Origin of the sequence: Propioniciclava tarda, assembly GCF_900182665.1 — a bacterium.
GTDB classification, from domain to species: Bacteria; Actinomycetota; Actinomycetes; order Propionibacteriales; family Propionibacteriaceae; genus Propioniciclava; species Propioniciclava tarda.
Window position 1 is genome coordinate 1 of record NZ_FXTL01000010.1, and the last position, 57,671, is coordinate 57,671.

General features: G+C 70.1%; 45 protein-coding genes, 1 tRNA gene and 4 pseudogenes (1 of these 50 running past the window's edge). 16 read left to right on the forward strand and 34 right to left on the reverse strand.

The genetic code is table 11. The features are described 5' to 3' along the window. Positions 1-134 precede the first annotated feature (134 nt). Positions 135-2,219, reverse strand: coding sequence for an excinuclease ABC subunit UvrB (gene uvrB, locus FN821_RS08590; protein ID WP_277751021.1), 2,085 nt, complete (start codon positions 2,217-2,219; stop codon positions 135-137). 126 nt (positions 2,220-2,345) lie between these two features. On the opposite strand from uvrB, the gene FN821_RS08595 reads away from it, so the two are divergent. Beyond that, on the forward strand, positions 2,346-4,190 hold the full coding sequence (locus FN821_RS08595; protein WP_131172279.1) for a M48 family metallopeptidase: 1,845 nt from the start codon (positions 2,346-2,348) through the stop codon (positions 4,188-4,190). Here the strand turns inward: FN821_RS08595 and coaE are convergent. Both coaE and rpsA read right to left on the reverse strand, forming a co-directional pair. Continuing rightward, entirely contained in the window at positions 4,177-4,785 is a 609-nt protein-coding gene (gene coaE / locus FN821_RS08600; protein ID WP_206662061.1) for a dephospho-CoA kinase, read from the reverse strand. The genes FN821_RS08595 and coaE overlap by 14 nt on opposite strands. A gap of 79 nt (positions 4,786-4,864) precedes the next feature. Further along, complete coding sequence (gene rpsA / locus FN821_RS08605; RefSeq protein ID WP_131172278.1) at positions 4,865-6,322, reverse strand: 30S ribosomal protein S1; 1,458 nt, start codon at positions 6,320-6,322, stop codon at positions 4,865-4,867. A gap of 186 nt (positions 6,323-6,508) precedes the next feature. Here rpsA and FN821_RS08610 point away from each other — a divergent pair, with 186 nt between their 5' ends. Continuing rightward, entirely contained in the window at positions 6,509-7,084 is a 576-nt protein-coding gene (locus FN821_RS08610) for a CG0192-related protein (RefSeq protein ID WP_131172277.1), read from the forward strand. Between the two features lie 124 nt (positions 7,085-7,208). After that, positions 7,209-7,427: a hypothetical protein gene (locus tag FN821_RS08615; protein WP_131172276.1), complete on the forward strand. Its 219-nt coding sequence runs from the start codon at positions 7,209-7,211 to the stop codon at positions 7,425-7,427. A gap of 9 nt (positions 7,428-7,436) precedes the next feature. On the opposite strand, the gene FN821_RS08620 is transcribed toward FN821_RS08615, so the two are convergent. From FN821_RS08620 to FN821_RS08640, 5 genes are all read right to left on the reverse strand, one after another. Continuing rightward, positions 7,437-8,645 carry an alpha/beta hydrolase family protein gene (locus FN821_RS08620; protein ID WP_131172275.1) on the reverse strand — a complete coding sequence of 403 codons (1,209 nt, stop codon included), beginning with the start codon at positions 8,643-8,645 and terminating at the stop codon, positions 7,437-7,439. Continuing rightward, entirely contained in the window at positions 8,642-9,208 is a 567-nt protein-coding gene (locus FN821_RS08625; protein ID WP_131172274.1) for a TetR/AcrR family transcriptional regulator, read from the reverse strand. The genes FN821_RS08620 and FN821_RS08625 overlap by 4 nt, the downstream gene beginning before the upstream one ends. 65 nt (positions 9,209-9,273) lie before the next feature. Beyond that, a complete protein-coding gene (locus tag FN821_RS08630) occupies positions 9,274-9,885 on the reverse strand; it encodes a class I SAM-dependent methyltransferase (protein WP_131172273.1) in 612 nt (203 codons plus the stop codon). A gap of 7 nt (positions 9,886-9,892) precedes the next feature. After that, on the reverse strand, positions 9,893-12,592 hold the full coding sequence (gene polA, locus FN821_RS08635) for a DNA polymerase I (RefSeq protein WP_131172272.1): 2,700 nt from the start codon (positions 12,590-12,592) through the stop codon (positions 9,893-9,895). A gap of 58 nt (positions 12,593-12,650) precedes the next feature. Then, positions 12,651-13,289, reverse strand: coding sequence for an ANTAR domain-containing response regulator (locus FN821_RS08640; RefSeq protein ID WP_241660180.1), 639 nt, complete (start codon positions 13,287-13,289; stop codon positions 12,651-12,653). Positions 13,290-13,364: 75 nt separating this feature from the next. Between FN821_RS08640 and FN821_RS08645 the strand changes: the two genes are divergently transcribed. Then, positions 13,365-13,447: transfer RNA gene (locus FN821_RS08645), tRNA-Leu, on the forward strand. A gap of 4 nt (positions 13,448-13,451) precedes the next feature. On the opposite strand, the gene pyk is transcribed toward FN821_RS08645, so the two are convergent. The 20 genes and pseudogenes from pyk to mraZ all read right to left on the reverse strand — a co-directional run bounded on the left by pyk (position 13,452) and on the right by mraZ (position 34,801). Further along, positions 13,452-14,885: a pyruvate kinase gene (gene pyk / locus FN821_RS08650; protein WP_131172271.1), complete on the reverse strand. Its 1,434-nt coding sequence runs from the start codon at positions 14,883-14,885 to the stop codon at positions 13,452-13,454. Between the two features lie 21 nt (positions 14,886-14,906). Beyond that, positions 14,907-15,821: an RluA family pseudouridine synthase gene (locus FN821_RS08655; RefSeq protein WP_131172270.1), complete on the reverse strand. Its 915-nt coding sequence runs from the start codon at positions 15,819-15,821 to the stop codon at positions 14,907-14,909. Beyond that, on the reverse strand, positions 15,818-16,369 hold the full coding sequence (locus FN821_RS08660; protein ID WP_241660179.1) for a signal peptidase II: 552 nt from the start codon (positions 16,367-16,369) through the stop codon (positions 15,818-15,820). Before FN821_RS08660 ends, FN821_RS08655 begins: the two co-directional genes overlap by 4 nt. Next, positions 16,342-16,758, reverse strand: a complete 417-nt coding sequence (locus FN821_RS08665; protein WP_131172269.1) for a TraR/DksA family transcriptional regulator — start codon at positions 16,756-16,758, stop codon at positions 16,342-16,344. The genes FN821_RS08660 and FN821_RS08665 overlap by 28 nt, the downstream gene beginning before the upstream one ends. A gap of 136 nt (positions 16,759-16,894) precedes the next feature. After that, on the reverse strand, positions 16,895-18,046 hold the full coding sequence (locus FN821_RS08670; RefSeq protein WP_131172268.1) for a DivIVA domain-containing protein: 1,152 nt from the start codon (positions 18,044-18,046) through the stop codon (positions 16,895-16,897). 163 nt (positions 18,047-18,209) lie between these two features. Beyond that, positions 18,210-18,728, reverse strand: a complete 519-nt coding sequence (locus tag FN821_RS08675) for a cell division protein SepF (RefSeq protein WP_131172267.1) — start codon at positions 18,726-18,728, stop codon at positions 18,210-18,212. 84 nt (positions 18,729-18,812) lie between these two features. Further along, positions 18,813-19,505, reverse strand: coding sequence for a purine nucleoside phosphorylase YfiH/LACC1 family protein (locus FN821_RS08680; protein WP_131172266.1), 693 nt, complete (start codon positions 19,503-19,505; stop codon positions 18,813-18,815). Between the two features lie 100 nt (positions 19,506-19,605). Then, positions 19,606-20,643 (reverse strand): annotated as a pseudogene (gene ftsZ, locus FN821_RS08685) (cell division protein FtsZ); the annotation flags it as partial. 180 nt (positions 20,644-20,823) lie between these two features. Beyond that, positions 20,824-21,552, reverse strand: a complete 729-nt coding sequence (locus tag FN821_RS08690) for a cell division protein FtsQ/DivIB (protein WP_131172264.1) — start codon at positions 21,550-21,552, stop codon at positions 20,824-20,826. After that, on the reverse strand, positions 21,549-22,976 hold the full coding sequence (gene murC / locus FN821_RS08695; protein ID WP_131172263.1) for a UDP-N-acetylmuramate--L-alanine ligase: 1,428 nt from the start codon (positions 22,974-22,976) through the stop codon (positions 21,549-21,551). The genes FN821_RS08690 and murC overlap by 4 nt, the downstream gene beginning before the upstream one ends. After that, a complete protein-coding gene (gene murG, locus FN821_RS08700; protein WP_131172262.1) occupies positions 22,976-24,076 on the reverse strand; it encodes an undecaprenyldiphospho-muramoylpentapeptide beta-N-acetylglucosaminyltransferase in 1,101 nt (366 codons plus the stop codon). Before murG ends, murC begins: the two co-directional genes overlap by 1 nt. A gap of 10 nt (positions 24,077-24,086) precedes the next feature. Then, positions 24,087-25,382 carry a putative lipid II flippase FtsW gene (ftsW, locus tag FN821_RS08705; protein WP_206662060.1) on the reverse strand — a complete coding sequence of 432 codons (1,296 nt, stop codon included), beginning with the start codon at positions 25,380-25,382 and terminating at the stop codon, positions 24,087-24,089. Between the two features lie 23 nt (positions 25,383-25,405). Beyond that, positions 25,406-26,881: a UDP-N-acetylmuramoyl-L-alanine--D-glutamate ligase gene (gene murD / locus FN821_RS08710; RefSeq protein WP_421958048.1), complete on the reverse strand. Its 1,476-nt coding sequence runs from the start codon at positions 26,879-26,881 to the stop codon at positions 25,406-25,408. After that, positions 26,863-27,930 carry a phospho-N-acetylmuramoyl-pentapeptide-transferase gene (mraY, locus tag FN821_RS08715; protein ID WP_131172260.1) on the reverse strand — a complete coding sequence of 356 codons (1,068 nt, stop codon included), beginning with the start codon at positions 27,928-27,930 and terminating at the stop codon, positions 26,863-26,865. Before mraY ends, murD begins: the two co-directional genes overlap by 19 nt. After that, the gene (locus FN821_RS08720) at positions 27,927-29,330 is read right to left on the reverse strand and encodes a UDP-N-acetylmuramoyl-tripeptide--D-alanyl-D-alanine ligase (RefSeq protein WP_131172259.1); all 1,404 of its coding nucleotides are present in this window, start codon (positions 29,328-29,330) and stop codon (positions 27,927-27,929) included. Before FN821_RS08720 ends, mraY begins: the two co-directional genes overlap by 4 nt. Next, positions 29,330-30,826 carry a UDP-N-acetylmuramoyl-L-alanyl-D-glutamate--2,6-diaminopimelate ligase gene (locus FN821_RS08725; protein ID WP_131172258.1) on the reverse strand — a complete coding sequence of 499 codons (1,497 nt, stop codon included), beginning with the start codon at positions 30,824-30,826 and terminating at the stop codon, positions 29,330-29,332. Before FN821_RS08725 ends, FN821_RS08720 begins: the two co-directional genes overlap by 1 nt. 7 nt (positions 30,827-30,833) lie before the next feature. After that, a complete protein-coding gene (locus FN821_RS08730) occupies positions 30,834-32,750 on the reverse strand; it encodes a peptidoglycan D,D-transpeptidase FtsI family protein (protein WP_131172257.1) in 1,917 nt (638 codons plus the stop codon). A gap of 7 nt (positions 32,751-32,757) precedes the next feature. Beyond that, on the reverse strand, positions 32,758-33,285 hold the full coding sequence (gene ftsL, locus FN821_RS08735) for a cell division protein FtsL (RefSeq protein WP_131172256.1): 528 nt from the start codon (positions 33,283-33,285) through the stop codon (positions 32,758-32,760). After that, the gene (gene rsmH / locus FN821_RS08740; RefSeq protein WP_131172255.1) at positions 33,282-34,241 is read right to left on the reverse strand and encodes a 16S rRNA (cytosine(1402)-N(4))-methyltransferase RsmH; all 960 of its coding nucleotides are present in this window, start codon (positions 34,239-34,241) and stop codon (positions 33,282-33,284) included. The genes ftsL and rsmH overlap by 4 nt, the downstream gene beginning before the upstream one ends. Positions 34,242-34,360: 119 nt before the next feature. Continuing rightward, positions 34,361-34,801: a division/cell wall cluster transcriptional repressor MraZ gene (gene mraZ, locus FN821_RS08745; RefSeq protein WP_131172254.1), complete on the reverse strand. Its 441-nt coding sequence runs from the start codon at positions 34,799-34,801 to the stop codon at positions 34,361-34,363. 178 nt (positions 34,802-34,979) lie between these two features. Between mraZ and FN821_RS08750 the strand changes: the two are divergent. The 3 genes and pseudogenes from FN821_RS08750 to FN821_RS08760 all read left to right on the forward strand — a co-directional run. After that, positions 34,980-35,814 (forward strand): annotated as a pseudogene (locus tag FN821_RS08750) (AAA family ATPase); the annotation flags it as partial. A gap of 91 nt (positions 35,815-35,905) precedes the next feature. After that, positions 35,906-37,153: a DUF58 domain-containing protein gene (locus FN821_RS08755; RefSeq protein WP_131172253.1), complete on the forward strand. Its 1,248-nt coding sequence runs from the start codon at positions 35,906-35,908 to the stop codon at positions 37,151-37,153. Further along, positions 37,150-39,285 carry a transglutaminase TgpA family protein gene (locus tag FN821_RS08760; protein ID WP_131172252.1) on the forward strand — a complete coding sequence of 712 codons (2,136 nt, stop codon included), beginning with the start codon at positions 37,150-37,152 and terminating at the stop codon, positions 39,283-39,285. Before FN821_RS08755 ends, FN821_RS08760 begins: the two co-directional genes overlap by 4 nt. A gap of 47 nt (positions 39,286-39,332) precedes the next feature. Here FN821_RS08760 and FN821_RS08765 read toward each other — a convergent pair whose 3' ends face one another. The 5 genes from FN821_RS08765 to FN821_RS08785 form a co-directional block, all read right to left on the reverse strand. After that, on the reverse strand, positions 39,333-39,698 hold the full coding sequence (locus FN821_RS08765; RefSeq protein ID WP_131172251.1) for a DUF3040 domain-containing protein: 366 nt from the start codon (positions 39,696-39,698) through the stop codon (positions 39,333-39,335). Between the two features lie 76 nt (positions 39,699-39,774). Next, the gene (gene dinB / locus FN821_RS08770; RefSeq protein WP_131172250.1) at positions 39,775-40,941 is read right to left on the reverse strand and encodes a DNA polymerase IV; all 1,167 of its coding nucleotides are present in this window, start codon (positions 40,939-40,941) and stop codon (positions 39,775-39,777) included. A gap of 211 nt (positions 40,942-41,152) precedes the next feature. Beyond that, positions 41,153-44,977, reverse strand: coding sequence for a DNA polymerase III subunit alpha (locus tag FN821_RS08775; protein WP_131172249.1), 3,825 nt, complete (start codon positions 44,975-44,977; stop codon positions 41,153-41,155). Further along, positions 44,974-45,378 carry an SAV_6107 family HEPN domain-containing protein gene (locus FN821_RS08780; RefSeq protein ID WP_131172248.1) on the reverse strand — a complete coding sequence of 135 codons (405 nt, stop codon included), beginning with the start codon at positions 45,376-45,378 and terminating at the stop codon, positions 44,974-44,976. The genes FN821_RS08775 and FN821_RS08780 overlap by 4 nt, the downstream gene beginning before the upstream one ends. Beyond that, a complete protein-coding gene (locus FN821_RS08785; protein WP_131172247.1) occupies positions 45,378-45,683 on the reverse strand; it encodes a DUF6504 family protein in 306 nt (101 codons plus the stop codon). The genes FN821_RS08780 and FN821_RS08785 overlap by 1 nt, the downstream gene beginning before the upstream one ends. A gap of 134 nt (positions 45,684-45,817) precedes the next feature. Here FN821_RS08785 and FN821_RS08790 point away from each other — a divergent pair. Together FN821_RS08790 and FN821_RS08795 are read left to right on the forward strand one after the other, a co-directional pair. Further along, a pseudogene (locus tag FN821_RS08790) lies at positions 45,818-45,904 on the forward strand (type II toxin-antitoxin system RelE family toxin); the annotation flags it as partial. Positions 45,905-46,048: 144 nt separating this feature from the next. Next, entirely contained in the window at positions 46,049-47,446 is a 1,398-nt protein-coding gene (locus FN821_RS08795) for a PLP-dependent transferase (protein ID WP_131172246.1), read from the forward strand. Here the strand turns inward: FN821_RS08795 and FN821_RS08800 are convergent. Next, positions 47,421-48,332, reverse strand: a complete 912-nt coding sequence (locus FN821_RS08800) for a GIY-YIG nuclease family protein (protein WP_338324583.1) — start codon at positions 48,330-48,332, stop codon at positions 47,421-47,423. The two genes, FN821_RS08795 and FN821_RS08800, sit on opposite strands and share 26 nt — an antisense overlap. Before the next feature lie 197 nt (positions 48,333-48,529). On the opposite strand from FN821_RS08800, the gene FN821_RS08805 reads away from it, so the two are divergent. The 7 genes and pseudogenes from FN821_RS08805 to FN821_RS08835 all read left to right on the forward strand — a co-directional run. Next, a complete protein-coding gene (locus FN821_RS08805) occupies positions 48,530-49,939 on the forward strand; it encodes a 3' terminal RNA ribose 2'-O-methyltransferase Hen1 (RefSeq protein WP_131172244.1) in 1,410 nt (469 codons plus the stop codon). Further along, positions 49,936-52,455: a polynucleotide kinase-phosphatase gene (locus tag FN821_RS08810; protein WP_131172243.1), complete on the forward strand. Its 2,520-nt coding sequence runs from the start codon at positions 49,936-49,938 to the stop codon at positions 52,453-52,455. The genes FN821_RS08805 and FN821_RS08810 overlap by 4 nt, the downstream gene beginning before the upstream one ends. Then, a complete protein-coding gene (locus FN821_RS08815; RefSeq protein ID WP_131172242.1) occupies positions 52,452-53,078 on the forward strand; it encodes a hypothetical protein in 627 nt (208 codons plus the stop codon). Before FN821_RS08810 ends, FN821_RS08815 begins: the two co-directional genes overlap by 4 nt. Before the next feature lie 29 nt (positions 53,079-53,107). Further along, positions 53,108-53,980: an exodeoxyribonuclease III gene (locus FN821_RS08820; protein ID WP_131172241.1), complete on the forward strand. Its 873-nt coding sequence runs from the start codon at positions 53,108-53,110 to the stop codon at positions 53,978-53,980. A 399-nt stretch (positions 53,981-54,379) separates the two neighbouring features. Continuing rightward, entirely contained in the window at positions 54,380-55,360 is a 981-nt protein-coding gene (locus tag FN821_RS08825; protein ID WP_131172240.1) for a TerC/Alx family metal homeostasis membrane protein, read from the forward strand. A 41-nt stretch (positions 55,361-55,401) separates the two neighbouring features. After that, positions 55,402-56,643: pseudogene (locus tag FN821_RS08830) on the forward strand (FAD-dependent oxidoreductase); the annotation flags it as partial. Positions 56,644-56,743: 100 nt separating this feature from the next. Next, positions 56,744-57,671 carry the beginning of a HelD family protein gene (locus FN821_RS08835; RefSeq protein ID WP_131172238.1) on the forward strand. It continues 1,298 nt past the right edge of the window, so only the first 928 of its 2,226 coding nucleotides appear in the window; the start codon lies at positions 56,744-56,746; its stop codon lies beyond the right edge, outside the window.

Consider the following 57,671-nt stretch of genomic DNA (forward strand, 5'->3'; position numbering starts at 1 on the left):
CTGACTCACCCTCGCCGCTCGACAGCCGCGACGGCGACCCACCCGCCACCCACGACCAACCCGCCGTCAGATAGACGCCTTGTTCAGCAGGCTCCTAGCGCCGCCTCCGCCACAACGGCATCAGCGGAAGTGCCCTACTTCGTCGCTTCCACCATCTGCCGGAGCATCTTCTTCAGCTCGACGATCTCGTCCCGCAGGCGCGCCGCCAGCTCGAACTCGAGGCTCTTGGCCGCCTCGTGCATCTGGGCGGTCAGGTCGGTCACCAGGGACGCCAACTCGGACGTGGGCAGTGCACCGAGGTCGCGGTCGGCCTTGGACCCCAGCACCGGCACCGGCGAGCCCTTCCGTCCGCCGCCCGCCTTCGCGACGAGCTTCTCCGTGTCGGCGTCCTCGCGGGCGAGCATGTCGGTGATGTCGGCGATCTTCTTGCGCAGCGGCTGCGGATCGATGCCGTGCTCGGTGTTGTAGGCGATCTGCTTGTCGCGCCGTCGGTTCGTCTCGTCGATGGCCGCCGCCATCGACGGGGTGATCTTGTCGGCGTACATGTGCACCTCGCCCGCGACGTTGCGCGCCGCGCGCCCGATGGTCTGGATCAGCGACCGCTCGGAACGCAGGAAGCCCTCCTTGTCGGCGTCCAGGATCGACACCAGCGAGACCTCGGGCAGGTCGAGGCCCTCGCGCAGCAGGTTGATGCCGACGAGCACGTCGAATTCGCCGAGCCGGAGCTCGCGGAGCAACTCGATGCGCCGCAGGGTGTCGACCTCGGAGTGTAGGTACCGCGTGCGGATGCCGTTCTCCATGAGGTAGTCGGTCAGGTCCTCCGACATCTTCTTGGTCAGCGTGGTGACCAGGACGCGCTCGTTGCGCTCGACCCGCGCCTTGATCTCGCCCATCAGGTCGTCGATCTGCCCCTTCGTGGGCTTGAGCACGATCTGCGGATCGACGAGCCCGGTCGGACGAATCACCTGCTCAACGAAGCCGTCTGACTTCGCCAGCTCGTACTGCCCTGGCGTCGCCGACAGATACACGGTCTGCCCGATGCGCTCGGTGAACTCCTCAAAGCGCAGCGGCCTGTTGTCCATGGCGGATGGCAGCCGGAAGCCAAAGTCCACCAAGGTGCGCTTCCGCGACATGTCGCCCTCGTACATGCCGCCGATCTGCGGGACGCTGACGTGCGACTCGTCCACCACGAGGACAAAGTCCTCCGGGAAGTAGTCGAGCAGACAGTTGGGCGGCGTTCCGGGCCCACGTCCGTCGATGTGGCGGCTGTAGTTCTCGATGCCGGAGCACGTGCCGATCTGGCGCATCATCTCGATGTCGTAGCCCGTGCGCATCCGCAGCCGCTGGGCCTCCAGCAGCTTGTTCTGCCCCTCGAGCTCGGCCAGCCGCAGGTCCAACTCGGCCTCGATGCCACCGATCGCCTTCTCCATGCGCTGGGGGCCCGCGACGTAATGGGACGCCGGGAACACGTAGACCTCGGAGTCCTCGCTCAAGACCTCCCCCGTCACCGGATGCATCGTGGAGAGAGCCTCGATGTCGTCGCCGAAGAACTCGACGCGGACCGCGTGCTCCTCGTACATCGGGAAGACCTCGAGCGTGTCACCGCGGACCCGGAACGTGCCTCGGGACGCCGCCAGGTCGTTGCGGACGTACTGAATATCGACCAGCCGACGCAGCAGGGCGTCCCGGTCGTGCTCCTCCCCCACCCGCAACCGGACCATCCGGTCGACGTACTCCTGGGGCGTCCCGAGGCCGTAGATGGCCGACACCGTGGCGACCACGATGACGTCGCGCCTGGTCAGCAGCGAGTTCGTGGCACTGTGCCGCAGCCGCTCGACCTCCTCGTTGAGCGACGAGTCCTTCTCGATGTAGGTGTCCGTCTGCGGGACGTACGCCTCCGGCTGGTAATAGTCGTAGTAGCTGACGAAGTACTCGACGGCGTTGTCGGGGAAGAACTGCCTCAGCTCGTTGGCGAACTGCGCGGCCAGGGTCTTGTTGGGCTGCATCACCAGCATCGGGCGCTGCAGCCGCTCGGCCAGCCAGGCGATCGTTGCCGTCTTGCCGGTGCCGGTGGCACCCAGTAGGACGACGTCTTGTTCCCCTGCCCTAATGCGGCGCTCCAACTCATCGATCGCGGCCGGCTGATCGCCGGCCGGGACGAAGTCGGCGTGCACCTCGAAGGGGGCCAACCGCCGTTGAATATCAGTCACCGCGCGCATGGCCGCCAGCTTAGGTCGGGCCACTGACACTTTTGATCGCGGACGCCCGCCAGCACCTTCGCTATCCCCCAGCGGCGCGACCGGCCCTTCTCTAGCGTGGGAGGCAACCGACTTCAGGGAGTCACCATGCGTCCGCGCCGTTCGGGAGCCCACACGTGGCTTCTCGTCGCTTTCGTCGTCCTCATCTTGGCGCTGATCGGGCTACTTGTCTGGAGTATCGGTCAAGCCCTAGGCACCACCGGAAGCTGGCCCTTCCGGATCATCGGGGGCGCGGTCGCGATGATCCTTTTCGCCATCGGCTTCGGCCTCCGCGACGTCCTGCGCCTCCAGCCCGAGCGGGCCGAAGGACCCGAACTGACGCGTGCTGAGCATCCAGCCCTGTGGGCCGAGGTCGACAAGGTCGCCCAGGCCGTCGGCACGGCGGCACCAGAGCGAATCGTGGTCGTCGGGGGCGTGACCGCGGCCGTGGCCGAGGACGCGGGCGCTCGCGAGCTGATGCTCGGGCTCCCCGTGCTGTCCACCTTCTCCGTGGCCCAGCTCGGCGCAGTGCTCGCCCATGAGCTTGGACACTTCGCAGGCGGCGACACCGAGCAGTCACGAAATAGCGCGCCCCTGCGCCGCACGGCCGTCAGGGCCTACCAGCGCAGCGGCTTTCTGCTGCGTCCGGTCCTGTGGCTCTATTTGCGGCTGCTCACCACCGTGTTCGCGGCCGACGACCGCGCTCGCGAGCGGGCAGCGGACGAGGCGTCCGCGCGCTACGCCGGACCCACGGCCTTGGCGTCCGCACTGCGGCGCCTAGCCACCGTGGACCTCGGCTGGTCCGCCTTGCTGGAGCAGTACGCGCCGCTGTTCGAGCCCGCCAAGTCGCGGGCATCGCTGGTCGACGGCCTCGACCACCTGCTGGCGGAAAACGCAGCCCCACTCGCTGCGGCGACGACGGAGTACCTCGCCGACAGGACCACCGACTGGTGGGACACCCATCCGCCACTGGGCAGCCGGGTCGCCGCACTCGAAGCATTGGCGCCGAATGCCGTCGAGGCGGACCAGACGCCAGCCTGGACGTTGCTGTCCGGAGGGCGCGAGGCGCTGGGCGCCCTTGAGCCCGCCCTGCTGGCCGACGACCCCCTACCGCTGACCACCTGGGACGATGTCGTCCAGCGCGGCATTCTGAACGAGACCGCACGCCGCTTCCAGCGCCTCATCGATGAACTCAGAAGGACGGGGCTCGCGTCGAGCGGGACGTTAGGAGACATCCTGGACGCCGCCGCGAATCGTCCCCAGGAGTTCGAGGGCCTCTTTGCTGGCGCCGACGAGGGCGAGCCGACGCCGCGCACACCGCCCGAGATCGCCCGCGATGTGCTGGAGAACGCGGCTGCGTGCTCGCTGCTCGAGTCTGGACGCGCGCGCTACCAGTTGTCCTGGACGACCGACGCGCCCCTGGTCGACGCCACTGGCGAGCCGCTCGACTTGCGCAAGCAACTCCCGGACGCGCTGCCGGCGTCGGTTCGCGCCCTCAGGGACTGGCTCCTCGCCCAGGGCGTCGACCTGGGGAAAGCTCCCGGAACCGGCCGTGATCTGGCAGACCACACCATCCACGGGGTGGTCACCCACGTCAGGGGGCTGGGCGAAGGCCTACGGCATCTCGTGGTGTTCGGCGACGGGCTCCTGCTGTTGCCCGTGGAGCGTGACCGCGTCGCGTCCGCCTTCGGTCAGAGCCAGCTCTCGGAGCTCGACCGCCTCTCCGCGCTGCTGGACCTGCCCGTCGCCCAAGTCAAAGCCGTTGACCGTGCCCGGTGGATCCCGCTTGAGGACATCGTCAGCTTCGGCCTGAAAGGCAAGCTCATCAAGGTCGCGACCTTGACCCTCAAGGATGGGACGCCGATGGAGGTACGGGTCACCGACGACACGCAGGGAGTCGACGTGGGGATGGAGGCCCTCGGCTCCCTCCTCGCCCCCGTCAGGACCTTCTGAAGGGCCGGTTCAGGCGGCGCCAGAGTTCGTCCACCTGGGCCTCAAGCGCGTCCCTATTCCCCGAGTTGTCGATGACCACATGGGCGGCCCGGAGGCGTTCTTCTCGGGACGCCTGCGCGGCCAGCCGCGCCTCGGCGTCCGCCCGCGACAAGCCATTGCGGGCCCGGAGTCGGTCCACCTGGATCGTCGGGTCGACGTCCACCACGACCACCAGGTCGAAGGACGCCGCCTGTCCGGTCTCGACGAGCAGCGGGATAGCGTGGACGACGACCGACCCTGCCGGAGCGTCCGACTCAACCTCGGCGGCTCGCCTCCGCACGGCCGGATGAACGATGGCGTTCAGGTCGGCTCGCGCGTCGGCGTCCGAGAAGACGAGCTGACCGAGCCGAGCGCGATCAAGGCGTCCGTCGGGCAGCAGGACGCCGCGCCCGAAGCGGTCGACGATCGCGGCCAGCCCGGGCGTTCCCGGCTCGACCACCTCGCGGGCCAGCACGTCGGCGTCCACGATGACGGCACCCTTGGCGCGCAGCAACTCGGCGACGGCCGACTTGCCGGATGCGATCCCGCCTGTCAGCCCGATCCTCCGCACGCTCATGACCGGCAATCTACCGAGAAAGCAAAGGTGCCCCCGTCCTGCTAGACGGGGGCACCTTCGGTTCAACCGGACGCCGTGCTCAGTTGGCGCCGCCGGTCAGCTTCTCACGCAAGGCCTGCAGGGCCTCGTCGGACGCCAGCGAGCCCTCGGCCGGAGCCTCGGACGCACCCGCGCTGTAGGACGCCTGGTTGGCCTCGGCGACGAGCGCCTCGGTGTGGGCCTCCTGGGCCTCGGTGATCTGGCGCTTGTGCGCCTCCCACCGGGCCTGAGCCTCGGCGTACTGCTGCTCCCAGGCGCGCTGCTGCTCCTCGTAGCCGGGCTTCCACTCCTGGGTATCGGGATCGAAGCCCTCGGGGTAGATGTAGTTGCCCTGGTCGTCGTAGGACGCCGTCATGCCGTACAGGGACGGATCGAAGTCGTCGGCCGCGATGTCGACACCCTCGTTGGCCTGCTTGAGGCTCAGCGAGATGCGGCGACGCTCGAGGTCGATGTCGATGATCTTGACCATGACATCGTCGTTGACGCTGACGACCTGCTCGGGGATCTCGACGTGACGCTCGGCCAGCTCGGACACGTGCACCAGGCCCTCGATGCCCTCCTCGACGCGGACGAACGCGCCGAAGGGAACGAGCTTGGTGACCTTGCCGGGGACGATCTGCCCGATGGCGTGGGTCCGGGCGAAGGTCTGCCACGGATCCTCCTGGGTCGCCTTCAGCGACAGCGAGACGCGCTCGCGGTCCATGTCGACGTCCAGCACCTCGACGGTGACCTCCTGGCCCACCTCGACGACCTCGGACGGGTGGTCGATGTGCTTCCAGGACAGCTCGGAGACGTGCACGAGGCCGTCCACGCCGCCCAGGTCGACGAACGCGCCGAAGTTGACGATCGAGGACACGACACCCTTGCGGATCTGGCCCTTCTGCAGCTGGTTGAGGAAGCTGTGGCGAACCTCGGACTGCGTCTGCTCGAGCCACGCACGGCGGCTGAGGACGACGTTGTTGCGGTTCTTGTCCAGCTCGATGATCTTGGCCTCGAGCTCCATGCCCACGTAGGGCTGGAGGTCGCGGACGCGACGCATCTCGACCAGGGATGCCGGCAGGAAGCCGCGCAGGCCGATGTCGACGATGAGGCCACCCTTGACGACCTCGATGACCTTGCCGGTGACGACGCCGTCGGAGTCCTTGACCTTCTCGATCGTGCCCCAGGCGCGCTCGTACTGGGCGCGCTTCTTGGACAGGATCAGACGACCCTCCTTGTCCTCCTTGGTCTGCACGAGGGCCTCGACAACGTCGCCGACGGAGACCACGTCGAACGGATCGACGTCGTGCTTGATGGAGAGTTCCTTGGAGGGGATGACGCCTTCGGTCTTGTAGCCGATGTCGAGGAGAACCTCGTCACGATCGACCTTGACCACGGTGCCGGTGACGATGTCACCGTCATTGAAGTACTTGATTGTTGAGTCGACGGCGGCTGCGAAATCTTCAGCAGAACCGATGTCGTCGACCGCGACCTGAGCGGCCTCAGGAGAGGAGGTCATGTAGTAGGGCTCCGATAACTGGTGGATGTTTCGATGGGCGGCGCGGCCTACGATTCGCCCGTCCTGCTCCGTCCGAGTCCGGGCAGACCACACCGAGTGACTACCCTAGACCTCGGTCAGAATCGGGTCAAAAGCCCTGCGGGTTGGGCTAGCCTCAAGGGGTCATCGAGCGACAGGAGACAGACGATGAGCGGAACCGCCGAGGTTCACCCGGAAGCGACGTTGATCCCGAGCAAGTTGGAGTTGCTGGCGGCCTGGCTGCCCAAGCAGGGCTGGTTCAAGGGCACGGACGCCTCCGACGTCGAGCGCATCGCCGGCTTCCGCTTCGTCGACCCCTACGGCGAGGTGGGGATCGAGACGCTGCTGGTCCGCTCCGGCGGGCAGGTCTACCAGGTGCCGCTCACGTACCGGTCGGAGCCGCTCGCCGGCGCCGAGGAGTTCCTCGTCGGCGAGATGGAGCACTCGGTGCTCGGGCACCGCTGGGCCTACGACGGCACCGGCGACCCGGTCTACGTCGACGAACTGCAGCGGGTCATCCGCGAGGGCGACGACGAGGCCGACCTGAACACCGGCGCCCCGAAGTCGATGACCGTGCGGGGCAGCGGCGTCGTCCTGGTCTCGAACTCCACGGGCCAGATGAAGCTGTACCGGGTCGTCGACCCCGCGCCCGCGACGAACAAGCGCGTCGCGGTGGGCACCCTGGAGGGCGCCTGGACCCTCGACGGCGTCGAGCGGACGAGCCTGCTGGCGTCCCTGTACTGAGGTCCCTGCTCACGGGTCCCCGGACGCCGGCGCGACTGTCGCCAGCCAACCGGTCGCCTCGGCGAGGGCCAACGAGAGGTTCCCGAGTTGGCAGTGCGCGCTCGCGCCCGACGCGTGATCGAACGTGATCAGGCGTGACGACGGGCGTCCGGCTGCGACGACGTCCGCGGCCTGGCGGGGCAGCGGCGTCGTCCTGGTCTCGAACTCCACGGGCCAGATGAAGCTGTACCGGGTCGTCGACCCCGCGCCCGCGACGAACAAGCGCGTCGCGGTGGGCACCCTGGAGGGCGCCTGGACCCTCGACGGCGTCGAGCGGACGAGCCTGCTGGCGTCCCTGTACTGAGGTCCCTGCTCACGGGTCCCCGGACGCCGGCGCGACTGTCGCCAGCCAACCGGTCGCCTCGGCGAGGGCCAACGAGAGGTTCCCGAGTTGGCAGTGCGCGCTCGCGCCCGACGCGTGATCGAACGTGATCAGGCGTGACGACGGGCGTCCGGCTGCGACGACGTCCGCGGCCTGGCGGTGGAGTTCGGCGTCCTCGCCGTCCCCGACGAGCGCCAGGACCGGCAGGTCCACCTTCGTCAGGTCGACGGCCGTCATCGACGCGTAGGCCTCCAGCGCACCGGCGATGCCGAGGGGCCCGAACTGCCAGTCGTACTTCGCCAGCGACGCCGCCAGCACCGGGTTGAACCGCGAGGACGCCGTGACCGCGGCCGCGAGGACCCCCCGGGGCGCTCGGCGGGCCAGGCCCGGCATGGCGCGCTCGAACATCGACCCGATGTCGTGGATCGGCGTGGAGGCGACCAGCGCGACGATCCGGTCGGACGGACGGGACGCCTCGACCGCCTTCGTCGTGAAGAACCCGCCGCCGCTCCAGCCGCACAGGACGATGTCGCCCCCGAAACCGCGCCCTCGCACGGCGTCCAGGACGGCCCAGAAGCCGTCCAGGGTCGCGGGCCCGAAGTGCAACCCGTCGGCGGGCGTCGAGCCCTGCCCTGGAAGGTCCACCAGTAGAACGGCGTAGCCGGCCTCGATGAAGGCACCGCCACCCAGGAACCACAGGTCCTCCGCCGAGGTGTCGCCGCCGCCGACGACGACCACCAGGGGCCGCGTCCGGGTCAGGTCGGTCGAGACGTAGCCGGGCAGAGATTCGCCCGCGAACGGGATGGCCCATGGCTCCAGCGGTACCCCCGACGAGCGCAGGAACGCCTCGAACGCCTCCGCTGCGCGCGCCCGTGCGGCCTCCGCGTTCGGCGTCCGAGGGTCCTGCAGCATCAAGGCGGCCCGCTCGGCCGTTGTCGCCGCCAGCCAGGCGCCCGCCGCGACGACGGGATCGGAGGCCGCCTCGGCCCGGGCTGTGGTGGCGTCCGCGGCGCGAGCGAAGGCGTCCACCCAGGAGCGCGGGTCGCCGTCGGTGATCCGCGCGAAGGTGTGGAGCAGGGCCCCGGGCGACAGCCCTCCGAGTTGGCTGCAGCCGAGCAGCCAGCCGGCCAGGAAGTCCATGGTTCCGTTCCGGAACAAGGCGCCGTAGTTGCCGCGTCGGCCGAGGTCCGCCCGCTTCACGAGGTGCCCCCCTGCCCCAGCACGAGCCGACGCACCTCGACGAGCCCGGTCACGAGGTCGGCGTCCGCCACGCGCCCCAGTGCGACGTGGAAGGCGGCGGGGAGGAACGCGAAGTAGAGCAGCGCGGTGCGTTGCGCCTCGTCGACCGCCCGGCCGGACGCCGCGTACCGGGCGGCCGAGTCGTCCAGGAACGACTCGACGGCGGACCAGGCCGGCGCCGTGGCGTCCGGGCGGCTGATGCCCTCGACGATCAGGATGCGCAGGAAGTCCCGGTGGGGCGCCATCACCTCGGCGACGGCGCGCTCGATGAACGTGCGGGGGTCGCTCGGGGCAGGGCCGAGGTCGGCGAGGAGACGGGCCTTCGCCTCGAGGAGGTCGCCCACGCGCATGCTGACGAGGGCCCGAAGGAGCTCGTCCTTGGAGTCGAAGTGGTAGTAGAGGTGCGACTTCGACACCCCCGCGGCGGACGCGATCTCGTCCACCCGTGCGCTGCCGAAGCCCTTGTCGGCGATCACCCGCTCGGCGGCGAGCAAGATCGAGCGCTTGGTCTGTTCGGCGGCCATCGCCCCAGACTAGAACCAAACGGCTCTAACCGTCCAGGACTAAAGCCACCCCTTCACGCATCGGCTCACGCCCGCCGGGCCACCACCGCTTCCACGAGGCGTCCCCGGCTCGCGCGGACGTCCTCGACGACGAAACCGGACGCCGCCAGCGTGAGAAGCGGACGCCGCCGCCAGCACTCGCCGGTGTGGGCCGTCATCGCGTCCGCGAGGCGCTGGGCCCCGCGCACCGGCGCCCAGGACGACTCGACGTGGTCGAGCAGCAGCAACCGCCCGCCCGGACGCAGCACCCGGGCGAACTCGCCGAGCGTGCGGGCCACGTCCGGGACCGAGCACAGCAGTAGGGTGGCCACGACCGTGTCGAGGGCGGCGTCGGCCTCGTCCAGGCTGTCGGCGACGCCGAGCCTCAGGTCGGCGGCGCGGCCCAGCTCCGAGGCGCGCCGCCCGGCGACCGCCAGCATCGCCGGGCTGGAGTCGACGCCGGTCAGCTCGACCGTGTCGGGGTAGAGCGGCAGGTTGACGCCCGTCCCGATGCCCGCCTCCAGGGTGCGGCCGCGGGCGCGGGCCAGCAGGCGCGTCCGTTCCGGCCCCAGCCACCGGCGCTCCAGCGGCTGCATCGCGCGGTCGTACGCGCCGGCGGCCCGATTCCAGAGGCGCCGCTGCTCGTCCTCGGCGGTCATGACCCGGTCAGTGCGCCGCCTCGTGCCAGGTGCGGCCGACGCCCACCGAGACGTCCAGCGGGACCGTGAGGTCGATGGCGTGCCCCATGCGGTCGCGGACCAGGGCCTCCAGCGTCTCGCGCTCCCCCGGCGCCACCTCGAAGACCAGCTCGTCGTGGACCTGCAACAGCATGCGCGAGGCGAGTCCGGCTTCGGCGAGCCCCTTCTCCACGTCGAGCATGGCCACCTTGATGATGTCGGCCGCCGACCCTTGGATCGGGGCGTTCAGGGCCATGCGCTCGGCCATCTCGCGACGCTGCCGGTTGCTGGAGGTCAGATCGGGTAGGTACCGGCGGCGCCCGAGCAGCGTCTCGGTATAGCCGGTCTTCCGAGCCTGGGCGACGAGGCCGTCGAGGTAGGCGCGCGAGTTGCCGAACACCTCGAAGTACTCGTCCATCAGCCCCCGCGCCTCGGATGTCGGGATGCCGAGCTGGGCCGACAGCCCGAACGCGCTGAGCCCGTACGCGAGCCCGTAGTTCATCGCCTTGACCTTGGCCCGTTGCCCGGGTGTCACGTCGGACGGGTCGACGTCGAACACGCGGGCCGCGGTGGCGCTGTGGAAGTCGTGGCCCGAGCCGAACGCCTCGATGAGCGCCTCGTCGGCCGACGCGTGCGCCATGATCCGCATTTCGATCTGGCTGTAGTCCACGCTCATCAGAGACTCGTAGCCCGCGCCCACGACGAAGGCCTCGCGGATGCGGCGGCCGTCCGGCGTCCGGATCGGGATGTTCTGCAGGTTGGGATCGGTCGAGCTGAGGCGTCCGGTGGCCGCGATCGTCTGCACGTACGTCGTGTGGATGCGGCCGTCATCGGCGATGGACTTCTGCAGCCCGTCGACCGTCTGGCGCAGCCGGATCTGGTCGCGGTGCCGCAGCAGGTGCTCCAGGAACGGATGCCCCGTCTTGAGATAGAGCGAGTCGAGCGCGTCGGCGTCCGTCGTGTAGCCCGTGCGCGTCTTGCGCGTCTTGGGCATGCCCAGTTCGTCGAAGAGCACGGTCTGCAACTGCTTCGGTGAGCCGAGGTTGATCTGCTTGCCGAGCACCTCGTAGGCGGCCTGTTCGGCCGCCCGGACCTGGCCGTCGAACGTCTTGTAGAGCTCGTCCAGGTAGTCCTCGTCAACGGCGATGCCGGTGCGCTCCATGGTGGCCAGCGTGCGCAGCAGGGGCTGCTCAACCTCGACAAGGAGCGCCCCCGCACCCTGCGCGGTCAGCTCGGACGCCAGCGTCTCGGCCAGCTCGACGACGGCCTTCGCCCGGATCATCGCGTCGACGCCGGAGTCGTCCGGCGCCTCTTCGAACAGCGCCAGCTGGTCGCTGTCGGCGCTCTCGGTCTTGGACGCCGCCGCGAGTTCGCGCTTGAGGTGCCGCACGGTCAGGTCGGCCAGGTCGAAGACCCGCTGGTCAGGACGCAACAGGTAGGCGGCCAGCTGGGTATCCACGACGAGGCCCTGCAGATCCCAGCCTCGGGACCACAGCGCCAGCAGCGGCCCCTTCGCGTCGTGCATGGCCTTCGGCGCGCGCGGGTCCGCCAGCCAGGACGCGAGCGCCGCATCGTCGGCGGGGGTCAACGCGGACGCGTCCAGCCAGGCCGCCGACGCATCGGCGGAGGCGAGCGCCAGCCCCTGGACGTCACCCGTCCCGGCGCGCCAGCGACCTCCCACCTGGACGCCGACCAGTCCCGTCGCGTGCTCGGCGAGCCAGCCGGCGACCTGCCCGGGCGCGAGGACGGCGCCGTCGATGTCGAGCCCACCCTCGGGCTCCAGCTGCTTCTGCGGGAGGGTCTCCATCAGCCGATCGCGCAACACCCGGAACTCGAGTGAGTCGAAGAGGGTGTGCACGGCCTCGCGGTCCCAGTCGCGCCGCTCGAAGTCGGACAGGCCCTTCGGCAGGTCGAGGTCGCCGACGAGCTCGTTCAGCACCCGGTTGCGTCGCACGTCTTCGATACGCTCGCGCAACGCCTCTCCGGCCTTACCCGTGACCGAGTCCGCTTGTCGCAGCAGGTTCTCCAGGCCGTCGTAGGTGGCGATCCACTTGGCAGCGGTCTTCGGGCCGACGCCCGGAATGCCGGGCAGGTTGTCGGAGGTCTCGCCCACCAGGGCCGCCAGCTCCGGGTAGCGCTGCGGCGGCACGCCGTACTTCTCCTCGACCGATGCGGGCGTGTAGCGCCACAGATCCGAGACACCCTTGCGCGGGTACAGCACGGTCGTCGAGTCGTTCACCAGTTGCAGCGAGTCGCGGTCGCCCGTGCAGATCAGCGTCTCCCACTGCGCCGCGGACGCCTGCCGTGCGAGCGTGGCGATGATGTCGTCGGCCTCGAAGCCGTCCTGCTCCAGGTGGACGATGTTGAGGGCGTCCAGCACCTCCTTGACCAAGTCGACTTGGCCCTTGAACTCGTCGGGGCTCTTACTTCGATTGGCCTTGTAGCCGTCCCATTGCTCGGAGCGGAAGGTCTGTCGCGAGACGTCGAAGGCGACGCAGATGTGGGTCGGCTGTTCGTCGCGCAGCACGTTGATGAGCATCGCCGTGAACCCGTACACCGCGTTGGTGTGCTGCCCGGTCGAGGTCGAGAAGTTGTCGACCGGCAGGGCATAAAAGGCTCGGTAGGCGACCGAGTGGCCGTCGATCAGCAGCAGCCGTGGACGTTCGGACGGCTCATGAGTCTGGGTCACACGGCGACTCTAGTGCCGTCCTCCGACAAGAACGTCCGTGCAGCCTCGCCGCAGGGACTCAGGCGTCGGCATCCGCGCTCTTCTTCTTGCCCTTCTTCGTGGGCGCCCCGGCGTTGCTGTGGTCGATGACGCCCTCGGCGACCTCGCGCATCGACTTGCGCAGGTCCATGGCCGTCTTCTGAATCCAGCGGAAGGCCTCGGGCTCCGACAGCCCCAGCCCCTCCATCAGCAGTCCCTTGGCCTGGTCGACGGCCTTGCGGGACGCCAACCGCTCGTGCAGGTCCTCCACCTCGGCCTCGACCGCCCGGATCTCGGCGTAGCGGGCCATCGCCAGCTCGATGGCCGGCACCACGTCGGACGCGTCGAAGGGCTTGACCACGTAGGCCATCGCGCCCGCCTCGCGGGCCCGGTCGATCAGCTCGCGCTGGCTGAAGGCCGTCAGCATGACCACGGGGGCGATGCGCTCCTCCGCGATGATGGACGCCGCCGTGATGCCGTCCATGTGCGGCATCTTGACGTCCATGACGACGAGATCCGGGGTCAGCTCGCGGGCCAATTTTACGGCTTCCTCGCCGTTGCCCGCCTGGCCGACGACCTCGTAGCCCTCGCCCTGCAACAGCTCAACGAGGTCCAGTCGGATGAGCGCCTCGTCCTCGGCGACCAGGACCCGCGGACCAGCAACGTGCTCAGAACTCACTTCATCCTCTTCCCTCGGGGCGCCGTCGCCCCGTTCGATCGATGACGGGCGCTTATGGCAGGATAGTCCCGCCCTGCCGGGGTGGCGGAATGGTAGACGCGGTCGGCTCAAACCCGACTGGCTGAAAGGCTGTAGGGGTTCGAGTCCCCTCTCCGGCACAGATCACGGAACTTGCACGACACGCAGCGAGTTCGTCTTCCCCGCCGAATGCCGCGGGTTGCCCGCCACGATCACGATCTGGTCGCCGGACGCCACCATGGGCTCCTGATGGTCCTCGATCTCCAGGGTCGCCTCCTGCAGCATGTCCAGGATGTGCGCGACCATCGAGTCGATCGTGGTGAACTCCGGCGTCGTCCAGGACTTGACGCCCCACGCCAGGGTCATGTGCTGGCTCGTCCGCGGGTCCGGGCTGAACGAACACACCTGGATCTCGGACCGCATCCGGCACAGTCGCAGCGTCGTGTCGCCGGTCTTGGTGTAGGCGACGAGGTACTTCGCGCCGACCCGCTCGGCCACCTCGATGGCCGCCTTGGCGATGACGCCCGACGTCGTGTGCGGATTCCAGTCCAGGTGCGCGATCTTCGAGATGCCGAGCGACTCGGTCTTGTTGATGATCCGCGACATCGTTTCCACGGCCACGTTCGGGTAGGCGCCCACCGCGGTCTCGCCGGACAGCATGACCGCGTCCGCACCGTCCAGTATCGCGTTCGCGACATCGGACGCCTCCGCGCGCGTCGGCCGCGGCGTTGTGATCATCGACTCGAGCATCTGGGTGGCGACGATGACCGGCTTTGCCCACCGCCGGGCGGCCGTGATGATGATCTTCTGCGCGTTCGGGACGTCCTCCAGGGGCAGCTCGACCCCGAGGTCGCCGCGGGCCACCATGACGGCGTCGAAGGCGTCCACGATCTCTTCCAGGTGATCCATCGCCTGCGGCTTCTCGATCTTGGCGATGACCGGGACGCGTCGGCCCAGCTCGTCCATGATCGCGTGGACCGGCTCGATATCGGCGGCCGACCTGACGAAGGACAGCGCGACCATGTCGATGCCGTGAGTCAACGCCCAGCGCAGGTCGTCGGCGTCCTTCTCGGACAGCGCCGGCACGCTGACGGCGACGCCCGGCAGGTTGATGCCCTTGTGGTCGCTGACGCGTCCGCCGACGACGACCTCGGTGATCACGTCGGTGTCGGTCACCTCGACCGCGACGAGCTCGACTTTGCCGTCGTCCAGCAGGATCTGGTCGCCGGGACGGACGTCCTCGGTGAGCGTCTTCAGCGTGGTGCCGCAGCAGGTCACGTCGCCCGGGACCTCACGCGTCGTGATCGTGAAGCGGTCGCCCCGGTTCAGCAACTGCGGCCCTTCAGCGAAGGTCTCCAGCCGGATCTTCGGCCCCTGCAGGTCGGCGAACGTGCCGACCGGGCGCCCCACGACGCTCGCCGCTTCGCGCACCTGGTGCAGGCGAGCGAGGTGGTCGGGGTAGGAGCCGTGACTCATGTTGAGGCGGGCCACGTTCATGCCGGCCCGCACCAGCGCCTCGACACCGCCTTCGACGTCGGTCGCCGGGCCGAGGGTACAAACGATCTTTGCCTTACGCACGAGCAAACCCTAGCCGAGGAGCTAGCGAGCCCGAATCACCGCCAGTGCCTGAGCCAGGTCCTCCGGGTACGGCGATGAGAACTCGGCCCACTCCCCCGTGCCGGGATGCACGAAGCCCAGCCGCGTCGCATGGAGCCACTGACGGTCCAGGTTCAGCTCTGCGGCCAACACCGGATTCGCCCCGTACAACGGGTCGCCGATGACCGGATGCCTGAGCGCGGCCAGGTGGACGCGGATCTGATGCGTCCGGCCGGTTTCCAGGTGGATCTCGAGCAGGGTCGCCGAGCGAAAAGCTTCGAGCGTCTCGTAGTGGGTGACCGAGTGCCGTCCACCGTCGATGACCGCCATCTTCCAGTCGTGGCCCGGATGGCGCGCGATGGGGGCGTCGATCGTGCCGCTGAAGGGGTCCGGGTGGCCCTGGACAAGCGTGTGGTAGACCTTCTCGACCGTCCGGTCGCGGAAGGCACGCTTCAGGGCGGTGTAGGCGGGCTCGCTCTTCGCGACCACCATCAGCCCCGACGTGCCGACGTCCAGGCGCTGGACGATGCCCCGCCGCTCGGACGCCCCCGAGGTCGAGATGCGGAAGCCGGCGGCCGCCAGGTGGGCGAGCACGTCGGGTCCGTCCCAGCCAAGCGACGGGTGCGCCGCAACACCCGCGGGTTTGTCGATGACGACGATGTCGGCGTCGTCGTGAACGATCCGCATGCCCTCGACGAACGCCGGCACCACCTCGGCGAGTTTGGGCTCCGTCAGTTCAACCTCGAGCATGTCACCGGCCGCCACCCTGTCTGACTTGGTCACGACCCGACCGTTCAGCTGGACGCCGCCGCTCTCGATCAGCTCGGCGATCCGGCTGCGGCTGACACCGGTCATGCGGGACGCCGCGGCGTCCACGCGCTCTCCGGCGAGCCCGTCCGGAACCAGTTGGACGCTCACGACTTGTCAGCCAGGGACCCGCCCTCGGGCCCGACCTTCCCGAACATAACGAACCAGATGATCAAGACGGCAGCGGCGGTGATGAACATGTCCGCCACGTTGAAGATGGCGAAGTAGGGCAGTTCGATGAAATCCACCACATGCCCCCGCATCGGGCCGGGCTCCCGGAAGAGCCGATCGGCGAGGTTGCCGGCCACCCCGGCCAGCAGGAAACCTTCAGCGACGGCCCAGCCGGCGTGCTTCACCCGAGGGATGAGGTAGCCGCCCACGAAGGCGAACGCGGCGACGGCGATGCAGGACAGGACGATGGTGAAATTCTCGCCCATGCTGAAGGCGGCGCCGGGGTTACGCACCAGTTGCAGCGTGACGAAGCCCCCGAGGAGCTTCGGGGGCTGCAGCGGGTCCAGGAACGTCAGGGCGGCCGTCTTGGCGGCGTAGTCGGCGATGAGGCCGAGCACCCCGATCGCGTACGCCAGGCTGAGCAGACGGACGGAACGGCGTCCCGGAGCGGTGTTGACGACTATCGCCGTTCCTCCCGCTGCTTGCACGGCAGGCACATGGTCGCGCGCGGGAACACCTGCAGGCGGTCCTTGCCGATAGGCTCGCCGCACGACTCGCACACGCCGTAGCGTCCGGTCTCGAAGCGATGCAGCGCTGACTGCGCCTGGTCGAGCATGTCCTTGGCGTTCTGGACGAGAGACATCTCCTGGTCGCGCTCGAAGTTGGTCGAGCCGACGTCGGCCGGGTCGCGTCCGGCGCCCTCGGTGCCCTCGTCGAAGAGGCTCGCCATGGTGGCCTCGGCCGTCTTGATGGCGCGTTCCATGCGGCCGATCTCGAACAGCAGTTCCTCGTGGACCTCGTCGATCTCATCCTGCGTCCAGGGCTCTTCGCCCTCGGCGACCGGGATGTCGAACCGAGTCCGCGCGTCCTTGGTCATGGCCCGTACCTCTCAGTGGGATGGGGTGTGGCCGCTGAGCGTACCACCTGAAACCGACGCCTGGACGACGTGGCAACACGGCGGCCCGGGATCATCGATCCCGGGCCGCCGCAGTGTTTCAACGAGCGTGTTTCGCCTACTGCTCTTCGGGGTTGAGCAGCTTGTCGAGCTGCGGCGTGTGCGTCGCAACCGGGCCCATCTTGAGCAACTCGGGCTCGTCGGCGGGAGCCAACTCCGCCTTGCCGATGCGCTCGATATGCGAGTTCAGGTGGGCCGTGAAGGAGTCTCGGAAGTTCTTCTCGTAGTCGCGCAGGTGCGCAACCCGGGCGGCCAGCTGACCGTGCTCCGACTCCAACGTGCCGATGAGCTGATCGCGACGATCCGCGAACTCCTTGTCGAGGACGGCCTTGCGCTCGGAGTGCTCGACCTCGAGGCGCTCGCGCTTGGCCTGCGCCTCGGACGTCAGGCGGTGGGCCTCGGCTGCGGCGTCGTTGCGCGTGCGCGTGGCAGCGCCCAGCGCCTCGTTCTTCGCCCGCTCGGCCAGCGTCTCGGCCTCAGCCTTGACCCGCTGGGCGTGCGCCTCAGCCTCGGCCCGCGTGCGCTCCGCGTGCACCTGCGCCTCGGAGAGGCGGCGCTCGGCCTCGCTCTGCGCGCCGCTCACCAGGGCGTCCGCTTGAGTGGTCGCCATCTCCAGCAGGCGCGTCACGGCGGACGACGCCTCGGGAGCCGCGGTCAAGACGAGGCGCTCGACCTTGCCGTCGCCGCTGCTGACCACCGTGGAAGCGTCCTCGAGCTGCCGCTTGAGGCCGGACAGCTGCTCGTCGCGGCTCTGGATCTCGCCACGGAGACCGTCGAGGTGGCTGCGGTGCGCCTCAAGCTCAGCCTGGACGCGGGCCAGTTCGGCCTGCTTCGCCTCGAGCTCGGCGCGAAGCTTGGAGACGTCGTCCGACTCGCCGCTGTGCGCGGCAGCCAACTCGGAACGCAGACGCTCGGCCTCGCCGCGCTGGGCGTCGGCCTCCTGACGGAAGGCAGCGATCTCGGCCCGCTGGCGCTCGATCTCGCCGTCACGATCCGCGATCAGACGCGCGAAGTGATCGTCAGCCTCACCGCTGACAGCCGCAGTTCCGCCCGAGCCAACCTGACGCTTGAGGGTGCCGATCTCCTCGTTGAGGGCGATCAGGGTCTCCTCAACCTTGTCGACGAAGTTGTCGACATCGACCGGCTCATAGCCGTTGCGCCGGGCCAGGTGGAACTTGCAGTCGCGCACCTGCTCGATGGTCAGGGTCATACGTTCACCTCACGAGTTGGGTCGTGTTCAACGACTCGGTGGTTCAACGAACGCCACGGAGCGGCGCCCACGGTGTTTCAGGCTAGCCGCCCGGCGCCGAACGCGCCAAGCGAAGGGGCCCGCTTTGGACCCCTGGTCGAACGACCCTCGACTCCCGCTTGACCTAGCTTTGGTTGAAGAAGCCACCCGCCAGACGCTGGCGGTCCTCTGCGGTCACGCTCACGTTGTTCGGCGAGAGCAAGAAGACCTTCGACGTGACCCGCTCGATGGTGCCGCGCAGCCCGAACGTCAGGCCCGCCGCGAAGTCGACGAGACGCTTGGCGTCTGCGTCCTCCATCTCGGAGACGTTCATGATCACGGGGGCGCCGTCGATGAAGTGTTCGCCGATCGTGCGGGCCTCGTTGTAGGTGCGGGGCTGGATCGTGACGATGCGGTTGAAGTCCATGGGGCGAGGCTCCGGGTCGGTCACGGTGACGGCGGCCAGCGTGGGCGTGGCGCGGCGGCTGTCGAGGTCGGTCACGGACGCCTCCGGCCGCGGCCTGCGCTCGCGGACGACGACCTCGCGCTCTGCGTGCTGCTGATCGACGACTTGCGTGATCTCCTGCGACACCTCGTCGCCGGCATACCGGTTGTCGGACATGAGGCCCAGCCATACGGCGGCCTTCTTCAATCCATCAGCCATCACACGTCCTCCGCTTCGAAGTCACCGACACAGTACCTCGGCACCTCCGGGCAGACCGTGCGGCGCGCCCGTCACGAGCAGGCATTAGCCCAGCCAAACCAGGCCCGCGAAGCGTCCGGCGGCGGCGCCGTCGCGGCGGTAGGAGTGCAGGCCGGAATCGTGCATGGTGCAGGCTTCGTCCGCCACCCAGCGGACGCCGGCGGCGTCCAATTGGCGCCGGAGGGCGCCGCCCAGATCGATGCCTGGTGTGCCCCAGCGCGTGACGCTGGGCGCCACCCCGGTGACGTCGGCGAAGTCGGACGCCATCGGCGCCGGCACCTCGTAGCAGCGGGCACAGATGTGCGGACCGATCCAGGCGGACAACTCACCCGAACCCTTGGCCGCCAGGGCGTCCACCGTCGCTCGGGCGACCCCCAGCAGGACGCCGCCGCGGCCGGCGTGGGCCGCACCGATCAGGCCCGCGGCCGGATCGGCGAACAGGATCGGCACGCAGTCGGCGACGCGGACGGCGAGTGCCAGCCCCCGCTGATCGCTCACCAACGCGTCGGCCTGGTGAGCGGTCAGGTCGAGCAGCGGGTGGTCGGAACCGGAGACGTCCTGGACCCGGGCGCCGTGGACCTGGGCGACGACGCAGATGGCCGCGCCCACGGCGTCCGCGACGGCGGCGAGGGCCGCAGCCCGCTCGACGGGCGGCTGGGCGTCCGACAGGTTGACCGCGCTGGACGTGAACGCGACCCCGACGCCATCGGCGCCGGGGTCGCGGAAGGAGTGGAACACGGCCCTACTTCAGGAAGTCGGGCACATCCAGGTCGTCGTCGGCCAACACAGGCGCCGGCGCGACCTGAGCCTGAGGCGCGGGCTCGTGGACCGGCGCCTGGGCCGGAGCGTGCTGGCTCCCGACGGGACGGGTGCCCGGCGCCCGCAGATCGGGCTGGCGCGACACGCTCGGCTGACGCCGCGGCGGAGCCCCGCCGTCGAAGCCAGCCGCGATCACCGTAACCCGGACCTCGTCGCCGAGGGCGTCGTCGATGACCGTTCCGAAGATGATGTTGGCGTCCTCGTGCGCAGCCTGCTCGATGAGGTTCGCGGCAGCCGAGACCTCGAACAGCCCCAGGTCGGAGCCGCCGGCAATCGACAGCAGCACCCCGTGGGCGCCGTCGATGGACGCCTCGAGCAGCGGGCTCGACACGGCCATCTCGGCGGCGGCGCGGGCGCGGTCCTCGCCCCGGGCCGAGCCGATGCCCATGAGGGCGGAGCCCGCGTTGCTCATGACGGCCTTGACGTCCGCGAAGTCGAGGTTGATCAGACCCGGGGTCGTGATCAGATCGGTGATGCCCGACACGCCCTGCAGCAGCACCTGGTCGGCCTGACGGAAGGCGTCCAGGATGGCGACGTGCCGGTCGGTCATCTCGAGAAGCTTGTCGTTCGGAATGGTGATGAGGGTGTCGACCTCTTCGCGCAGCGTGGCGATGCCGGTCTCGGCCTGCGTCGAGCGGCGCTTGCCTTCGAACGAGAACGGACGCGTCACGACGCCGATCGTCAGGGCACCGAGCGAACGAGCGATGCGGGCCACCACAGGCGCGCCACCGGTGCCGGTGCCGCCGCCCTCGCCGGCCGTCACGAACACCATGTCGGCGCCCTTGAGCACCTCTTCGATCTCGTCGGAGTGGTCTTCGGCCGCCTGGCGGCCCTTGTCGGGGTCAGCGCCGGCCCCGAGGCCGCGGGTGAGATCGCGGCCGATGTCGAGCTTCACGTCGGCATCGCTCATCAGCAACGCCTGGGCGTCCGTGTTGACGGCGATGAACTCGACGCCGCGGAGACCCGCCTCGATCATGCGGTTCACGGCATTGACACCGCCCCCGCCAACGCCGACGACCTTGATGATGGCCAGGTAGTTCTGCGATGCGCTGCCCACGTCGGTCAACCAATCCTTGTAGCGATGTGCCTAGTCACAGTCGACTCTCAAGCCTGAGTCGAGCCCTATCCTAGGGTGGGCGTGATCGTCCGCACACAGGTTATGGGCGCGTCGACAAGGGTGTCCAAGGTCGGCGGGGACACCTCAACCCCTACTTCAGGGTTGCTGTCTCCCGACCCGTCAGCACCGCGTGATGGGATGGCTCGGCGACGAGACGTCCACCGACCTGCAGGTCGGCTGCGCCTTGGTCATGGTGTCGGCCAGCTGGCCCTTCAGCGACGACGACTCGGCGCTCCCCCAGACGATCTGGGTCCGCTCACCGGTCGCGATGACGATCGAATCGCGGGTCGGCGCCGTCACCTGGACGACCTTGTCCGTGAGTCTCGAAGGCAGAGCGCTGACGACCGTGGCGACATCGCTCAGCAGTTGGTGATCATTGAGATCAGCCACCGCCAAGGGGACGCCCGCCGGCCGCTCGGTGCTCGAGTTGAACGTGGCACCCGTCGCGTCCACCCAGGCGAAGCCGCCACCGTCGGCCACGACGAACGCAACCGCTCGCTCGATGATCTTGATGGTGACCGTGTCGGGCAGGGACAGGGCGACGTCGCCGCGCGCCACGGCCGGCAACGTCACGATGCGTCGCGAGATCGCGGCGGCGTCCACCTGGGCCAGCGGGACGCCCATCGGGACCTTGGCCGCCTTGGTGACGTCGTCGGTGGACACGATCGCGTTGCCGCTCACGACGACCTTCTTGACGCTGAACAGGGGCGATGCCACGCCCACCCAGGCGAGCCCCGCGACCACCATCAGCCCGAGCAGGATCTTCGCCGCCCGCTGGATCCGGCGTCGTCGAAGCTCGCGCACGCGGTCGCGGACGCGTCCGTTGAAGTCGATGAGCGGCACGTTCACGGCCGTGCCAGCCCCTCCTGGCCGAGCAGACGCACCAACTCGGGCCCCACCGTGGTCACGTCCCCGGCACCGAGGGTGAGCACCAGGTCGCCGGGCTCGACGAGGGCCGCGAGGGCGGCGGGGGCGTCCGACATGTTTTCGACGTAGTGCGCCTCGCGTCCCAGAGCGGTGAGCGCCTGGGCCACCAACGCGCCGGTGACGCCCGGGAAATCGACGGCGTCCTCGCGCGCCGGGTAGACGCCGCAGCAGACGATCACGTCGGCCAGCGTGAGTGCCTCGCCCAGCTCACCGGCGAACTCCACCGTGCGCGAAAACAGGTGCGGCTGGAAGCAGGCCACGAGGCGTCCGGTACCGACGCGTCCGCGCGCCGCCCCCAGCGTCGCGCGCAGCTCGGTCGGGTGGTGGGCGTAGTCGTCGAACACGCGGACGCCGTCGACCACGCCGATCGGCTGGAAGCGGCGATGCGTCCCGATGAACGAGGCCGCCGCCGCGCGCAGGGCGGCAGCGTCCAGCCCCAGCTCGCGGCCAACGGTGTAGGCCGCCGCCGCGTTGAGCAGGTTGAAGCGGCCCGGGACGACCAGCTGCAGGGGCCCCTGATCGCCGGACGCGGTGAGCGTGGCGGTCGAGGTCTCGGGCGTCTCGCGGACGTCGGTGAGCCGCACGTCGGCGTCCGATGATTCGCCGTAGGCGACGACGCGGCGTCCGGCGGCGCGGAGGCGTCCGATCAGGACGCGAGCCCCGGGATCGTCCGCGCAGGCCACCGTGACGCGGACGTGCTCGGCCGAACACAAGGTCACGAAGCCGTCGGCGTAGCGCTCGGGGGTGCTCCAGTTGTCTAGGTGGTCGGCCTCGATGTTGGTGACGACGACGATCTCGGCCGGGTACTGCAGGAACGAGCCGTCCGACTCGTCGGCCTCGATGACGAAAGCGTCCCCGGTGCCCAGGTGTGAGCTCTCCCCCGTCGCCGTGAGCGGCGACCCGATCACGTAGGACGGGTCGGCACCGGCGGCGACCAGCATGGTCGCAGTCATGCCCGTGGTGGTGGTCTTGCCGTGCGTGCCGGTGATGGCGACGCCGCGCCGTCCGGCCATCAGCCCGGCCAGGGCCGCCGAGCGGTGCCAGACCCTCAGCCCGCGGCGGCGCGCCTCGGCCAGTTCGACATTGGACTCCCTGATCGCCGACGACACGACCACCGTCTCGGCGTCGCCGAGCTGGACCGGATCATGCCCGACGAACGTGGTGACCCCCTGGGTGGCCAGGCGTCGAAGCGTCGCCGAGTCGGCCTGATCGCTGCCCGATACCCGGACGCCGAGGGCTGCGTAGGCTGCCGCGATTCCGCTCATGCCGGACCCGCCGGCCGCGATGAAGTGGACTGGGCCGACGGCGTCCGCACGCTCGACCGGCACGGGTTGCAGGAGCGGCATCAGGACGCCCCAGGAATCGAGTCCAGGACGGCCCGAGCCAGGTCACCCGCGGCGTCCGCGGGCACCAGGCCGGTCAGCGTCGCCGACATGGACGCCAGGCACGCCCGGTCCTGGATCAGAGGCAAGACCTCGGCCAGCAAGCGCTCGCGGGTCAGCTCGGCGTTCGGGACCAGGCGGGCGGCGTCCGCTGCCAGCAGGAAGTCCGCGTTGCGGGCCTGCTCCCCATTGCCGTGGGGCAGGGGCACGAAGATGCAGGGAAGCCCGACGGATGCGGTCTCCATGACCGTGCCAGCGCCCGAACGGGCCACCATCAGGTCAGCGGCGGCGTAGGCGCGCTCCATCGCGTCCACGTAGCCGACCGGCACGTAGCGGGCGCCCGTGGTCTGGTCGACGACCTCGACGTGCCGGTCGGCCAGGTTCTTGGGGCCGAGGACGTGCAGGACGTCGATCCCCGCTGCGAGCAGCGCGTCGCGCGCGGCCTCAACGGCGTCGTTGATCGACCGCGCCCCCTGCGAGCCGCCGCTCACCAGCAGCACGGGCCGGTCGGCGTCCAGGCCGAAGTCGGTGCGGGCGGACGCGCGTCCGGCGGCCCGGTCGAGCCCGGTGATGGCCTTGCGCATCGGCATGCCGAAGTAGCGCGCCTTCGGCAACTGCGTACCGGGGAAGGTGACAGCGACCACCTTGGCGAAGCGCGCCGCCACCTTGTTGGCCAGGCCCGGGACGGCGTTCTGCTCGTGCAGCAGCACCGGAATCCGCAACTGGGCGGCGGCCAGGTACGCGGGCAGCGAGACGTACCCGCCGAAGCCCACCACCGCGTCCGCCTTCGCCTCGCGGATGATCGCCCGCGCCTGCGAGACCGAACGCGCGAGGCGTCCGGGCACCTTCAACAGGTCCAGACCGAGCTTCCGGGGCAGAGGCACCGGATCGACCAGCCGCAACGTGAGGCCCGCCGCGGGAATGACCCGCGTCTCGAGCCCCTTGGAGGTTCCGATGCAGGTGAGGGTCGCCGCAGGATCCAGCTCGCGCAGGCGCTCGGCTGTCGCGATCAGCGGCGACGTGTGGCCGGCGGTTCCCCCACCGGCCATGACGATTGAAATCATCGAACTCCTGTCAGGAACGGCGACACTCGGCCACGCCCATGATGGCCGACAACCGCGCGCGAGGCTGCTTCGAGCGCTCCCGGTTCGCCAGGAAGGCCGCCGCTGCGGGCTCCTCACGCGCACAGCGAAGCAGGACGCCGACGGCCGCCACGTTCATCACCAAGGACGAGCCGCCGTAGCTGACCAGGGGCAACGGCACACCCAGAACGGGCAGCAGACGAAGGACAACGCTGATGTTGATGAGCGCCTGGATCGCCATCCACCCCGTGATGCCGGCGGCCACCACGCGCGCGTAGAACGAAGTCGAGTGCAGGGCGATCCGGAAGCCGCCGTAGGTCAGGATGACGAACAGCGCGAGCACGCTGAGGGTGCCGATCAGCCCCATCTCCTCGCCGATGATCGCCAGCACGTAGTCGGTGTGCGCCTCAGCGAGGAAGCCCCACTTCATGCGGCTCTGCCCGAGCCCGACGCCCCACCAGCCGCCGATGGCCAGCCCGAACTGCGCCTGGCTGGGCTGGTAGTTGGCGCCGCTCAGGTCCGAGGTGGGGTCCAGGAACGCGAAGATGCGCGTCAGCCGGTTCTGGTTGAGCCAGACCAGCGCGCCGGCACCGGCCGCGATCACGGCGCCGAAGCCCGCCAGCAGCTTCCACGAGCCCCCGACGTTCCACAGCATCAGAACGAGGATCAGGCCCATGATCATGGCCGTGCCGAGGTCGTGCTGCATCAGCGTGAGCCCGACCATCAGCAAAGCGAACGGGACGAACGGGAACAGCAGGTGCCGAGGATCGGCCAGCGTGCGGCGCTTGGCGGTGAAGATCGTCGCGCCCCACAGGATCAGCACGACCTTCACGATCTCGGACGGCTGGAGGCGCATCATCGGCCCGAAGTCGATCCAGTTCAGGTTGCCCTTGATCCGCTTACCCATGACGAACGGGACGCACATCAACGCGCCCGAGACGACGAACATGAGCCAGCCGAGCCGGCGGGTGAGGTCGAGCGGCACTCGGTAGACGATGGCGATCACGACAATGCCCAACGCCACGAAGACCAGTTGCCGCTGGATGAACGTGTAGGCGTTGCCGAACTGCGTCGCGGCGTACACCGAGGACGCCGACCACACCATGATCGTGCCGAGGCCCAGCAGCAGCAGTGCCGGCACCCCGACCAGGTACATGCTCGCCAGCGGGTGCTTCAGCCAGGCGGTCGCGGTCGTGCGCAGCGCATCGACCTCGGGCAGCAGCGGGACGTCGGTCAGCGGCGCGCGACCCTTGGGGCCACGCGGCTTGGTGGGGGTGATCGTCGCCACGTCCCTCCTTCGCTCCGCGTCGTCTACGTCCGCGCCAGGTCCGCCACCGCGTCGGCGAAGGCAGTCCCCCGCGCGCCGTAGTTGGCGAACATGTCCAGGCTGGCGCACCCGGGTGCCATCAAGACCGTGTCGCCCGGCTTCGCCAAGGCGGCGGCCGCGCGGACGGCGTCCTGCATCGCACCAGTGTCGCCGCGATCCAGGACGACGACGGGGATCTGTGGCGCGTGTCGGGCCAGGGCGCCCGCGATGACGGCCCTATCGACTCCGAGCAGGACGGCGCCGCGCAGCTTGCCACCGTAGGTCTGGACGAGCTCGTCGAACGTCGTGCCCTTCGCCTGTCCACCAGCAATCCACACGATCGAGTCGAACCCCCGCATCGAGGACGCCGCCGCGTGCGGGTTGGTCGCCTTGGAGTCGTTCACGTAGGTGACCCCGTCCACCTCGCCGACGGTCTGGATGCGGTGATCGCCGATCGCCAGGTTGCGGAGCCCCTGCCCGACCGCCTGCGGGGGAACGCCGAAGCTGCGCGCGAGCGCCGCAGCCGCGAGCGCGTTCTCGACGTTGTGGGGCGCGAACGGCTTGACGTCCGCCAGATCGGCGAGCGGCATCGCCGAGTCGCGGCGCTGCTCGACGAACGCCCGATCAACGAGGAGGTCGTCGACAACGCCGAGCATCGAGGGCGCCGGAATGCCGAGGGTGAAGCCGATGGCGCGCGCGCCCTCGGTCACGTCGGCGTCCGCGACCAGCTGCTCGGTGAGCGGCTCGGCCACGTTGTAGACGCACGCGTGCGTGACGCGCTCGTAGATCTTGGCCTTGTCGGCGACGTAGGCGGCCATGGGGTCGTCGGTGTGGGCGTACCACTCCAGATGGTCGGCGTGCACGTTCAGCACGGCCGCCGAGTGCAGCGCGACCGTGTGCATCCAGTGCAGCTGGAAGCTGGAGAGTTCGACGGCGAGCACGTCGTAGTGCACCTCGTCCAGGATCGCCTCGATGATGGGGCGTCCGATGTTGCCCACGGCGTCCGTGGTGAGCCCGGCGGCCGACAGCATGGACGCCAGCATGCTGGTCGTGGTCGTCTTGCCGTTGGTTCCGGTCACGGCGAGCCACGGCACGACCCGGTCCGGATGCATCATGCGCCAGGCCAGTTCGACGTCTCCCCAGACCGGGACGCCCCGGGCGGCCGCCGCGGCCAGGAGCGGTGCCGTCGGACGCCAGCCAGGAGACGTCACGACCAGATGGACGCCGTCCGGCAACTCCGCGGTGCTGCCGCGGCCCAGTCGGACTTCGACGTCGAGGTGGCGCAGCAACTCGGCCTTCTCGACGTTAGCGGAGGTGTCGGCCTCGTCGAGGACGAGCACTCGCGCGCCGAGGTCGATCAGCCCGTCCGCCGCGGCGAAGCCGGATGTCCCGAGGCCGGCCACGACCACGAAGGCCTCGTTCCAGGGCGACAGCCGGTCGGCGTCCGCCAGCCAAGGCAACGTCATCGGCCGACCACCCACTCGGCGTAAAACAGGCCTAGGGCGGCGGCGACACACAGGCAGGCCAGGATCCAGAAGCGGACGACCACCGTCTGCTCGGCCCAGCCCTTCATCTCGAAGTGATGGTGGAGCGGAGCCATCTTGAGGATCCGCTTACCTTTGGTGGCCTTGAAATAGCTCACCTGCAGAACGACCGAGAGCGCCTCCAGGACGAACACGCCACAGAGAATCACGCTGAGCAGCTCGGTGCGGGTCAGGACGGCGAGGCCGGCGACGGCGCCGCCGATGGCCAGCGAGCCGGAGTCGCCCATGAAGATCTTGGCCGGGGACGCGTTCCACCACAGGAAGCCGAAGCAGGCGCCGGCCAGCGCCAGCGAGATCATGGCGAGGTCGTGCGGGTCACGCACCTCGTAGCACTGCGGACCCGAGTTCGCGTAGGCGCAGTTCTTGTTGTACTGCCACAGCGTCATGATCGTGTAGGCGGCGAAGATCGCCGACGAGACGCCGGCAAGCAGCCCGTCGAGGCCGTCGGTCAGGTTGGCGCCGTTGCTCATGGACGCCGTGATGAACACGATCCAGGCCACGGCCGCGAACACGGGAAGCGAGAGCCAGGGCAGATCGCGCAGGAACGAGACGGCGTTGGTGGCGGGCGTCATGCCCCGATCGTTCGGGAACTGGAGCGCGAGGACCGCGAACACGATCGCGATCACGGTCTGCAGGACGAGCTTGCTCTTGCTGTCCAGGCCGAGGCTGCGGGCGCGCGAGATCTTGAGCCAGTCATCGAGGAAGCCCACGAAGCCGAGCCCGACGAGCAAAAACAGCAGCAGCAACCCCGAGATCGTCGGCGGCCGGAAGAGGACGAGATGGGCGAGGCCGTAGGCCAGCACCGTCGCCACGATGATGACCGTGCCGCCCATGGTGGGAGTGCCGGCCTTCTTGAGGTGTTCCCGGGGGCCGTCGTCACGGATGAACTGGCCGTAGCCCTTCTGCACGAGGATGCCGATGGCGACCCGGGTGCCGAGCAGGGTTCCGATCATCCCGAAAGCCCCTGCGAGCAAGATGCTGATCACCGCGTTCCTTCCCTCAGCAGCGCCGAAGCGACGGTTTCCAGGGCGATGCCCCGCGACGCCTTCACCAACACGACGTCGTCCCCGGTGACCCGACCGATCAGGTCCGCGGTCGCCAGCTCCTTATCCGACCAGTATCGGCCCGGACGGCCGCAGCCCCCGTAGCCACGCACGAGCGCCTCGGCGTGTTGCCCGATGGCGACCAACTCGTCGACGCCCAGCGACGCGGCGAGGCGTCCGATCTGGATATGGGCGTCATCGGCGTCGGCACCCAGCTCCAGCATGTCGCCGAGGACCGCGACGACGCGTCCGCCGGGACGCCGCAGCTGCGCGACGGCGGCCAGGGCAGCCGCCATCGAGTCGGGGTTGGCGTTGTAGGCGTCGTTGAGCACCGCGAGGCCGTCGGCGCGCTGGTCGAGCTGCATGCGCCACTTCGACCGCGTGGTCGCCGCCGACAGGGCTGCGGTGACGGCGTCCAGCGTGAGCCCCGCGCAGAGCCCGACCGCGGCCGCCGCGAGGGCGTTCGAGACGTTATGCCGGCCAAGCACCTGCAGCCGGACGGGAGCGCTGGCGTCCCCGTCGTGGAGGGTGAAGGAGAACCGCTGGAGGTCGTCCGCGGCGACGTCGCTCGCCCACACGCGCCGATCGCCCGCGGCCGGCTCGCCGAGCGCCGAGTAGTACGCGACCCGGGCCGGCGTCCGGGACGCCATGGCCGCGACGAGCGGATCATCCGCGTTCAGGACCGCCCAGCCCTCAGCGTCCAGGGCCTCGACCAACTCGCCCTTCGCCTGCGCGATCACCTGTTGGCTGCCGAACTCGCCCAGGTGCGCGTGGCCGACGTTGAGGACCGCTCCGATGCTGGGCGGGGTGATCGTGCAGAGGAACGCCACATGCCCAAGCCCGCGGGCCCCCATCTCCGACACGAGGAACTGCGTATCGGCCGCGACCCGGCAGGCGGTCAGCGGCAGCCCGATCTCGTTGTTGAAGGAGCCGACCGGCGCGATGGTTGGTCCGGCCGGGGCGAGCACCTGCGCGATGAGGTCTTTGGTGCTGGTCTTGCCCGAGGAGCCGGTGACGCCAATGACGGTGAGCCCGCGCGTCCGGGCGGCCGAGACGACGCCGCGCGCGACGCCGGTCAGGCCCACGATCGTGTCGGCGACGACGACCTGGGCGATCGGCGCGTCGACGTGACGCTCGACGATCGCGACCGTGGCGCCCTGCGACGCGACGCCGGCCACGAAGTCGTGCCCGTCAACGCGCTCCCCGGCGATGGCCACGAACACTGCCCCGGGGGTTACCTGACGGCTGTCGGTCACCACGTCGGGCCCGGCGACGACGGACGCCGAACCGATCAGCTCGCCTCCTGCCCAGTCGGCCACCTGGTGGGCCGTGGAGAGGTCCACTACTTCCTCCTCGCCAGGTCGCGGACGACCTCGACATCGTCGAAGGGCCAGACCCGATCGCCGATCGTCTGACCGGTCTCGTGGCCCTTGCCTAGAATCGCCACCCAGTCTGACGGATCAGCGAGCTCGAGCGCCGCCGCTATCGCCGCGCGCCGCTCACCGCCGTCGATGACTCGGACGCCATCGCGCGCGCCGTGCCGCGCTCCGGCCAACACCGCCGCTCGAATGGCTTCCGGGACCTCGCTGCGCGGGTTGTCGTCCGTCACGATCACAACATCGGCAGCCTCGGCTGCGGCGCGCCCCATCGGCTCGCGCTTGCCGGGGTCGCGGTCGCCGCCTGCGCCGAGGACGGCGATGTGGCGTCCACCGGACGGCAGCGCCCGCAACGCCGCCGCGACGGCGGTCGGAGTGTGGGCGAAGTCGACGACGACGTGGGGTGCATCCGGCCCGAGGTCGACCTTCTGCATGCGGCCCGGCACCTGCGCCGTGATCAGGCCAGCGGCAGCCACGGCCACGTCAAGGCCGGCGCTGCCGAGCATCGCGAGCGCGGTCAGGGAGTTGCGGACGTTGAAGTCTCCGAGCATGGAGATGCCGTAGCGCAGCTCGCCGCCCGGATGCGCCAGCCGGACGGTGGATGACCCGTCCGGGGCGGTGGACCAGTCCAAGACGCGATAGTCGGCGTCGGCCTGAACGGCGGTCGTGACCACGCGGGCATGTCCGTCGGCCCTGACCAGGTCGGCCAGGCGGCGTCCCCACGGATCGTCGATGTTGATGACCGCAATCCGGGCTCGTCCGCCCAAGAAGAGTCGGGTCTTGGCCTCGAAGTAGTCGTCCATGGTCGCGTGGAAGTCGAGGTGGTCCTGGCCGAGCATGGTGAAGGCGGCCACGTCGAAACCGATCCCCGTGGCCCGGTGCAGCGCCAGCGCGTGGGACGAGACCTCCATCGCCACGGCGTCCACCCCCGCCTCGACCATGTGGCCGAGCATGCCCTGCAGGTCGGGGGCGTCCGGGGTGGTCACCGTGCCGCGGGGCGTGGCGACCGCGGAGCCGTCGATGCGGAACCCGATGGTGCCGATCGTGGCAACGCGGCGTCCGAGCGCCGCCAGACCGGCCTCGAGGAGGAAGACGGTCGAGGTCTTGCCGTTGGTGCCGGTGACGCCGAACATCTCCAGGTGCTGCGAGGGTCGGCCGTAGATGGCGGCCGCCAGTTCGCCCATCTCCGCCCGCGGATCGGGGCGCACCACGACGGGCACCCCCACCTCGATCGCGGCCGCGCCCGCGGCGTCCGTCAGGATGGCGAGCGCCCCGCGCTCGACCGCCTGTTCCGCGAAGGACGCGCCGTGCACGTGCTGCCCGGGCAGGGCGACGTAGAGGTCGCCGGGGAGGATCTGGCGCGAATCGAGGCAGATGCCGGTGAGGCGTCCGGACGCTCCAGGCGCGAGCGAGTCGAGGGCGATGCCTGGGTGGCGGCGTGGCCTCAAGGGTGCAGCGGACATGGCCTGACTAGCACTTCTTCTTCGGGGATTCCCCTGCCTGCAAGGGCTGCAGCATGCAGTACTGATCGGCGTTCGCGCTGGGCATGATGCCGTAGCGCTGAATCGCGAGGCTCATGATGTCGTGATACACAGGCCCGGCGACCTTGATGCCGGCGCCAGCGTGGGAGTCCTTCTGGAAGAAGACCGTGTAGACCAGCACCTGCGGGTCCTCGGCCGGCGCGACGCCCATGATCGACATCACCAGGTCGTTGTTCATGCGGGCGGTGCCCGTCTTGGCGGCGGTCCGCACGCCCGGGATGCCGATGACCGGGTAGCTGACGAGCACCCGGTTCTCCATCATCCCGAGCATGTCCTTCGACGTGGTCGACTTGATCACGCGGCGCGTCACCGGTGCCGGGACGGTCTTCGCGACGCCATCCGGACCGGTCGTCGAGGCGATAATCGAAGGCGCAACGTAGACGCCGTCGTTGGCGACCGCGTTCACCGCGGCAGCCATCTCGACGGCGTTGACCGACAGGCTGGTGCCGAAGGCGACCGAGTCCATCGTGTAGCTGTCCTTGAGGATCTTGTCGACCGGGAACACACCGGGGTTCTCGCCGGGGAGGCCGATGCCTGACTTCTGACCCAGCCCGAACGCGGTCATGTAGTCGATGTACGCCTGCTTGCCGGCCGCCCCCTTACTGCTGAACGTGCTGCGGGCCAGCTGGATGACGCCCTGGTTGGACGAGTTCACGAGGATGCCGCGCGTCGTGTAATCGACCTCGCCGTGCTGCTCGGAATCGCGGATGGTGTTGTTACCTGACTTGATGCCGTCGGCGTAGGACGCGACGTGGGTGATGCTGTCCGGCGTGGCGCCGCCGGCGTCCAGGACGGTCGCGAGCGTCAGCATTTTCATGGTCGAGCCGGGCTCGAAGGGCGCCGTGATAGCCGGGTTGCTCAACGCCGCGGGGTTGGACTTGGCCACAGCGGCCACGTCGTTCCCGTTGAAGGACGGGGTGTCGGCCAGGCACAGGATCTTGCCGGTCTTGACCTCCATGACGACCGTGAAGCCCCACTCCAGGCTCATGTCGGCGCGCTGCTTGTCGATCAGCTGCTGCGCCTGCCAGCACATGCCCGAGTCGATCGTCGTGGTGACCGAGGCCCCATTGGTCGCCGGCGTGATCGTCGAGTCGGCCAGCGGGATCTTGCCGTTGCGGGAGCTGGCGTAGATCTCCTGGCCCGCCGTCCCGGTCAAGGTCGCGTCCAGCCCGAGTTCCAGGCCGGCGCCGCCCTTGCCGTCCGACACGTAGCCCAAGACGTTCGAGGCCACCGTGTTCATGGGGTAGATGCGGCGGGGGTTCGGTTCCTTGGTGACGACCCAGTTGAGGCTGCTGCCGATCCCGTTGCGACGAGCGTCCGTGACCGGGTCGGCCTGGATGCAGTTGTAGACCTCGATGCCCACCTGGGTCATCAGCTTCACGTACGGCTTGAGCGAGCCGTCCGCGGCCTTCTCGGTGAGCTTGGCCTTGACCTGGTCGGCCGGCAGGCCCGTGCAGCGCGCGATCACCGGGACGAAGGCGGCGACGATTTTGACGCCGTCCGCCTTGTCGGCGTCGCTGGCCTTGGTCACGTCGGTGCCCTTGCCAGCAATGATGTTCGGGTGGACGACGAGGTCCACCGTGGCCTCGGTGAAGGCGAGGATCTTGCCGTCGCGATCCAGCAACGAGCCCCGCAGCGGCTGCAGTTCGCGGGTGACCTTCATCGCCTGCGCCGCCTCCTTGGCGCGGTCGGACGCGTCGATCACCTGAAACTGGACGGCCCGCGCCCCGGCCACGCTGAAGAACACGGCCAGGGCGAGGAGCAGGATGCGGATGCGTCCGGCGGTGGACGCCAACGGGGCGCGTCCCCGGACCCGCACCCCAGACGGCTGCCGACGCTCGCTCATGGGTGGCCTATGGCTTCGCCGGGGCCGCCGGGGCGGCCAGAGGAGCGGCGGGCAGGTCGAACCAGGGCTGGACGTCGGACCGAACAGGGGTCACCGCGACCGTCGTCGGCGCGGACGGCACCTGGACGCGCAGCGCGGGCAGCTCGTTACCGGTGGCGGGCTTCGGCGAGCCGAGGATCGCACCCGTCCTCAGGTCGACGTAGGCCGGGTTCGGGTTGGGGATCATCCCCAGCGCACCAGCCGCCGCGGCGATCTCGCCCGGCGCCGACTTCACGTACACCTGGGCCTGCTTGTTGGAGACCTCCAGGGCCAACGCGGCAGCCTGCCGCTGCGCCCGGTTGAGCGCCATCTGCGAGTTCTGCACGTAGACGTTAAGGGCCAGGAGGCCGACCATTCCGACGGCCAGCAGCAACACCACGAGCATGGCGAACGGCAGCCCTGGGATCGCGGCGCGCTTGCCCCCGCGCACGCTCGTCAGAGGTGCGCGACGCTCGGACGCCTCGGCCTTCGCCTCTGCGACGGTCCAGACGCTCATGCCGCAGCCTCCAGACGCCGGATGGCACGCAGCCGCGCCGAGGCCGCGCGCGGGTTCGCGGCCTGCTCCACCTCGGCGGGACGCTCGGCACCCTTGGTCAGCAACGCGAATTGCGCGCGGTGCTCGGCCAGCACCATCGGCAGCCCGCGCGGCGCAGTGTCGGTGGAGGCATCCCGGAAGGCGTTCTTGACCAGGCGGTCTTCCAGCGAGTGATAGGCGAGCACGGCGAGGCGTCCGTTCGGCGCCAGCGCGGCCAGGGCGGCCGGCAGCAGGCCCTCGAGCGCTTCGAGTTCGTGGTTGACCTCGATGCGGAGCGCCTGGAACGTGCGCTTGGCCGGGTGCCCGCCCGAGATCTTGGACGCCGTCGGGATCGCCGCGTCCAGCACCTGGACGAGACGCGCCGAGGTGTCGAACGGACGATGGATGCGCTCGTCGGCGATGCGCCGCGCGATGCGGTCGGCGAAGCGCTCCTCGCCGAAGGTCCGCAGGATCCGGGTGAGGTCGGCGACCGAGTAGGTGTTGACGATGTCGGCGGCCGTCTGGCCGGACGTGGTGTCCATGCGCATGTCGAGCGGGGCGTCCACGGCGTAGGCGAAGCCGCGGTCCCGGCGGTCGATCTGGAGGGACGACAGGCCGAGATCGGCCAGGATCGCGGCCACGCTCTTCAGCCGCAGGTCCGCCAGAACCTCGGGCAGCTCGTCGTAAACGGCCTGCACGAGGGTGACCCGGTCGCCGAAGCGCGCGAGGCGTTCCCCGGCGAGGGCGAGAGCGTCGGCGTCCCGGTCGATGCCGACCAAGCGGGACGTCGGGGCGGCGTCCAGCAGGAGGCTGGCGTGCCCCGCGAGCCCGAGCGTGCAATCGACGAAGACAGAGCCCGGGGCGGCGAGCGCCGGGGCGAGCAGTTCGACGATCCGGTCGGCGAGGACGGGGATGTGGATGCGGTCGATGTCCGGCATCTGGGCCCTCCTCCCCTGGCTCGGTGTTTCGGACGGCGTCCGCGTGGCATGGCGTCGGCCTCGCGTGGTGCCTGCCACCGGGGAAGTGGTGTCAGGAGCCACTCGAGGCGGAAGCCGCGTCACGCGTCCGCGATCCGCCCTGCGGTGACGTCGGAATCGAGCTCGGCGAACTTCTCGAACGAACTCGCCTCGAACTCTTCCCACGCCGTGCGATCCCAGATCTCGACGCGGTTGTACGCGCCGACCACTGCGATCTCCTTGTCGAGCCCCGCGTACCGCCGCAGCAGCGGCGGGACGGTGAGGCGTCCCTGCTTGTCAGGAACCTCTTCCGAGGCGCCGGACGCGTAGAAGCGCTGGTACTCGCGGGTCGACCGGCTGCTCATCGAGCCGCTCAACTCGCGCGCCGCCTCGTCCTGGAAGCCATCGGGAGTGAACACGTACAGGCAGTGCTCCTGCCCGCGCGAGATCACGACACCCTCACCCAGCGCCTCACGGAACTTGGCAGGCAGGACGAAACGACCTTTGTCGTCGAGACGTGGGTAGTGCGTGCCCAGAAACATGGCACTCCCTTCCCCGCATCGCCCCAATGCTCCACTTCGCTCCACTCTACCCCATTTCCCTCCACTGATGGCAAGGCGTTGCTCCCCCTCAGGGGTCCGTTCGCCCCGCGCGGTGGTCTTGGCCGCCGAGTAGGGTGCAGCCGTGGACAACACCCCTCCCGTCGACCAGGTCTTCTCGCTGGCCTCCAAGCTGCGCTCGACCATCGAGACCGTCATCGAAGGCAAGACCGAGGCCGTCGACATGGCCCTCGTGGTGCTGCTCTCCGGCGGACATCTGCTCATCGAGGACAGTCCCGGGGTCGGCAAGACGATGCTCGCCCGGACGCTGGCCAGGGCGATCGACTGCTCCGTGAAGCGCATCCAGTTCACGGCAGACCTGCTGCCCAGCGACATCACGGGCGTCTCGATCTTCCGGCCGGACACCCGCAGCTTCGAGTTCAAGCCGGGCGGCGTCTTCGCCAACATCGTCATCGGGGACGAGATCAACCGCGCGTCGCCCAAGACGCAGTCGGCGCTGCTGGAGGCGATGGAGGAGCAGCGGGTCAGCGTCGACGGCGCGACCCACTTGCTGCCGCGGCCCTTCATGGTGGTCGCGACGCAGAACCCGGTCGAGATGCAGGGCACCTACCCGCTGCCCGAAGCCCAGCGCGACCGGTTCACCGCGTGCATCGCCATGGGCTACCCGACGCGGGCCGCCGAACAGGCCATGCTGGACCACCACGTGGCAGAAGATCCGATCGACCGGATCGTCGCCGTCACCAACGGCGACGAGGTGCAGGCGGCCGCCGGGATCATCCGCCAGATCTTCGTCCACGCGTCTTTGAAGCAGTACATCGTCGAGGTCCTCGATCGGACGCGGACTGATGCTCGCGTTCGCCTGGGGGCTTCACCTCGAGCCGGGCTGCAGTGGGCACGAGCGACCAAGGCCCTGGCGGCCATGAGCGGACGCGGCTACGTGATCCCCGAGGACATCGCGTCGCTGGCGGTGCCCGTGCTCTCGCACCGGCTCATCCTGAACACCGGCGGCAGCACCCGGACCGCGACCAGCGAGGTCGTGGCCGACATCCTCGCTCGCGTGCCACTCCCCCGACGCGGCTAGGCGACGTGCCCAGAAACCTCACCTCCCTCACGGCCCAGGGCGTGGCGCTGCTCGTCCTCGGGGTGGGCACGTGCGTGGCGGCGTGGTTTCTCCGAGAGCCGGTGGTGCTGTGGCCGGGTCTGTTTCTGGCGCTGCTGCCGCTCGCGTCCTGGCTGGTCTTGAGCCGCGCGCGACCGCGGCTGCGGCTTGCTCGGACGCCGCGTCCGGCCGAGGTCGAGGCCGGCACGCCGTTGGACGTGGACGTGGTCGTGACCCAGTCCGGCGCAGCCGCGCCGTGGCCCCTCACCGTCACCGACTTTGTGCCTACCTCGTTCGGACGCCCCCAGTCGATGCGCCTCAGCCCGCCCGGCGCCGGACGGGCCACCGGCGCCACCTACCAGTGCCGGCCGCAGCGCCGGGGACGCTTCGTCTTGGACGCGCTCGAGTTCTCCACGTCCGAGCCGTTGGGGCTGGCTCGCCACCGGACGCGTCCGGCAGTGCGAACCGAGGTGCTCGTGACGCCCCGAGTGTTCGCCCTCGAGACGGCCGAGGGGGTCGCGTCCGGTGACGTCGCCGAAGAGACGTCACTACCCCACCTGGCCTTCGGCGGACCCGACGACGTCCTCGTCCGCGAGTACCGTCCGCGCGACGACGTCCGCCGCATCCACTGGCCGTCCACCGCCCGCACCGGCACGCTCATGGTGCGGCGCGAGGAGCAGGAGTGGGACCCCATCGCGTGGGTCCTGCTGGACACGCGTCCGGTCGCTGCCGCGTCCGAGGCGGCCGCCGACGATCGCTTCGAGTACCTCGTCAGCCTCGCGGCGTCCGTGGGGGTGACGCTCCTGGACCACGGCTTCGAGGTCGGCCTGTCGACGCCGGACGGCGCGACGTTCGCGTCCGAGTCGCGCGTTCACGGGACGCCGTCGCGGGACTGGCTCCGCCACCTGGTCGACGCCCGTCCGACCGTCGGGACGATGGCCACCGCGGTCTCGGCGGTGACACCGGGCCCGACGGGGCACCTGATCGTCGCCGTCCTCGGACGCCTCACGCAGGGCGACGCGATGGCCCTGTCCACGCTCGGCTCGCTGCGACACCGCTGCCTGTGCCTGTACGTGCCCGTCTCGACGCCGGACGCCGCGGCGCGTGCCGACGAGGCGCAGGCCATCGACCTGCTCACGGACGCCCACTGGCACCTGGCGCCCGTCACCGTCGGCTCCGACCCCGCACCGGCCTGGGAGTCACTGTCGGGGGCGTTGACAGGGGGACGCCGATGAAGGGCCCGCCCGTCGCACGGAAGGCGTTGCTGGGGCTCGCGCTGCTCCTCGCCGTTGTGCCGCCGCTGACGACGTGGACTGCGATCGTCCGGGACCCCTCGGCGTTGGTCTTGGCCGGCGGCGGGGCGTTGGGCGTCATCGCCACCGGCATCGTCGTCCGGACGCTGCGCGTACCCGAGCGCTTCGTCGTTGCGCTGCAGGTGATCGTGCTGGCCGGGGTGCTGGCGTGGGTGGCATCCTCGCTCGGCGGGCTGCTGCGCGTGCCGGCCCTCGTTGCGGACGGCGTCCGGCATCTCGCGACCAGCAGCGCACCCGTCTCGCCGTCCATGGGGACGACGCTGCTGCTGTTCATCGCCATCGGCGTGCTGGCCCTGGCGGCCGACGTCGTGACGATCGCGCTGGAGCATCCGTTGGCGGCCCTAGCTCCCCTGCTGGTGCTGCTGCTGGTGCCCGCGTTGGTGCCGAAGACCCACGCGGGCCCGGTCACCGGGATGCTGTGGTTTGCGCTCGGCTTCACCGCCGTGTTGCTGGCCGGAAACGTCCGCTTCGCGTTCCCCGAAGGCCTGGGGGGCCGGCTGGTCTCCCTGGCGGCCGCCGGACTGGTGGCGTCCCTGGCACTGGGGGCTGCGCTGTTCGTCGCCCCGCGCATTCCGCTGCCGTCGGCGTCCGGTGGCCAGGACGGCGACCCGATCCAGATGGCGGACGTCAGCCTCGACCTCAAGCGACAGATCAATCAGGGGGCCGACCGCGCGGCCTTCGACTACACGACCAGTGACGGCGCGGGCGCGTACCTGCGGCTCTACTCCCTGCCGACCTTCTCGGCCGGCGGCTGGCACCTGATCAACTCTCCCGTCCAGACTGGACGCCTCCCCGCGCCGCCGGGGCTCGATCGAGGCACGGCCCTCACGACCAAGGTGACGATCACGGGCCTGCAGTCGGAGTGGCTGCCCGCCCCGTACGCCCCGACGTCCACCACCGCCGGCGAGAAGTTCGGCTTTCTGCCCGACTCGCTGGCCTTCCTGGCGCTCGGCGTGCCCGGCCGGGCCTCGGCCACGTCGTCGCTCAGCTACACCGTGCAGAGCGTGCAGGCGAAGCCGACGTTTGACGAGCTGGCCGCCGCGCAGGCTGGCAGCCCGCCGGACGCCGAGGTCACGGCGTCCGTGCCGAGCGACATCTCGCCGACCCTGGTCCGACTTGCCCACGACATCACCGCCGGCGCGGCCACGCCGGGGGCGAAGGTCCAGGCGATCCTGGCCTACCTCAAGCGGCCGGAGTTCTCCTACAGCCTGGACGCTCAGCCCGGGTCCGGCTACGAGGGCCTGGAGGCCTTCCTGCTCCGCGACCACAAGGGCTTCTGCGTCCAGTACGCGAGTTCGGTGGCTTTGCTTGCTCGCATCGAGGGGATCCCGTCGCGGATCGCCATCGGGTTCACCCCCGGGCGCTTCGTCGGCGACCACTGGACGGTCACCATGCACGACATGCACGCCTGGCCGGAGTTGTACCTCGCCGGCTGGGGCTGGGTGTCCTTCGAGCCCACCCCCGGCATCGGCAGCGGCTCGTCCTCGCAGGAAGCCCCGACCCGGACGACGACGCCCACGACGACCAGCACTCCCACGTCAACGCCATCGGCGGCACGGAGCGCGTCGTCTTCGGCGTCGTCCAGCCCGCGGCCGGCGGCCGGTTCGCCGGGTGGCCTGCCACGTGACCTCCTGATCGGACTGGGCATCGGGCTGGTGGTCGCCGTTGCCCTAGCCGCTACTCCGGCGCTGCTCCGCGGCCGGATGCGACGGGCGCGGCTGGCGCCCGGACGCGACCCGTCGGTGAGCGCCTTGGACGCCCTGGACGAGATCCGGGCGATCGCGCTGGACGCCGGACGCCCCTGGCCCGCAGGCTCCCCCCGCTATGCGGCGTCCGAGGTCGCCGCCTGGGTGGACGGGACGGCGTCGGCCCAAGGCGTCCGGGAGGTGGGAATGGCCGCGGAACGTGCCCAGTTCGGCGGCCCGGGCCAGGAGCCGTCCGCGCGAGATTGGACGCCGGTGGCGACGGGCTTCGCCGCGGACCTGGCGTCGCGGACGGCATCCAAGCGGCAACGCTTCAGGGCACGCTGGCTGCCAGCATCGCTGTTCGGCTGAACGAGAAAGGCCGACCCAACGGGGTCGGCCTTTGGATGATCTGGGTGTTAGTTGCCGTCGTCGCGGTGACGCCAGCGCTCTTCGAGCCGGTCCATGAAGCCCATTTCGGAGGTGACCCGCGACGGGGCGGAATGCGCGTCGTCGGCCTCGACGCGCTGCCAGGAGGTGATGGCGAGGATGGCGGTCGCGAGCATGACGAGGAAGCCGAGGATGCTGACGATGGGCGACGTCTCCATGCCGGCCACGAGCGCGGCCAGGCCCACGACGAACCCCAGAGCGGCCAGAAGGGCGCGGCGGCGATGGATCTTGATGACGCCGGTTCCGCGAAGGGCGTGGGCAAGCTTCGGATCGTCGGCCGCGAGAGCCTGTTCCATCTGCTCCAGCAACCGCTGCTCTTCGTCAGAAAGAGCCACGTCGCCTCCTCGGTCCCTGCGCAGGGTGCCCTGCGGTGTGGCCAGTGTAGGCGTCGCCGTCTGAGAACGGAACAGACTACGGACGCCGCCTGCCGGCCAGCGTCGCCCGCTGCACGGCCCGGGGGCCGAAGCGGGCGACGGCGGCGTCCGCGGCCCGCTCGGCGTCGCGCCAGCCATGGTCCGGCTCGCCCAGCATCGGCTGCTGATAAGCGGTTTCAGCGTTGACGAGCCCTTCGACGCGGACGCCGACGCGCCTGATCCGGGGGCGGTCCAGCCGCATCGCCCGCAGCGACTTGACCGCCGACGCGTGCACGTCGCCGGTGGCGTCCGTGGGGCTGCGCAGCGTGGCCGAGCGCTGGACGACGCGGAAGTCGGCGAAGCGGACGTGCACCGTGACCGTGCGGCCCAGGACGCGGGCCGCGCGCATTCGGGACGCCACCCTTGAGGACACCCGCAGCAGCTCGTCCTCGATCAGGCCGAGGTCGTCGGTGTCTTTGGAGAAGGTCTCCTGGCTGCCCACGCTGCGTTCACGCTCGTGGGCGATGACGCGGCGAGCGTCCACCCCCCAGGCCAGATCGTGCAGCTGGGCGCCGAGTTGCGCGCCCAGAGCCCGCTGCAGCGTCGAGCGTGGGGTGTGCGCGATGTCGGACACGGTCCGCAGCCCGATCTTGTGCAGCGCGGACGCCGTCGCCGGACCCACCCCCCAGATCTTCTCGACGCCGAGCGGGTGCAGGAACGAGATGACGCCGGTCGGTGGCACCTCGACCAGCCCGTTGGGCTTGGCCGCGTTGGACGCCAGCTTGGCGATGAACTTGCTCGGACCGATGCCCACCGAGCAGGGCACGCCCTGTTCGTCGGCCACCATCGCCCGGATCAGCTCGCCGATCTGTCGAGGGCTGCCCAGTAGCCGCTGGGCGCCGGTGACGTCCAGGAACGCCTCGTCGAGGCTCATCGGCTCGACCGTCGGGGTGATGGTGGAGAAGATCGCGAACACCCCCTCGGAGACGGCCGAGTAGGTGTCGTGGTCGGGGCTGACGGCGACGGCGTCCGGACACAGCCGACGCGCCCGGGTGGACGACATGCCACCCTCGACGCCGAACGCGCGGGCCTCGTAGCTGGCGCTCAGCACCACGCCGCGCGACTCGCCGCCGACCCACATGGGGCGTCCCTTGAGCTCGGGGTGACGGCGGAGTTCCACGGACGCGTAGAAGGCGTCCATGTCGACGTGCATGATCACCGGCATCGGGCCACCACCGCCTCACGCACGGGCCGCCCTTCGAACGTCCCTCCCGGCATCGGGCTCACCGCCACACGCATGGACCGTCGTCCGAACGTCCCTCCCGGCATCGGGCTCACCGCCACACTCGCCCGCCCTTCGCACGTCGCAATGACCGGCATCGCGACCACCTCACGCACGGCCCACCGGTCAACCTCCACGCTCACCGTCATCAGGCTCACCACCCCGAGCTGCCCTGGCTGGAGTGCCAGAGCTTGCGGTGCGGGACCGTCTTCGGCGACTCGCCGGCGGGGGCGATGTCGGTGTACGGGTTCTGGACGAAGCCGCTCGGGTGGACGAACACCCGGCGCTGCCCCATACCGCCGGCGGGGCCGTGCTGCCCGGTGTCGGCGGGCGGACCAGAACCCCAGTCGTCGCCGCGTTTCACCGGCTCGGGCATCTCGACGGGCGCGTCGATGATCTCGTGGACGGCCGCGATCGCCGCCGCCTCGTCGCCGGTCTCGTCGAGGACGCGCCGCCACACCGATTCCAGATGAGTCAGTTCCCAGGCCCCGGTGGCACGCAACGAGACCCCGCGTGGGCCGGTGCGACGCAGCTCGCCGCGTCCGACGAGGAGCCACGAGTTGAACACCGTGGCGGCGTAGGGACCCTGGGCGTCCGCGAAGAACGTCAGGTCGACCGGGCCGGTGGTGTCGTCGAGGGTGAGGAAGATCACCCGCTTGCCCGAGCGCACCGGCGGCGTCTGGGTGGCCACCTTCACCCCGGCGACCAGCATCGACGAACGGCTGCGCCGCTTCAGCAGCCCCTCTGACCAGGCGATCCCCAGCGAGCGGAGGAACGGCAGGTGGTCGCTCAGGACGTGCCGGGTGGCGTCCAGACCGATGATGTCGAGTTCGGCGGCCATCCGTTCGTCGGCGGTCATCTCGGGCAGCCCGGTCACGACCACGTCGCCGGGTCGCTCTCTCACGTGCCCATCGACCCGGCCCTCGTCGAGACCGCCGGCACTGACATCGACGTGCAGATCCAGACCGCGCTCAGCCGCGAATGCCGCCTCGGGGGCTCCCCCCTGCCGATCGCTGGGCGGAGGACCCAACTCCAGCGCGAGCTGGACCGCTTGGCGTCCGGCCGCACCGGCGGACGCCAGCCCTCGAGCGCGACCCGTGGCGCGGGCGTCCACCCGGGAGGCCCGGACCAAATCGGCCAGACACAGCAGCAGATCGCGGCGGGTGACGACGCCGCGGCGTCCGATCGACCGCGCCTCGCCGATGCCGTAGAGGTCGTCGAAGGCGCCCGCCAGCACCAGCCGTTCGGCCAGATCGGACGCCGGCGCGGCCCGCGTCCAGAAGTCGATCAGGCCCAGGTACGGACGCCCTGCGACGATGCGCTCGCTCTCGGCGTCCGTGATGCCCCGAACGTCGGACAGAGACAAGCGAATGCCGTAGCCATCGATCGCTCCCCCTGCACTCTCTGTCTTCTCTTCTGGCCAGGCGCTCGCGCTGCGCTGCTCGAGCGGCGCCGTGGCCCGTTCAGTAACGGGCTCGATGCGGTAGTCGGGCATCGACCGGTTGACGTCCAGGGGCAGGATCGGAATGCCGAGGCGGCGGGCCTCCTCGAGGATCAGCCGCTTGGGGTACATGCCCGGATCGTGGCTCAGGACACCGGACAGGAATGCCGCCGGGTGATGCCGTTTGAGCCAGGCCGACTGGTAGGTGGGCAGCGCGAACGCGGCGGCGTGGGCCTTGCAGAAGCCGAAGGAGGCGAACGACTTCAGCACCCCCCAGACCACCTCGACGGTCTGCGGGTCGTAGCCGCGACCCAGCGCGGTCGGGACGAACCAGCGGCGCACATCCTCTTGGCCGGCCTCGGAGCCCAGCGCCCGCCGGGCCTCGTCGCCATAGGCATAAGAGCAGCCCGTCATGATCGAGACGATCTTGATGACCTGCTCATGGAAGACCACCACGCCGGCGGTCTCGGCGAGCGCGGGGATCAGATCGGGGTGCAGGTAGCGAGGGACATCCCAGCCGTTGCGGGCGCTCAGGAACGGGGTCACCATCTCGGACTTCACCGGGCCCGGACGGAACAGCGAAATGTCGATGACGATGTCGGTGAAGTCTCGCGGGCCGAACTTGCCGACCAGCTCGCGCTGCCCCGGCGACTCGATCTGGAAGCAGCCGAGGGTCTCGGCGCGCCCGATCATCTCGTAGACACTCTCGTCGTCGAACGGGGCGAGGGCGTCCAGGTCGATGCGCTCCCCAGTCGTGCGCTCGACCTCGTCGACGGCGTGGGCCATCGATGACTGCATGCGAATGCCCAGCACGTCGAGCTTGAGCAGTCCGATGTCCTCCACGTCGGTCTTGTCGAACTGGCTCATCGGGTAGTCGCCGAAGGAGCGTTCGACGGGCGTCCGGTCGAGCAGGGACGCGTCGCTCAGCAGGACGCCGCACGGGTGCAGCGCGACGTGCCGCGGCAGGCCGTCGAGGCGTTCGACCAGTTCAAAGAGCACCTGTAATTGCTTGTCGTTGAGGTTGGCGGCGCGCAGTTCGGGCAGGTCACGCAGCGCATGGCGGGCGTCGCGGGCGCGGATGTGCGGGAACGACTTGGCGATGGCGTCGATGTCGCCAGGCGGCAGGCTCATCGCGGCGCCGACGTCGCGGATGGCATGCCGGACGCGGTAGGTGTCCATCATCGCCACGCAGGCGACGCGCTCGGTGCCGAACGTGTCGAAGATCATGTCGTAGATGTCGGTGCGCCGGGCGGACTCCACGTCGATGTCGATGTCGGGCAGGGCGCGCCGCAGGGGCGACAGGAAGCGCTCCATGATCAGCCCGTAGCGGATCGGGTCGACCCCCGAGATGCCGAGCGCGTAGTTGACCAGGCTGCCCGCCCCGGAGCCGCGCGCGGCCACCCGGATGCCCTTGGCCTTGATGTCGTCGACCACCCTCGCGACGGTCAGGAAGTAGGACGCGAAGCCGAGTTTTCCGATCACCTCCAGTTCGACGTCGAGCCGCGCGAGCGCGGCATCGTCAGGGACGCCGTAGCGCACGTTCAACCCGGCCTCGCAGCGGTGGCGCAGTTCGGTGAAGCCGTCGGCGGCGCCGAGGACCTCGAACTCGGGCAGGTGAATCTCGCCGAGCCCGACGTCCGCGGCCGGATCAAGCCGGCACCGGATCGCCAGGTCGCGGGTGGCGCCGAACAGCCGGGTCGCATCGCGGCGTCCGGAAAGGGCACAGACCTCCTCGGCCACGGCGATCATCTCTTTGCCCGACTTGAGATAGCCCTCGGCGTTGCGGCGATCGACGTTGCGGACGTCCAGCGGGACGAGGCGACGGGCGGCGTCCAGGACGTCGGCGGCGGGGGCGTCCGAGCGGGACGCCATGCGGACCGCGTTGGTGAGGACACCGGTGATGCCGTGGCGGTCGGCGAAGGCGAGCATGCGTCCGGCCAGGGACGCCGACCCCTGCCCATGGCCGGCGACCCGATGGTTGGTGACGCCGATAGCGAGCCGGTCGCGCGGGACGACGTCCAGCCATTCACGCAGCAGGGTCTCGGCGCGGTCGTCGGAACGCGCATCGAGCGCGCGACCGAGATCGGAATCAGGGCCCAGCATGACGACCAGGTCGTCGCCGTGGCGTCCGATCAACTCGCGGGTGACGCGCGGGCTGCCGCGCTCGCCGTCCGCGTGGGCCGCCGAGACCAGCCGGCACAGCGACGCCCAGCCGCGTCGGCTGGACGCCAGCGTGACGAGGCGTCCGATCATCGGGGACGCCTCGCGCGGCCCGGTGCCGACGATGGCGTGGGCGTCCGGGCGGCCCCGGATTCCGGCCGGACGCAGGGCGAGGTCGGCCCCGATCACCGGGGCGATGCCGGTCTCGGCGCAGGCCTTGGCGAACCGGATCGCCCCGTAGAGGCCGTCGCGGTCGGTGAGGGCGAGGGTGTCGGCCTCGGCGTCGACTGCCGCTCTGACCAGGGCCGACGGGTGCGACGCCCCGTACTGCAGCGAGTACCCGGACGCGACGCGCAGGTGCACGAAGGGGTCGCTCATGAGGCAACCCCCGGCCTGGCCACCGCCACCGCCGGACGCCTCCGCCAGCCCAGATCGACGGCGCGGTGAAAGGCGCGCGCGTCGCGGACGAGATCGTCGGCTTCGCGCTCGCTGACCAGCGCGGACGCCCCCGCGGCCACGGTCTGGCGCTTGAGGTCGAGGGCCGCGAAGTATTCGGACCACTCCCCCAGTTCGGGCGCCACCTCGGCGAGGACGGCCCACACGTTGCGGCGTCCACCATCGAGCGAATGCAGGGCACCCCGGCGGCGGGGGCGTCCGGACAACGCCTCAGCCGCGATCCGCAGCGCGGCGGCGTGGGCGAGCAGGTAGCGCTCGGCCGGACGCTCGGCGTACTCGGCGGCGTCCAGGGACGCGGCGATCGGGTCGGTGAGGTCGGGCATCAGTCGAGCACCGCCCGCAGCCGCCAGTCGGGCTCGCCGGTGGCGGTCGTGGTGTGGGCGAGGTCGTAGACGCCCGGGAGCGACGAGCGTCCGGCCATTGCCACCACCCGCCAGACCTCGGCCTCGGCGAGGAGGTCGTCGCCGGGGCGCGTCCACCAGTCGGCGGTCTCGAACCACCGATTCTCGACTTCGAGGACCTTCCACAGGCGTCGACGCCAGACGAACTGGGCGGGGCCGACGTCGTCGCCGGAGGGGGTGTCCAGCCGCTCGGAGCGCACCTCGATGGGCTCGTCGTATCGTCGCATAGCGCCCCTCCGATCGACTCAGTATCGAACACATGTTCGATGGGAAGGATCACTATAGGAGGGGCCTCCGACAGTCCGTCAAGGTGGTCTCCTGACCCCGTGGATGACTCCTTCGGCAGTCGGCCCGGCGGGGAGAGTTCAGGGTGATTTACGAGATCCACGACGATCGAGTCGTTGTGCGGGTCATCACGATTCGACACCGGCGAGATGCCTACGTGTGACGGTCCATACCCAAACGCCGGACTAGCCCGACGGACGTGCGCCCCGTCACCTCGCGAGACCACGAGACGGTGATATACCAACCCTGACGGCCCACGCCACAAGCCCGGACCGCCTCCTACCCGCTCCGCGACCCGGAGGTCCGCATGTCAGACCAGCACGATCCCACCCTGCCCGACCACCTCGCCCCCTGGATCGCCAAGGGCCAAGAGCTAGCCGCCGCCGACGAGCGCGAGCGGGCCCGGATGCGGCAGATGCGTTTCGACACCATCGCCGTCCACGGCCTCTACTCCGCCGAGGCCGCGCTGGCGAACGGCGGCAGCGTCATCGAGCCGGCGTTCCTGAGCCCCGCCCAGCACTTCCCCGACAGCGACGCCCTCGAGGCCGCGCTCGGCTACCTGATGCCCGCCTGGGGCTACACCCGCATCGCCAACCCGACGGTCGGCTACCTCGAAGAGACCCTCGCGCTGCTCGAGACCTACCAGACCGGACTCACCGCGTCCTGCGTCGTCACCGGCTCCGGCATGGCGGCCGTCGACATGGCCGTCAGCCCGTTCCTGGCCGTCGATCCGAGCCTGCCGCCGGCCAACGTCGTCGTGAGCGCCCGCTGCTACGGCGGCACCTTCCAGCTGTTCGCCGAGCGCTACGCCCGCGAGCGCGGCGTCGATGTGCGCTGGGTTCCCGATCCGCTCGATACCCACGCCTGGGCGGCCCGCATCGACGAGGGCACCCGCGTGGTCTACGGCGAGATGCCGTCCAACCCGTCGCTGTCGGTGTTCGACATCCCGGCCGTCGCGAAGCTCGCCCACGCCGCCGGCGTCCCGTTGATCGTCGACTCCACCGTCGCGACCCCGGCGCTGATGCGTCCGCTGGGCATGGGCGCCGACATCGTCATCCACTCGGTCAGCAAGTCGATCGCGTCGTCGGGCCTGGCGATCGCCGGCGCGCTCATCGCGCGTCACGGCCTCACCAGCCGCTTCGGCACCGACGACATGCGGGCCGACTTCGCCATGCACGTCAAGCTGCTGCCGATGCGCGATCACGGACCCGCGATCAGCCCCTTCAACGCCCTCATGGCGCTCACCGATCTGCGGACGCTCCGCACCAAGATGGACGCCTGGAGCCGCAGTTCGCTGCGGATCGCCGAGTTCCTGGACGCCCACCCGGCCGTCACCCGCGTCCTCTACCCCGGCCTCCCCACGACGCCCGGGCACGATCTCGCGCAGGCGTCCATGTGGCTCGCCGATGGCGACGCGGACGGTCAGCCGGCGAATCGCTACGGCCACCTGCTCGCGTTCACGGTCGGCGACGACCAAGCCGCCGCCCGCCGCGCCTTCGACGGCTTGACGATCGTCCGTCGCGCCACCGATCTCGGACGCGTCAAGAGCATCGCCACCATTCCAGCGATCTCGACCCATCAGCAGCAGGGCGAGGCCGGACGCACCATCGCGAGCATCCCGCCCAACCTGATCCGGCTGTCCGTGGGCGGAGAGCACACCGACGACCTGATCGAGGACCTCAACGCGGCCCTAGCGCGCGCCTGAGCGCGGCGGCCAGCTCCGCGTTGCGGGCGGCGAAGTCGCGCCACTGCGGCGGCGTCCGATGGAGTTTGGACGCCGCCGCGTCGGCGTCCACCGCGGTCACCGACCAGCGGTCGAGGCGTCCGTCGGACGCCGTCAGCGAGAACAGGACGCCGTCGCTCCAGCCGTGGACGGCGAGGTCAGCGGGCGTGCAGCCCGTCACGCGCTGCGGAGCGATCAGCCAGTCGAGAGCGGCCAGCTCGGCCTGAATCCTGGACGCCGTCTCGAACGCCAGCCGCTCTGCCGCGGCCTCGCGCGCCTCGGTCAGCGCCGAGCGGACGCGAGCGGCGGCGTCCGAATCGCCCGACAGCAGCGACCGCAGGACGCCGCCGAACGCCTCGCGATCGCGAGGCGCCACCCCGCGCGCCTCGGCGAGCGATCGATCGGTGGCGTCCAGGTGGGTCCCGGTCAGGTGCAGCGGGCAGGCCCGCACCAGCCCCGACCAGGCCAGCTTGGCCGCGGTCGCGCCCAGGTAGGGGCCGAACGCGGGGGCGTCCGGCTCGGACCAGACCAGCACCAACCCCGGACGCCTCGGCCCGTCGTCCAGGACCAGCCAACACGGCACCTCCTGGCCACCGCGGGTGCGGTTCCAGCGCGGTAGCGAGCGTTCGAGCAGGTTGCGCTCCAGCCAGGACGCCTCGTGCAGCGACGCGCACACGACCGCCTCGACGCCCACGATCTGGCCCACCATGCGGCGCAGGTGCCGCCGTTCGCGCAGGTCGCCCCAATAGGAGCGCGTCCGCGAGCGCAGGTCGGTCGCCCGGCCCACATACAGGACACGCCCCGCGGCGTCCGTGAAGCGATAGACACCGGGCTCGGGCGGCAGCAGCCCGCAGGCAGTCCGAACCATCGACGTCACGGCCACGAGTCAACCACCTGAATCGGGGACGGATCGGGCTCGATATCGGTATTTCGAGCCTCGTCACGACCGGGAGGCCACGACGGGTGCGCTTTTGATTGGTAGTCCAACCAAAAGCGCACCTATCACTTCGCGGCAGGAATCGTAGGCGCTCAACCGGCTGGCGAGGCCTGGGTCACAATGGACCGGTGCTGCTGACGATCACCCTCGCCCCCCACACGGACGCCTATCCGGCGTCCGACCTGGGCTTTCTGCTGCACAAGCATCCCGACAGGGTGCAGACCATCGACGCCGGTAGCGGCACGGCGACCGTCTTCTACCCCGAGTCCTCCCCTGCGCGCGCGACGGCGGCGCTACTGCTGGAGGTCGATCCGATCGCGCTGGTCCGCGGCAAGAAGACTGGACCCGAGGCTTTCGCGCTCGGCCAGTACGTCAACGACCGCCCGTACGCCGCGAGCTCGCTGCTGGCCGTGGCGATCAAGCGCGCCTTCAGCACCGCGATGACCGGACGCTGCGACTCGCGGCCCGAGCTGGCGGCGTCCGAGCTGCCGCTGACGATCCACGTCCCGGCCTGCCCGGCCCGCCGCGGCGGCGCGGACCTCGTCCGGCGCCTGTTCGAGCCCCTCGGCTGGCAGGTGGACGCCGTCGCGCCCCCGCTCGCAGCGGGCCTCGACTGGGGTCCGGCCCCGTACGTCGACCTCACCCTCACCGGACGCCTCCGCCTCGCCGACGCCCTCAGCCACCTCTACGTGCTGCTGCCCGTGCTGGACGACGCCAAGCACTACTGGGTCGGCGCCGACGAGGTCGACAAACTCGTTCGCCGCGCCGAAGGCTGGCTCGCCTCCCATCCGGAGCGGGGTCTGATCACCGACCGCTACCTGGCGCACCGCCGGTCCTTCGTCTCGGACGCCGTCGCCCGGCTGGCCGCGCTCGACGACGCGAGCGACGACGAGGCCGCGCCTGCGGCGTCCGGCTGCGTCGTCGACGAACCGACCGACCGGACGCCGCTGCGTCAGCAGCGACTGGACGCCGTGCTGGCCGTCCTGCGCGCGGTCGGCGCTCGCCGAGTCGCGGATCTGGGCTGCGGCGAGGGCCTCTACCTGCGGGCGCTGCTGGACGATCCCATGTTCACCGAGGTCCTGGGCATCGACGTGTCCGCTCGCGAACTCGACAAGGCCGAACGTCGGCTGGAGCGCCTCAGCGACAGCCAGCGGGCCCGGGTGACGCTGCGGCAAGGCTCGCTGACGTACACCGATCCGGCGCTGGCGGCCTTCGATGCCCTGCTGCTGATCGAGGTGATCGAGCACGTCGAGTCCGACCGGCTGGCCTCGCTGGAGGCGTCGGTCTTTGGGGTCCGAGCCGCGCACGTGGTCGTGACAACGCCGAACGCCGAATACAACGCGATCTACGGGCTCGCGTCCGGCCAACTGCGCCACGCCGACCATCGCTTCGAGTGGACCCGCTCCGAGTTCGCCGACTGGGCTCACGGGGTCGCGGAGCGGCACGGTTACGCTGTCGAGTTCCGCGGCGTCGGCGAGGCCGACGACGACCTCGGGACGCCCACCCAGCTCGCCCTGTTCACGAGGGAGGCGTCATGACCCCGGTGCGTATTCCGGCGCTCAGCCTCGTCGTCCTGATCGGCGTCTCGGGGTCGGGCAAGACCACGTTCGCCCGCGAGAAGTTCGCCCCGTACGAGGCGATCAGCAGCGACGCCTGCCGCGCGCTCGTGAGCGGCGACGAGAACAGCCAGGAGGCGTCCGGTGACGCCTTCGACGTGTTGCACTACGTCGCCGGCAAGCGTCTCGACCGCGGCCTACTCACCGTCGTGGACGCCACCAATGTTGGCCGCGACTCGCGCGCCGCGCTGATCAAACTGGCCCGCGACCATGACGTGCTGCCGGTGGCGATCGTCCTGGACGCCGGCCTTGACGTGGCCATCGAGCGCAACCGGAACCGTCCGGATCGGCCCTTCGGCGACGGACCGATCCGGCGGCAGCAGGCGCAGTTGGCCAAGTCGATCAAGCACCTCGGCAAGGAAGGCTTCCGTCAGGTCCACATGCTGCGGGGTCCTGACGAGATCGCGGCGGCGTCCATCGTGCGCGAGCCGTTGCTCAACGACCGGCGCGACCTCGCTGGACCGTTCGACATCGTCGGTGACGTCCACGGCTGCCTGGCTGAGCTGCTCGACCTGCTCGCTCGCCTCGGCTACGCCGTCCAGCGCGACGACGAGGGGCGTCCGATTGACGTCTCCCATCCCGACGGCCGGACGCTCGTGTTCGTCGGCGACCTCGTCGACCGCGGACCCGACATCGCCGGCGTCCTGCGGCTGGCGATCGGTGCGACGGCGTCCGGGCACGCGCTGGCCGTCCCGGGCAACCACGAGGCGAAGCTCATCCGGGCCCTCGACGGACACGACGTCAAGCGCACCCACGGCATGGCCGAGACCCTCGACCAACTGGCCGTCGAGACGCCCGAGTTTCGGGCGGCGGTCCGAGCTTGGTGCTACGGGCTGGTCAGCCACTTGGTCCTCGATGACGGACGCCTCGTCGTCGCCCACGCCGGCCTCAAGGAGGCCTACCACGGACGCGCCTCGGGACGCGTCCGGGCGTTCGCCCTCTACGGCGACACGACGGGTGAGACCGACGACTACGGGCTGCCGGTCCGTTACCCGTGGGCCGAGGACTACCGGGGCCGCGCGCTCGTCGCCTACGGCCACACCCCGACCCCGACGCTGGAGTGGGTCAACAACACGATCTGCCTCGACACCGGCTGCGTCTTCGGCGGACGCCTCTCGGCCCTGCGCTACCCCGAGCGTGAGACCGTCTCGGTGGACGCCGCGCGCGTCTACTTCGCGCCCGCGAAACCCTTGGTCGCGCCGGCCACGAGGGCCGTCGACGAGCTCCGAATCGACGACGTCAGCGGACGCCGCTCCATCGAGACGTCTGCGATGGGTCGGGTGACCATCACAGCCGAGGACGCCGCCGGCGCGCTCGAAGTGATGAGCCGTTTCGCGCTGCACCCGCGGTTGGTGCCCTACCTGCCGCCCACCATGTCGCCGGTGGCCACCTCGCGCCGCGAGGGCTACCTGGAGCACCCGGACGAGGCGTTCGCCCAGTTCGCCGAGTGGGGCGTGCCGCGGGTGATCTGCGAAGAGAAGCACATGGGCTCGCGGGCGGTCGTCTACCTACGCCCGGCCCGTCGACAGGCTCATGACCCCGGCGGCGCGGTCTACACGCGGACGGGCCGTTCCTTCTTCTCCCCCGCGGTCAGCGCCGAGTTGGTGACCAGAATCTCGGACGCCGTCTGCGCGGCCGGGCTGTTCGACGAGTTGGACACCGACTGGCTGCTCCTGGACGCCGAGTTGCTCCCCTGGTCGGTCAAGGCGACAGGACTGCTGCGCGAGCAGTACGCCCCCGTCGGCGCGGCGGCGCTGCTGGCACTGCCCCCGGCAGCCGACGCCCTGGCCGCCGCGGCGTCCAGGGGCCTGGACGTGAACGTCCTGGCGGCCCGCACCCAGCAGCGCCTGACGAACGCGCGCGCCTACGACGAGGCGTGGCGGCGCTACGTCTGGCCGACGGACGGGCTCGACGGCGTCCAGGTGGCACCGTTCCAGGTGCTGGCCGCCGAGGGACGCACCTTCGCCACCGTCGACCACGAGTGGCACCTGGGCGTGGCCGACCGACTGGTGCAGGTCAGCCCGGACCTGTTCCGTCCGACCCGGCGGACGATCGTCGCCGTGACCGACGACGCCAGCCGCGCCGACGGCGTCCAGTGGTGGGAAGCCCTCACCGAGGCAGGAGGCGAGGGCATGGTCGTAAAACCCCTAGCCAACCTCACCAAGCTGCCCCAGGGCGGTCTCGCGCAGCCCGGGCTCAAGGTGCGCGGACGCGAGTACCTGCGGATCATCTACGGCCCGGACTACACCCTTCCCGAGAACCTCGGACGCCTCCGCGACCGCAACCTGTCGCGCAAGCGGTCGCTGGCGCTGCGGGAGTACGTGCTCGGGTTGGAGGCGCTCGACCGGCTGGTCGCGGGCGAGCCGCTGTGGCGCGTCCACGAGGCCGTCTTCGGGGTGCTGGCGTTGGAGTCCGAGCCGGTGGATCCCCGGCTATGACGACCTGGCTGCACCGCTTCACCGTCAAGCCGCACCATCTGGACGCCTACCTCCCCCTGTGGCGGCGCGAGGTCACGCTGCGGCGGGCCTGCGGCTTCACCGTGCATCGCGCCTTCGTCGAGACGGACGCCGAGCCCAAGTTCACCTGGCTGTACTCGCATCCGGACGCCGATGCCCCGGCCCTGGTCGCGGCCGAGGCGGAGGCGTCCGTGCTGGCCGACGCGGCCCGGCCGCACGTGTTCGGCAATGTGGTGGTGCGCCCGGTCGACGTGGAGGTGCTGACGTCCGCGACGCCGGAGTCGATGGACGGCCGGATCGCGATCATGCGCCGCTACGACCTGACCGGCGACTGGGACGGCTTCTTGGAGGTGTGGCGCCGGATCGTCGGCGTCCGGGAGCGACACGGATTCACCTGCCTGTTCGCAGTGGCGGATCGACCTCACGACCTGTTCACGTGGGCGTTCGACTTCGCCGGAGAGTGGGCGGACTTCCCCGCGGCCCAGCGCGGCTACTACGCCGATCCAGACCGCGTGGCTTTGCGCTCGGTGTTCGATCACATGGCCGACTACTCGATCCACCCCGCCCGGCAGCTAGTCATCGACGAGGAGCCGGCCAACAACTGACTGTCTGGTGCTCATGGGAGAGTAGTTCCGTGCGCATTGCCACCTGGAACGTGAACTCGATCCGTCCCCGACTGCCCCGGTTCGTGCCGTGGCTGGAGCAGCGACGGCCCGACGTCGTCTGCTTGCAAGAGACCAAGGTCTCGGACGCCGCCTTTGTCGAGTTGCTCGGCGACGACCTCGCGCGACTGGGCTACCAAGTCGCCCACCACGGCCAGGGGCAGTGGAACGGTGTGGCGGTGTTGTCGCGGGTGGGCCTGGAGGCTCCGTCCGCGGGCCTCGTGGGCGACCCGGGCTTCCCTGATCCGGGCACGCTGGAGGCTCGTGCGGTGAGCGCGACGTGCGGGGGCGTCCGGGTGACGTCGGTCTACGTGCCGAACGGGCGGACGGTGGGCGATCCGCACTACCACTACAAGTTGGCCTGGCTCGCTGCGCTGCGGACGGCGGCCGCGGACTGGCCAGGCGACCAAGTGATCTGCGGCGACTACAACATCGCGCCGACTGACGCCGACGTGTTCGACCCGGCCGCCTACGCGACCGAGACCCACGTGACGCCGCCCGAGCGGGCCGCGCTGGCGGCGCTGCAGTCGATCGGGCTGCGCGACGTCGTGCGCGAGCGCTGGCCGGACGATCGGGTGTTCTCCTACTGGGACTACCGCGCCGGCATGTTCCACATGAACCTCGGCATGCGGATCGACCTGATCCTGGCGTCCGGCGCGGTCGCGGATCGGCGCGCTGCGGCCTGGATCGATCGCGAGGCCCGCAAGGGCACGGGCCCGTCCGATCATGCACCGGTGATCCTCGACCTGGACGAGGCGCCCGACGGCGACATCGGTCCGATGGTGCCGCCGCCGTCCAATCCGTCGTCCGGGCGCGGACGCCGGCTGCCGCAGGCGAAGGGCTAGCTCCAGGCGCCCATGGCGCCGGTGAACTGGGCGGCGATGATCGCGACGACGCCGTCCACGTCGACGGTGCCATCCGGCCCACCACAAGCATGGGGCGGCTTGTGGCTGTGGGGCGGCGCTGAAGCTTCATGAGTGGGCTGGCTGGCGCAGTGGTCGACGTTGCCATTCTTGGGCGGACGCGGTCATCGAGACAGCGCTCGTCCAGTTGGGTTCCGGTGCTGCAGGAACCAATCGAAGAGCTCGCGCTAGTTGACGCGTCAACGTTCGTCTGTCAAGATTTTGCCCCACGAGGGGAGTACTTCTCAAAGTCGACGCCGGTCATGGCGCGGGGCCCACGCTCCGCCCGGCGCGCGCCCGCAGGGTGAAGGAGACCTCGCAAGCACAAGCTGCGAGGACCCGATGTCACTGCTCACCACGACCATCGCCACCCCAACCCTGTGGGTCATCACCGTCGCCGGGGTGCTGGCCCTGGTCGCGTTCGACTTTCTGCTCACCCGCCGCCCCCACGATGTTTCGATGCGCGAGGCCCTGGGCTGGTCCGGCTTCTACATCGCCCTTCCGCTCCTCTTCGGCGTCTGGGTGTGGCAGGCCCACGGCTCGGAGGTCGGCCTCGAGTTCTACACCGGCTATCTCGTCGAGAAGACGCTGTCGGTCGACAATCTCTTCATCTTCATCCTGATCCTGTCGTCGTTTGCCGTGCCCCGCGTGCTGCAGCAACGGGTGCTGTTGATCGGCATCGTCGGCGCCCTGATTCTTCGTGCCGCGTTCATCGCGCTGGGTGCGGTCCTGATCGCCCAGTTCTCCTGGATGTTCTTGATCTTCGGCGCCATCTTGCTCGTCACGGCGTGGGGCGTCCTGAGGGACGCACGCCACGGCGGTCATTCTCTTGATGTCTCCGAACTGCGTCTCGTGCGTTTGGCTCGCCGCTGGTTCCCGGTCACCGACGACTACCGGGGCACCCGCCTCAGCGTCTCTCAAGCCGGACGTCGCGCGCTCACGCCACTGGCACTCGTCGTGATCGCCATCTTGGGCACCGATGTGGTGTTCGCGGTTGACTCCGTGCCGGCCGTGTATGGAATCACCGGCGACCCCTACCTCGTGTTCGTCACCAACGCTTTCGCACTCCTCGGCCTGCGCGCGCTCTACTTCGTCTTGGAAGGAGCCTTGGCCAAGCTCCGACACCTTGGCTTCGGGCTGGCGTTCATCCTCGCGTTCATCGGCGTCAAGCTCGGGCTGCATTGGGCTCACGGCGTGTGGTCCTGGGTGCCGAGCGTGCCGACCTTGGCGTCCCTGGTCGTCATCGTGGTCGCCCTGGCGGTGGTCACCGCCACCAGCCTCATCGCCGAGCGTCGCGAGCACGACGGCGCCCGCATCGCCTAGTGGGCCTCACCCGACGTCCGGGCGTCTGACACACTTCCGTCATGGCCCGGATCGTCGTGGTGGGGGGCTCGTTGCCCGGCATGGCCGCGGCGGCGCGCCTGGCGAAGGCCGGCCACCAGGTCACCATCGTCGAGAAGCGTGACCGCCTGGGCGGACGCCTGGCAGAGCCCGGCGCCTGGGCTCCGGTCCTGCCGTTCCCGGCCCCGCTCAAGGACCTGTTTCGCAAGTCCGGACGCGCGTTCGACGCCGAGTTCGGACGCCGCGGGCTCCGCCTGATCCCCGCGCCGAACGTCGAACATCACTTCGCCGACGGCACCCGGCTGTCGTGGCCGACCGACCGCGCCGAGCAGTGGCGCCTCATGAGCGAGCGCTACTCCCCCGACGTCGCGACCCGCTGGCGCGACCTGCTCGACGATCTCGACGAGTCCTGGCAGCTGATGCGTCCGTTGGGCCTCGAGGGCGAGCTGATCGACCGCGCCCAGATCACCTCCCGTCGCCATCGCCTCGACCCGAAGCTCACCATCGAGGCTCTCGCCCGCCGCCAGCCCCACCCGCACCTCGGATCCCTCGTCCGCGACGTCGCCTTCCGCGTCGGATCAGACCCCTACCGGACGCCGGCCTGGCTCGCCACCCGCCTCAGCGTCGACCGCATGTTCGGCCGCTGGCTCCTCGTGGACGCCGACGACCGCCCGCAGCCGGCCACGGCCATCCTCGACGTCTTGGCCCAGCGGCTCGCGACCCGCGGCGTCCGAGTCGTGACGAAAGCCCTGGTCACGTCGATCTCGTCGACGCGCGTCACGACCGACCAGGCAGCCTTCGACGGCGACGCCGTCATCAGCACGATCAACCCCTGGGTGCAGCCGCGCCTGGTGGGCGACACCTCGTGGGCCACCCGGCTCACCACGGCACGCCTGCGTCCGGCCCTGGCGCCGCACGTGACCGTCACCCACCTGCCCCAGCAAGAACCCTTCAGCGAGCAGGTCCGGCACACAGCGTCCGGACCGATCGTCACCTACCGACGCCCGACCGAGTCCGGCACCGAGGTGATCGTCCACGATCATGCACGGCCCACGCCGGCCGCTAGCTACGGCGCCCGCTGGGACGGCCACGCCTCCTGGCTCCTTCGTCCCGCCGTCCGGACGCCTCGCAAGCTGGCGCTGTACGTCGCGTCGGCGTCCGGCCGGGGTGGAAACGAGCCCTGGGCGCAACTGCTGACAGCAGCCCTGGCCACCTACGCCGCGCACGAGGACCTCACCGGCGAGGACATCCGCCCCAGCAACCGCGACTACAAGCCCTGACGGACGCGTCCCGGCGGACGCAACTGGGCTGCCGTCGGCGCAGGCACTAAACTCTCTCGACGGCCACGTCCGGAGGGAACCCCACTTGACCAACTCGTCCGACGCCTACTCGCCCGATGCCGGCGTCTCCAGTGACGTCCTGTCCCGCGAACTCGCGATCGAGCAGGCGCACGTGGATGCCGTCTACGAGCGGCTGGGCGTGGCGACGAAGTCGGCCCGCAGCGCGGCCGAGAGCGGCCAGGAGCTCTACCGCTCCGATCGGGGCTCGTGGGTCCGCGAGGAGGACGGCACCGCCCTCTTCGAACGGGACGCGTTCGCCTTCCAGGCCGCCAAGCGCCTCGCCATCCTGGACGCCGAGCACGAGGGCCTCGTCTTCGGCCGCCTCGACCACACCGACCGCGAGGTCCGCTACATCGGACGCATCGGCGTCCGCGATGCCGAGTACGAGCCGCTGGTGATCGACTGGCGGGCCCCCGCCGCCGAGCCCTTCTACCGCGCAACCCCGAACAACCCCATGGACGTCGTCCGCCGCCGCGTCCTGCGTTGCCGGGCGGACAAGGTCATCGGCATCGAGGACGACCTGCTGGATGCCGAAGCCAACATCGACGACCTGCCCATCGTCGGCGAGGGCGCGCTGATGGCCGCCCTGTCGCGCGCCCGCGGCAAGCACATGCGCGACATCGTCGCGACGATCCAGGCCGAGCAGGACGAGGCGATCCGCGCCGACCACCGCGGCGTCACCGTGATCTCCGGCGGACCCGGCACCGGTAAGACCGTCGTAGCCCTGCACCGCGCCGCCTTTCTGCTCTACTCCAACCGGCGCAGGTTCGAGCGCGGCGGCATCCTCGTCGTCGGCCCCGGACCCGTCTTCATGAACTACATCGAGCGCGTCCTGCCGTCCCTCGGCGAGGACTCCGTCACGCTCCGGGCCATCGGGGCGGTGGCGTCCGACGTCCTACCGGACGTCCGCGCGACCCGCATCGACGACGCCCTGGCCGCGAACGTCAAGGGCA

What these genes read in the sequence shown, in the direction of transcription:
- FN821_RS08810 (WP_131172243.1), top strand. Translation starts at nt 49,936, where the DNA reads ATGACCCCGGTGCGTATTCCGGCGCTCAGCCTCGTCGTCCTGATCGGC.
- rsmH (WP_131172255.1), bottom strand. Translation starts at nt 34,241, where the DNA reads ATGCCGGACATCGACCGCATCCACATCCCCGTCCTCGCCGACCGGATC.
- coaE (WP_206662061.1), bottom strand. Translation starts at nt 4,785, where the DNA reads ATGAGCGTGCGGAGGATCGGGCTGACAGGCGGGATCGCATCCGGCAAG.
- FN821_RS08665 (WP_131172269.1), bottom strand. Translation starts at nt 16,758, where the DNA reads ATGACCAAGGACGCGCGGACTCGGTTCGACATCCCGGTCGCCGAGGGC.
- uvrB (WP_277751021.1), bottom strand. Translation starts at nt 2,219, where the DNA reads ATGCGCGCGGTGACTGATATTCAACGGCGGTTGGCCCCCTTCGAGGTG.
- FN821_RS08730 (WP_131172257.1), bottom strand. Translation starts at nt 32,750, where the DNA reads ATGAGCGAGCGTCGGCAGCCGTCTGGGGTGCGGGTCCGGGGACGCGCC.
- FN821_RS08815 (WP_131172242.1), top strand. Translation starts at nt 52,452, where the DNA reads ATGACGACCTGGCTGCACCGCTTCACCGTCAAGCCGCACCATCTGGAC.
- FN821_RS08610 (WP_131172277.1), top strand. Translation starts at nt 6,509, where the DNA reads ATGAGCGGAACCGCCGAGGTTCACCCGGAAGCGACGTTGATCCCGAGC.
- FN821_RS08725 (WP_131172258.1), bottom strand. Translation starts at nt 30,826, where the DNA reads ATGTCCGCTGCACCCTTGAGGCCACGCCGCCACCCAGGCATCGCCCTC.
- FN821_RS08795 (WP_131172246.1), top strand. Translation starts at nt 46,049, where the DNA reads ATGTCAGACCAGCACGATCCCACCCTGCCCGACCACCTCGCCCCCTGG.
- FN821_RS08775 (WP_131172249.1), bottom strand. Translation starts at nt 44,977, where the DNA reads ATGAGCGACCCCTTCGTGCACCTGCGCGTCGCGTCCGGGTACTCGCTG.
- FN821_RS08630 (WP_131172273.1), bottom strand. Translation starts at nt 9,885, where the DNA reads ATGACCGCCGAGGACGAGCAGCGGCGCCTCTGGAATCGGGCCGCCGGC.
- FN821_RS08800 (WP_338324583.1), bottom strand. Translation starts at nt 48,332, where the DNA reads ATGGTTCGGACTGCCTGCGGGCTGCTGCCGCCCGAGCCCGGTGTCTAT.
- FN821_RS08780 (WP_131172248.1), bottom strand. Translation starts at nt 45,378, where the DNA reads ATGCCCGACCTCACCGACCCGATCGCCGCGTCCCTGGACGCCGCCGAG.
- FN821_RS08825 (WP_131172240.1), top strand. Translation starts at nt 54,380, where the DNA reads ATGTCACTGCTCACCACGACCATCGCCACCCCAACCCTGTGGGTCATC.
- FN821_RS08760 (WP_131172252.1), top strand. Translation starts at nt 37,150, where the DNA reads ATGAAGGGCCCGCCCGTCGCACGGAAGGCGTTGCTGGGGCTCGCGCTG.
- FN821_RS08595 (WP_131172279.1), top strand. Translation starts at nt 2,346, where the DNA reads ATGCGTCCGCGCCGTTCGGGAGCCCACACGTGGCTTCTCGTCGCTTTC.
- mraZ (WP_131172254.1), bottom strand. Translation starts at nt 34,801, where the DNA reads ATGTTTCTGGGCACGCACTACCCACGTCTCGACGACAAAGGTCGTTTC.
- FN821_RS08625 (WP_131172274.1), bottom strand. Translation starts at nt 9,208, where the DNA reads ATGGCCGCCGAACAGACCAAGCGCTCGATCTTGCTCGCCGCCGAGCGG.
- FN821_RS08670 (WP_131172268.1), bottom strand. Translation starts at nt 18,046, where the DNA reads ATGACCCTGACCATCGAGCAGGTGCGCGACTGCAAGTTCCACCTGGCC.
- dinB (WP_131172250.1), bottom strand. Translation starts at nt 40,941, where the DNA reads ATGCCGGTGATCATGCACGTCGACATGGACGCCTTCTACGCGTCCGTG.
- murC (WP_131172263.1), bottom strand. Translation starts at nt 22,976, where the DNA reads ATGCCGCTCCTGCAACCCGTGCCGGTCGAGCGTGCGGACGCCGTCGGC.
- murG (WP_131172262.1), bottom strand. Translation starts at nt 24,076, where the DNA reads ATGATTTCAATCGTCATGGCCGGTGGGGGAACCGCCGGCCACACGTCG.
- FN821_RS08785 (WP_131172247.1), bottom strand. Translation starts at nt 45,683, where the DNA reads ATGCGACGATACGACGAGCCCATCGAGGTGCGCTCCGAGCGGCTGGAC.
- rpsA (WP_131172278.1), bottom strand. Translation starts at nt 6,322, where the DNA reads ATGACCTCCTCTCCTGAGGCCGCTCAGGTCGCGGTCGACGACATCGGT.
- ftsL (WP_131172256.1), bottom strand. Translation starts at nt 33,285, where the DNA reads ATGAGCGTCTGGACCGTCGCAGAGGCGAAGGCCGAGGCGTCCGAGCGT.
- FN821_RS08675 (WP_131172267.1), bottom strand. Translation starts at nt 18,728, where the DNA reads ATGGCTGATGGATTGAAGAAGGCCGCCGTATGGCTGGGCCTCATGTCC.